Source organism: Fictibacillus sp. 26RED30, assembly GCF_015903845.1.
Classification (GTDB): Bacteria; Bacillota; Bacilli; order Bacillales; family Fictibacillaceae; genus Fictibacillus; species Fictibacillus phosphorivorans.
Genome location: NZ_JACZDV010000005.1, coordinates 1 through 56,440, shown reverse-complemented (window position 1 = coordinate 56,440; position 56,440 = coordinate 1). Strand labels below are relative to the sequence as shown.

63 protein-coding genes (1 of these 63 cut by a window edge) are annotated in these 56,440 nt (G+C 40.1%); 39 read left to right on the top strand and 24 right to left on the bottom strand.

The features are described 5' to 3' along the window. From IHV11_RS19305 to IHV11_RS19295, 3 genes are all read left to right on the top strand, one after another. Positions 1-617: the 3' portion of an ABC transporter ATP-binding protein gene (locus IHV11_RS19305; RefSeq protein ID WP_197195955.1), read on the top strand. Its footprint begins 91 nt before the window's first position; 617 of the gene's 708 nt are visible here — the last part of the coding sequence; the start codon falls outside the window, past its left edge; its stop codon occupies positions 615-617. A gap of 232 nt (positions 618-849) precedes the next feature. Beyond that, positions 850-1,320, top strand: coding sequence for a low molecular weight protein-tyrosine-phosphatase (locus IHV11_RS19300; RefSeq protein ID WP_197195954.1), 471 nt, complete (start codon positions 850-852; stop codon positions 1,318-1,320). Between the two features lie 15 nt (positions 1,321-1,335). Further along, a complete protein-coding gene (locus IHV11_RS19295) occupies positions 1,336-1,761 on the top strand; it encodes a GNAT family N-acetyltransferase (RefSeq protein ID WP_197195953.1) in 426 nt (141 codons plus the stop codon). Between the two features lie 205 nt (positions 1,762-1,966). Here IHV11_RS19295 and IHV11_RS19290 read toward each other — a convergent pair whose 3' ends face one another. After that, complete coding sequence (locus IHV11_RS19290) at positions 1,967-2,221, bottom strand: GlsB/YeaQ/YmgE family stress response membrane protein (protein ID WP_066391095.1); 255 nt, start codon at positions 2,219-2,221, stop codon at positions 1,967-1,969. A 161-nt stretch (positions 2,222-2,382) separates the two neighbouring features. Here IHV11_RS19290 and IHV11_RS19285 point away from each other — a divergent pair, with 161 nt between their 5' ends. Continuing rightward, entirely contained in the window at positions 2,383-3,258 is an 876-nt protein-coding gene (locus tag IHV11_RS19285; protein ID WP_231620415.1) for a YihY/virulence factor BrkB family protein, read from the top strand. Between the two features lie 378 nt (positions 3,259-3,636). Continuing rightward, on the top strand, positions 3,637-4,083 hold the full coding sequence (locus IHV11_RS19280) for a VanZ family protein (RefSeq protein WP_197192108.1): 447 nt from the start codon (positions 3,637-3,639) through the stop codon (positions 4,081-4,083). 69 nt (positions 4,084-4,152) lie between these two features. Here IHV11_RS19280 and IHV11_RS19275 read toward each other — a convergent pair whose 3' ends face one another. After that, positions 4,153-4,602 (bottom strand): redoxin domain-containing protein, encoded by a 450-nt coding sequence (locus tag IHV11_RS19275; protein ID WP_197195970.1) that lies wholly within the window; start codon positions 4,600-4,602, stop codon positions 4,153-4,155. 123 nt (positions 4,603-4,725) lie between these two features. Beyond that, complete coding sequence (locus IHV11_RS19270) at positions 4,726-5,904, bottom strand: MFS transporter (protein WP_231620414.1); 1,179 nt, start codon at positions 5,902-5,904, stop codon at positions 4,726-4,728. 91 nt (positions 5,905-5,995) lie between these two features. On the opposite strand from IHV11_RS19270, the gene IHV11_RS19265 reads away from it, so the two are divergent. Both IHV11_RS19265 and IHV11_RS19260 read left to right on the top strand, forming a co-directional pair. Then, complete coding sequence (locus IHV11_RS19265; RefSeq protein ID WP_197195951.1) at positions 5,996-6,379, top strand: OsmC family protein; 384 nt, start codon at positions 5,996-5,998, stop codon at positions 6,377-6,379. A gap of 121 nt (positions 6,380-6,500) precedes the next feature. Next, the gene (locus tag IHV11_RS19260) at positions 6,501-7,346 is read left to right on the top strand and encodes a YfkD famly protein (RefSeq protein WP_197195950.1); all 846 of its coding nucleotides are present in this window, start codon (positions 6,501-6,503) and stop codon (positions 7,344-7,346) included. Positions 7,347-7,588: 242 nt separating this feature from the next. Here the strand turns inward: IHV11_RS19260 and IHV11_RS19255 are convergent, their stop codons facing one another. Both IHV11_RS19255 and yfkAB read right to left on the bottom strand, forming a co-directional pair. Further along, positions 7,589-7,906, bottom strand: coding sequence for a winged helix-turn-helix transcriptional regulator (locus IHV11_RS19255; RefSeq protein WP_066243338.1), 318 nt, complete (start codon positions 7,904-7,906; stop codon positions 7,589-7,591). Between the two features lie 111 nt (positions 7,907-8,017). Continuing rightward, the gene (gene yfkAB, locus IHV11_RS19250) at positions 8,018-9,136 is read right to left on the bottom strand and encodes a radical SAM/CxCxxxxC motif protein YfkAB (RefSeq protein ID WP_197195969.1); all 1,119 of its coding nucleotides are present in this window, start codon (positions 9,134-9,136) and stop codon (positions 8,018-8,020) included. 134 nt (positions 9,137-9,270) lie between these two features. Here yfkAB and IHV11_RS19245 point away from each other — a divergent pair, with 134 nt between their 5' ends. From IHV11_RS19245 to pdaA, 3 genes are all read left to right on the top strand, one after another. Then, positions 9,271-9,462, top strand: coding sequence for an SE1561 family protein (locus tag IHV11_RS19245; RefSeq protein ID WP_066243343.1), 192 nt, complete (start codon positions 9,271-9,273; stop codon positions 9,460-9,462). Between the two features lie 107 nt (positions 9,463-9,569). After that, complete coding sequence (locus IHV11_RS19240) at positions 9,570-11,117, top strand: fumarate hydratase (RefSeq protein ID WP_144703919.1); 1,548 nt, start codon at positions 9,570-9,572, stop codon at positions 11,115-11,117. Positions 11,118-11,472: 355 nt separating this feature from the next. Then, positions 11,473-12,288, top strand: coding sequence for a delta-lactam-biosynthetic de-N-acetylase (gene pdaA, locus IHV11_RS19235; RefSeq protein WP_197195949.1), 816 nt, complete (start codon positions 11,473-11,475; stop codon positions 12,286-12,288). A 107-nt stretch (positions 12,289-12,395) separates the two neighbouring features. Here pdaA and IHV11_RS19230 read toward each other — a convergent pair whose 3' ends face one another. Then, positions 12,396-14,828, bottom strand: a complete 2,433-nt coding sequence (locus IHV11_RS19230; protein ID WP_370568719.1) for a carbohydrate binding domain-containing protein — start codon at positions 14,826-14,828, stop codon at positions 12,396-12,398. 246 nt (positions 14,829-15,074) lie between these two features. Here IHV11_RS19230 and rlmD point away from each other — a divergent pair, with 246 nt between their 5' ends. Together rlmD and IHV11_RS19220 are read left to right on the top strand one after the other, a co-directional pair. Continuing rightward, on the top strand, positions 15,075-16,466 hold the full coding sequence (rlmD, locus tag IHV11_RS19225; protein WP_370568718.1) for a 23S rRNA (uracil(1939)-C(5))-methyltransferase RlmD: 1,392 nt from the start codon (positions 15,075-15,077) through the stop codon (positions 16,464-16,466). A gap of 27 nt (positions 16,467-16,493) precedes the next feature. Beyond that, a complete protein-coding gene (locus IHV11_RS19220) occupies positions 16,494-17,057 on the top strand; it encodes a maltose acetyltransferase domain-containing protein (protein ID WP_197195948.1) in 564 nt (187 codons plus the stop codon). Between the two features lie 232 nt (positions 17,058-17,289). Here the strand turns inward: IHV11_RS19220 and IHV11_RS19215 are convergent, their stop codons facing one another. From IHV11_RS19215 to IHV11_RS19195, 5 genes are all read right to left on the bottom strand, one after another. Then, complete coding sequence (locus IHV11_RS19215; protein ID WP_197134017.1) at positions 17,290-17,454, bottom strand: YfhD family protein; 165 nt, start codon at positions 17,452-17,454, stop codon at positions 17,290-17,292. A 176-nt stretch (positions 17,455-17,630) separates the two neighbouring features. Then, entirely contained in the window at positions 17,631-17,768 is a 138-nt protein-coding gene (locus IHV11_RS19210) for a hypothetical protein (RefSeq protein ID WP_197134020.1), read from the bottom strand. 88 nt (positions 17,769-17,856) lie between these two features. Further along, positions 17,857-18,423 (bottom strand): GNAT family N-acetyltransferase, encoded by a 567-nt coding sequence (locus IHV11_RS19205; RefSeq protein ID WP_197195947.1) that lies wholly within the window; start codon positions 18,421-18,423, stop codon positions 17,857-17,859. Between the two features lie 254 nt (positions 18,424-18,677). Beyond that, on the bottom strand, positions 18,678-19,808 hold the full coding sequence (locus tag IHV11_RS19200) for an amidohydrolase (RefSeq protein ID WP_197195946.1): 1,131 nt from the start codon (positions 19,806-19,808) through the stop codon (positions 18,678-18,680). A 30-nt stretch (positions 19,809-19,838) separates the two neighbouring features. Continuing rightward, positions 19,839-20,732 (bottom strand): TIGR01777 family oxidoreductase, encoded by an 894-nt coding sequence (locus IHV11_RS19195; RefSeq protein WP_231620413.1) that lies wholly within the window; start codon positions 20,730-20,732, stop codon positions 19,839-19,841. Between the two features lie 103 nt (positions 20,733-20,835). On the opposite strand from IHV11_RS19195, the gene IHV11_RS19190 reads away from it, so the two are divergent. The 3 genes from IHV11_RS19190 (at position 20,836) to recX (ending at position 24,360) form a co-directional block, all read left to right on the top strand. Continuing rightward, positions 20,836-22,938: a carbon starvation CstA family protein gene (locus tag IHV11_RS19190; protein WP_197195945.1), complete on the top strand. Its 2,103-nt coding sequence runs from the start codon at positions 20,836-20,838 to the stop codon at positions 22,936-22,938. Beyond that, positions 22,935-23,141 carry a YbdD/YjiX family protein gene (locus tag IHV11_RS21550; RefSeq protein ID WP_197195944.1) on the top strand — a complete coding sequence of 69 codons (207 nt, stop codon included), beginning with the start codon at positions 22,935-22,937 and terminating at the stop codon, positions 23,139-23,141. Before IHV11_RS19190 ends, IHV11_RS21550 begins: the two co-directional genes overlap by 4 nt. Positions 23,142-23,544: 403 nt before the next feature. Beyond that, the gene (recX, locus tag IHV11_RS19180; protein WP_197195943.1) at positions 23,545-24,360 is read left to right on the top strand and encodes a recombination regulator RecX; all 816 of its coding nucleotides are present in this window, start codon (positions 23,545-23,547) and stop codon (positions 24,358-24,360) included. Here recX and IHV11_RS19175 read toward each other — a convergent pair. Continuing rightward, positions 24,347-25,027 (bottom strand): SDR family NAD(P)-dependent oxidoreductase, encoded by a 681-nt coding sequence (locus IHV11_RS19175; RefSeq protein WP_370568717.1) that lies wholly within the window; start codon positions 25,025-25,027, stop codon positions 24,347-24,349. The genes recX and IHV11_RS19175 overlap by 14 nt on opposite strands. A gap of 58 nt (positions 25,028-25,085) precedes the next feature. Here IHV11_RS19175 and IHV11_RS19170 point away from each other — a divergent pair, with 58 nt between their 5' ends. Then, positions 25,086-25,391: a YfhH family protein gene (locus tag IHV11_RS19170; protein WP_197195941.1), complete on the top strand. Its 306-nt coding sequence runs from the start codon at positions 25,086-25,088 to the stop codon at positions 25,389-25,391. Positions 25,392-25,624: 233 nt separating this feature from the next. Here the strand turns inward: IHV11_RS19170 and IHV11_RS19165 are convergent, their stop codons facing one another. Together IHV11_RS19165 and sspK are read right to left on the bottom strand one after the other, a co-directional pair. Then, complete coding sequence (locus IHV11_RS19165; RefSeq protein ID WP_370568716.1) at positions 25,625-25,801, bottom strand: YpzG family protein; 177 nt, start codon at positions 25,799-25,801, stop codon at positions 25,625-25,627. Positions 25,802-25,831: 30 nt separating this feature from the next. Beyond that, a complete protein-coding gene (gene sspK / locus IHV11_RS19160; protein WP_066242730.1) occupies positions 25,832-25,987 on the bottom strand; it encodes a small, acid-soluble spore protein K in 156 nt (51 codons plus the stop codon). 100 nt (positions 25,988-26,087) lie between these two features. On the opposite strand from sspK, the gene IHV11_RS19155 reads away from it, so the two are divergent. Continuing rightward, positions 26,088-26,354 carry a YfhJ family protein gene (locus tag IHV11_RS19155; protein ID WP_144703885.1) on the top strand — a complete coding sequence of 89 codons (267 nt, stop codon included), beginning with the start codon at positions 26,088-26,090 and terminating at the stop codon, positions 26,352-26,354. Positions 26,355-26,367: 13 nt separating this feature from the next. On the opposite strand, the gene IHV11_RS19150 is transcribed toward IHV11_RS19155, so the two are convergent. Further along, entirely contained in the window at positions 26,368-27,369 is a 1,002-nt protein-coding gene (locus tag IHV11_RS19150) for a metal-dependent hydrolase (RefSeq protein WP_197195940.1), read from the bottom strand. Between the two features lie 37 nt (positions 27,370-27,406). Between IHV11_RS19150 and IHV11_RS19145 the strand changes: the two genes are divergently transcribed. Genes IHV11_RS19145 through IHV11_RS19135 form a run of 3 tightly spaced genes read left to right on the top strand, consistent with a single transcriptional unit; the run spans position 27,407 to position 29,596 of the window. Beyond that, positions 27,407-27,721: a hypothetical protein gene (locus IHV11_RS19145; RefSeq protein WP_197195939.1), complete on the top strand. Its 315-nt coding sequence runs from the start codon at positions 27,407-27,409 to the stop codon at positions 27,719-27,721. Position 27,722: 1 nt separating this feature from the next. Beyond that, a complete protein-coding gene (gene mutY / locus IHV11_RS19140) occupies positions 27,723-28,844 on the top strand; it encodes an A/G-specific adenine glycosylase (protein WP_197195938.1) in 1,122 nt (373 codons plus the stop codon). After that, positions 28,841-29,596, top strand: coding sequence for an SDR family NAD(P)-dependent oxidoreductase (locus IHV11_RS19135; RefSeq protein WP_197195937.1), 756 nt, complete (start codon positions 28,841-28,843; stop codon positions 29,594-29,596). The genes mutY and IHV11_RS19135 overlap by 4 nt, the downstream gene beginning before the upstream one ends. Positions 29,597-29,725: 129 nt before the next feature. On the opposite strand, the gene IHV11_RS19130 is transcribed toward IHV11_RS19135, so the two are convergent. Continuing rightward, on the bottom strand, positions 29,726-29,950 hold the full coding sequence (locus tag IHV11_RS19130; protein ID WP_153238266.1) for a hypothetical protein: 225 nt from the start codon (positions 29,948-29,950) through the stop codon (positions 29,726-29,728). A gap of 146 nt (positions 29,951-30,096) precedes the next feature. On the opposite strand from IHV11_RS19130, the gene IHV11_RS19125 reads away from it, so the two are divergent. The 8 genes from IHV11_RS19125 (at position 30,097) to IHV11_RS19090 (ending at position 39,109) form a co-directional block, all read left to right on the top strand. Continuing rightward, positions 30,097-30,267 carry a gamma-type small acid-soluble spore protein gene (locus IHV11_RS19125; RefSeq protein ID WP_153238267.1) on the top strand — a complete coding sequence of 57 codons (171 nt, stop codon included), beginning with the start codon at positions 30,097-30,099 and terminating at the stop codon, positions 30,265-30,267. A gap of 392 nt (positions 30,268-30,659) precedes the next feature. Continuing rightward, a complete protein-coding gene (gene ntdP / locus IHV11_RS19120; protein WP_066242704.1) occupies positions 30,660-31,187 on the top strand; it encodes a nucleoside tri-diphosphate phosphatase in 528 nt (175 codons plus the stop codon). Positions 31,188-31,298: 111 nt separating this feature from the next. Beyond that, entirely contained in the window at positions 31,299-33,041 is a 1,743-nt protein-coding gene (locus IHV11_RS19115) for an ABC transporter ATP-binding protein (protein ID WP_197192122.1), read from the top strand. A gap of 224 nt (positions 33,042-33,265) precedes the next feature. Beyond that, entirely contained in the window at positions 33,266-34,276 is a 1,011-nt protein-coding gene (locus tag IHV11_RS19110; RefSeq protein WP_197134059.1) for an ABC transporter ATP-binding protein, read from the top strand. Beyond that, positions 34,251-35,225, top strand: coding sequence for an ABC transporter ATP-binding protein (locus IHV11_RS19105; protein WP_197195936.1), 975 nt, complete (start codon positions 34,251-34,253; stop codon positions 35,223-35,225). The genes IHV11_RS19110 and IHV11_RS19105 overlap by 26 nt, the downstream gene beginning before the upstream one ends. A gap of 58 nt (positions 35,226-35,283) precedes the next feature. Then, positions 35,284-36,885, top strand: coding sequence for an ABC transporter substrate-binding protein (locus tag IHV11_RS19100; protein ID WP_197134065.1), 1,602 nt, complete (start codon positions 35,284-35,286; stop codon positions 36,883-36,885). A 287-nt stretch (positions 36,886-37,172) separates the two neighbouring features. After that, the gene (locus tag IHV11_RS19095) at positions 37,173-38,177 is read left to right on the top strand and encodes an ABC transporter permease (RefSeq protein ID WP_197134068.1); all 1,005 of its coding nucleotides are present in this window, start codon (positions 37,173-37,175) and stop codon (positions 38,175-38,177) included. A gap of 11 nt (positions 38,178-38,188) precedes the next feature. Further along, a complete protein-coding gene (locus tag IHV11_RS19090; protein WP_197134071.1) occupies positions 38,189-39,109 on the top strand; it encodes an ABC transporter permease in 921 nt (306 codons plus the stop codon). Between the two features lie 46 nt (positions 39,110-39,155). Here the strand turns inward: IHV11_RS19090 and IHV11_RS19085 are convergent, their stop codons facing one another. The 3 genes from IHV11_RS19085 to IHV11_RS19075 all read right to left on the bottom strand — a co-directional run bounded on the left by IHV11_RS19085 (position 39,156) and on the right by IHV11_RS19075 (position 43,000). Then, positions 39,156-40,199, bottom strand: coding sequence for a nuclease-related domain-containing protein (locus IHV11_RS19085; protein ID WP_197195935.1), 1,044 nt, complete (start codon positions 40,197-40,199; stop codon positions 39,156-39,158). 230 nt (positions 40,200-40,429) lie between these two features. Further along, positions 40,430-41,500: an FUSC family protein gene (locus tag IHV11_RS19080; protein WP_197134076.1), complete on the bottom strand. Its 1,071-nt coding sequence runs from the start codon at positions 41,498-41,500 to the stop codon at positions 40,430-40,432. 213 nt (positions 41,501-41,713) lie between these two features. After that, complete coding sequence (locus IHV11_RS19075) at positions 41,714-43,000, bottom strand: glutamate-1-semialdehyde 2,1-aminomutase (RefSeq protein WP_197195934.1); 1,287 nt, start codon at positions 42,998-43,000, stop codon at positions 41,714-41,716. Between the two features lie 527 nt (positions 43,001-43,527). On the opposite strand from IHV11_RS19075, the gene IHV11_RS19070 reads away from it, so the two are divergent. The 3 genes from IHV11_RS19070 to IHV11_RS19060 are packed head-to-tail and all read left to right on the top strand — an operon-like array spanning position 43,528 to position 46,120. Beyond that, positions 43,528-44,544 (top strand): ABC transporter ATP-binding protein, encoded by a 1,017-nt coding sequence (locus IHV11_RS19070; protein ID WP_197195933.1) that lies wholly within the window; start codon positions 43,528-43,530, stop codon positions 44,542-44,544. Next, positions 44,537-45,328 carry an ABC transporter permease gene (locus IHV11_RS19065; RefSeq protein ID WP_144703842.1) on the top strand — a complete coding sequence of 264 codons (792 nt, stop codon included), beginning with the start codon at positions 44,537-44,539 and terminating at the stop codon, positions 45,326-45,328. The genes IHV11_RS19070 and IHV11_RS19065 overlap by 8 nt, the downstream gene beginning before the upstream one ends. A gap of 6 nt (positions 45,329-45,334) precedes the next feature. Further along, positions 45,335-46,120 carry an ABC transporter permease gene (locus tag IHV11_RS19060; RefSeq protein ID WP_191755535.1) on the top strand — a complete coding sequence of 262 codons (786 nt, stop codon included), beginning with the start codon at positions 45,335-45,337 and terminating at the stop codon, positions 46,118-46,120. A 217-nt stretch (positions 46,121-46,337) separates the two neighbouring features. Here the strand turns inward: IHV11_RS19060 and IHV11_RS19055 are convergent, their stop codons facing one another. From IHV11_RS19055 to IHV11_RS19045, 3 genes are read right to left on the bottom strand one after another with little or no spacing between them, the layout of a single operon-like run. Continuing rightward, positions 46,338-47,261, bottom strand: a complete 924-nt coding sequence (locus tag IHV11_RS19055; protein WP_197195932.1) for an ABC transporter permease — start codon at positions 47,259-47,261, stop codon at positions 46,338-46,340. Beyond that, the gene (locus tag IHV11_RS19050) at positions 47,251-48,177 is read right to left on the bottom strand and encodes an ABC transporter permease subunit (protein ID WP_197195931.1); all 927 of its coding nucleotides are present in this window, start codon (positions 48,175-48,177) and stop codon (positions 47,251-47,253) included. The genes IHV11_RS19055 and IHV11_RS19050 overlap by 11 nt, the downstream gene beginning before the upstream one ends. A 15-nt stretch (positions 48,178-48,192) precedes the next feature. Further along, a complete protein-coding gene (locus IHV11_RS19045) occupies positions 48,193-49,245 on the bottom strand; it encodes an ArsR/SmtB family transcription factor (protein ID WP_197195930.1) in 1,053 nt (350 codons plus the stop codon). Positions 49,246-49,476: 231 nt separating this feature from the next. Between IHV11_RS19045 and IHV11_RS19040 the strand changes: the two genes are divergently transcribed. The 3 genes from IHV11_RS19040 (at position 49,477) to bcp (ending at position 51,076) form a co-directional block, all read left to right on the top strand. Further along, complete coding sequence (locus IHV11_RS19040) at positions 49,477-50,022, top strand: NADPH-dependent FMN reductase (RefSeq protein WP_197195929.1); 546 nt, start codon at positions 49,477-49,479, stop codon at positions 50,020-50,022. A 100-nt stretch (positions 50,023-50,122) separates the two neighbouring features. Continuing rightward, positions 50,123-50,539 carry an ion channel gene (locus IHV11_RS19035; protein ID WP_197134112.1) on the top strand — a complete coding sequence of 139 codons (417 nt, stop codon included), beginning with the start codon at positions 50,123-50,125 and terminating at the stop codon, positions 50,537-50,539. A gap of 66 nt (positions 50,540-50,605) precedes the next feature. Continuing rightward, the gene (gene bcp / locus IHV11_RS19030) at positions 50,606-51,076 is read left to right on the top strand and encodes a thioredoxin-dependent thiol peroxidase (RefSeq protein ID WP_197195928.1); all 471 of its coding nucleotides are present in this window, start codon (positions 50,606-50,608) and stop codon (positions 51,074-51,076) included. A 27-nt stretch (positions 51,077-51,103) separates the two neighbouring features. Here the strand turns inward: bcp and IHV11_RS19025 are convergent, their stop codons facing one another. Further along, entirely contained in the window at positions 51,104-51,283 is a 180-nt protein-coding gene (locus IHV11_RS19025; RefSeq protein ID WP_197195927.1) for an H-type small acid-soluble spore protein, read from the bottom strand. A gap of 146 nt (positions 51,284-51,429) precedes the next feature. On the opposite strand from IHV11_RS19025, the gene IHV11_RS19020 reads away from it, so the two are divergent. The 4 genes from IHV11_RS19020 to perR all read left to right on the top strand — a co-directional run bounded on the left by IHV11_RS19020 (position 51,430) and on the right by perR (position 54,877). Next, positions 51,430-52,539 (top strand): aminopeptidase, encoded by a 1,110-nt coding sequence (locus tag IHV11_RS19020; protein WP_197195926.1) that lies wholly within the window; start codon positions 51,430-51,432, stop codon positions 52,537-52,539. A gap of 298 nt (positions 52,540-52,837) precedes the next feature. Further along, a complete protein-coding gene (locus IHV11_RS19015; RefSeq protein WP_197195925.1) occupies positions 52,838-53,788 on the top strand; it encodes a D-2-hydroxyacid dehydrogenase in 951 nt (316 codons plus the stop codon). A gap of 1 nt (position 53,789) precedes the next feature. Continuing rightward, positions 53,790-54,338, top strand: coding sequence for a cob(I)yrinic acid a,c-diamide adenosyltransferase (locus IHV11_RS19010; protein ID WP_197195924.1), 549 nt, complete (start codon positions 53,790-53,792; stop codon positions 54,336-54,338). Positions 54,339-54,445: 107 nt separating this feature from the next. Beyond that, a complete protein-coding gene (perR, locus tag IHV11_RS19005; protein WP_137792276.1) occupies positions 54,446-54,877 on the top strand; it encodes a peroxide-responsive transcriptional repressor PerR in 432 nt (143 codons plus the stop codon). 34 nt (positions 54,878-54,911) lie between these two features. Here perR and IHV11_RS19000 read toward each other — a convergent pair whose 3' ends face one another. Then, positions 54,912-55,277: a YgzB family protein gene (locus tag IHV11_RS19000; RefSeq protein ID WP_066286256.1), complete on the bottom strand. Its 366-nt coding sequence runs from the start codon at positions 55,275-55,277 to the stop codon at positions 54,912-54,914. Positions 55,278-55,395: 118 nt separating this feature from the next. Here IHV11_RS19000 and IHV11_RS18995 point away from each other — a divergent pair, with 118 nt between their 5' ends. Further along, positions 55,396-56,262 carry a nucleotidyltransferase-like protein gene (locus IHV11_RS18995; RefSeq protein ID WP_197195923.1) on the top strand — a complete coding sequence of 289 codons (867 nt, stop codon included), beginning with the start codon at positions 55,396-55,398 and terminating at the stop codon, positions 56,260-56,262. The last annotated feature ends 178 nt before the right edge of the window (positions 56,263-56,440 follow it).

Here is a 56,440-nt window from a genome sequence, read left to right as displayed (position 1 = left end):
TCGTTACATTAATCGGATCGAACGGTGCAGGGAAATCCACAACATTAAAGACGATCAGCGGACAGGTTCTGCCGAAAACAGGTTCTGTTATCTATGAAGGAAAGGATATCTCTAAACAACCTGCGCACATTACTGCTCAAACGGGTATTGCCCACGTTCCTGAAGGAAGAAGGATATTTCCAAGACTTTCGGTAAAAGAGAATTTAGAGATGGGTGCTTTTATCGTAAAAGACAAAAAAGTCATTAAGGAACGAATGGAACAGGTCTTCGACTATTTTCCAAGGTTGAGAGAACGTTTAACCCAAAAAGGAGGTACGATGAGTGGCGGTGAGCAGCAGATGCTCGCCATGGGTCGTGCCCTTATGTCAAAGCCGCGTCTATTGTTGCTTGATGAACCTTCAATGGGATTAGCCCCTGTTATTGTAGAACAAATTTTTGATATTATAAGTGATCTCAATAAAGAAGGAATGACGATTCTTCTCGTTGAACAAAACGCATTTCAGGCTCTGCAAATCGCCAATCGAGGGTATGTGCTTCAGACTGGAGAGATCGTGATGGCTGGTCAAGGGAATGAGCTCATTACAAATGAGTCTGTTCGAGAGGCTTATCTGGCTTAACTAGACGGTTATAGCAAACGATGCTTTGTAAGCAGTTGATTTGCGTTCCAGATGCTCGTGTTCCGAGGGCAAGCAACTTTTCGAAACAATCTATTGTAAATTCAACAGCATAGTTTACAGAACAAATGAAACCGGGTTGGTAGAAGCTCGGTTTTCTTTTTATGTATATTTCCTCTTTATTATTGGATGAAATTGTTATACCTTTAAAAGGAAGACGAAAGGGGTATGATTCATGATTAAAGTACTCTTTGTATGCTTGGGAAACATATGTCGATCTCCTATGGCGGAGGCAATTTTTCGAGATCTTGTAAAACGAGAAGGATTATCTGAAATCATTTCGATTGATTCTGCTGGAACAGGAAACTGGCATGCAGGTGAACCGCCGCATGAGGGAACAAGGAACATCTTGAAAGAAAACCAAATATCCTATGATGGCCAAAAAGCACGGCAAGTGAAGACAAAAGATTTAACAGATTACGATTATATCATCGGGATGGACGCTGAGAATATCGGTAACATGCATAGGATGGCGGGGCAAACTCAAACAGGTATGATCGCAAGACTAATGGACTTTGTACCTGAAGTTGAAAAAGAGGATGTTCCTGATCCGTACTTTACTGGTAATTTTCAAGAAGTATATGATCTTGTGACAATCGGCTGTGAGAGACTTCTAATAGAAATAAAAAATAGAGAATCGTTATAATCAGGAGGATATCGGATGGGTGAAATTCGTCAATTATCATCAGAACAAGAAGTACGTGATGCTTTTCCGGTTATGAATCAGCTTCGTACACATCTTTCAGAAGACCTTTTCTATGAATTATTTTTGCAGATGGAGAAAGAAGGTTATACGTTATTCGCCAATGTTCATGAAGGAAAAATTGTTGCTGTGGCTGGTTTTGCGATGCTGACAAACCTTTACGACGGCAAGCATATTTATTTATACGATCTAATCACTGATTCAAACGAAAGATCAAAAGGATATGGTGAGGAACTTCTTGCATTTTTGGAGTCCTTTGCACTTCAAAATAACTGTAATTGTGTTGCACTGAGTTCAAATGTGGACCGTAAAGACGCTCACCGTTTTTATACAGAAAAGATGAATTATGAGATGCCGAGCTATGTGTTTAAAAAGAGATTTTAAAGTAGCTGAGCATCGATTATAAATATTGACGGAAGAGCATTAATCAGTGCTATAATCTCGACTAAACGAACGGGAAACCTTATGCAACCTAAATGCATTGCATAACTATTGTAGCAAAGTAAAAAGCTGGCCAAGGAAGATCATGTTATGATCGAACCTTAGCCAGCTTTTCTCTTGTAAATGGGTTATGTTTTAGTAAATCTTATTAAGCACGGCTACGCATACTGCGCATGATCCAGCTTACGATAAGTACTACTACAACTGCACCGATAATAGCTGGAACGATTGCAAATCCTGCTACCATTGGTCCCCAATCACCTAACAATAATCCACCTAACCATGCACCAACAAAACCTGCGATGATGTTACCGATGATTCCGCCTGGTACGTCACGCCCTGTTAAAAGACCTGCTAACCAACCGATGATTCCTCCAATTATAAGTGCCCATAATAAACTCATGTAAAATTCCTCCTTTTTTTTTGTAGGTTGTAATATGGAATTATTCTTAAGTTACCCATTATAAAAAATTATAAACTTATCCTGAAAAAAGTTTTTATCACCCTAAGTAAGGGGAAAGATAAAGGGAAATGTATAAAAATAAGTAAGGGGTGAGAGAAACTTTGACGTTATGGCATATACTCAAACATATGAAAGCCAAAGCATTTGGAATCGAATTCATGCATGGTTTTCAAAGAGGAGATGTTACAGGACTTGCAGCACAGCTTGCTTATTATTTTCTGCTTTCCCTGTTCCCTTTTCTTATCTTCTTATTAACGCTCGGTGCCTTTTTTATAGAACCGAAAGAAGCGCTCGATCTGTTAGAGCATTTTGTACCAACAGAGGCGATGGATTCTGTTCGGGAGAATTTACTTGCTGTATTAGAAGGCAGAAGCGGTGGTCTCTTATCTATTGGAATTCTAGCTACGATATGGTCAGCTTCTAATGCGATCAATGCAGTAATTAAGACGTTAAATGAAGCATACGGAGTTAAAGAATGCCGTAGTTTCATTAAAACAAGGTTGTTGGCTATTTTCTTAACGTTTGGTGTTATTTTTGCTTTTGTAGTTGCACTTGTTTTTCCTGTATTCGGAAAGATGATTGGGAACGCAGCGTTTTCTTATTTAGGGTTGAGTGATGAGTTCCTGCAAATCTGGGGAGTGTTACGGTGGTTGATTAGTTTTCTTATCATCTCGACAGTTGTATCTGTTCTCTATTATTTAGCTCCATGCAAAAAGCTGAAATATAGTGAGATCTGGTACGGTTCACTTGTTGCTACATTCTTTTGGCAGATCGTTTCGTTCGGTTTCGCATTTTATGTGGATCATTTTGGGAATTATACAGCTACCTATGGAAGTATTGGAGCGATTATTGTTCTTATGCTTTGGTTTTATCTTACAGGTATCGTACTTTTATCAGGTGGAGTCCTTAATGCCACATTCCATAAGTTTAAGATTGATTTTGCCAAGAAAAGGGGCTTGTTAAAGGCTGAATCCTAGGAAAAACTATACATACCTTGTCGTTAAGGAGGTATTATTGATATGGGAAAAAGCAATAAACAGACCCACAACAATAAGAACAACAAAAATGATAGTCAGCATAAGACGAGTAAGTCTTCTAACAAAAAGAATGACTTTCATTAATCGAACACGAACAAGTATGAAGCTGTCCTCTTAGCAGGGCGGCTTTTTTATTTGTTTAGAATCGGCAATGAAAAAGTACATAAGAAGTACATGTTTTGAATGAACTATGCGAAATGTGTATAGGTAATGGGAGAAAGTTTGTGTCTTTTACCTGTATCTCCTTAAGAGCTTTGCGTGTTACACTAAAAAGGCACTTATGGGAATTTCTTTAAAAAAGGCAGGAGAAAAGGCAGTATGAAAAAAGTAAGATTCATCTTTAGCATTTTAGGTACACTTCTTTTTATCGTGTACATGGCAGTTTTGATTAAAGCCACTCTTTTCTCATTTAATGAGTACGTTTATGGAAGATCAGCTAATCTCGTTTTGTTTGACAGTATAAGGCTGATGTGGAGAAGCGATGATGATTGGCTCATTCTGAAGAACATAATAGGAAATGTTATTTTGTTTGTACCATTTGGTTTGTTGCTGCCTTTAATTTACCGAGTGTTTAACTCATGGCGTTTTATTTTCATTTTTGGTTTTGGTACAAGCTTTATTATAGAGGTTCTTCAATATGAGTATTTCAAACGAATATTCGATATTGATGATATATTTCTTAACGGTATCGGTGCGATGCTAGGACTGTTTTTATATAAGTTCTTAGCGGTGCTCTTTCGTTGGATTGAACGATTGCTAAAATAAATCTAAAGCAAGAATTTTATAAGATAAAAGAAACCGGACAGCGATTATAGCTGTCCGGTTTTAGTATACTTACTTTGTTTCTTTTCCTAGTACACGGTTAACACGCTTTGTTAGCATCTTCATACCGTCCCCACCAGCTTGGTAATGACGTAGCTTTCCTTCTGCATCAAAAACATAATAAGCAGGTACGTATTCATTTTCAAACGCGTCTGTTAGAGCGTGGTCGTTATCAACGAAGATGGGCTGTGTAATATCGTGTTCTGCTGCTACTTCTTTAATTTGATCGATATCCAAATCTTTTTCTGAACGAGGCATATGAACCGCTATAACGTTCAGTTCGTCTTTATAGTCATCGCGGAATTGATTAATGTTAGGCATTGCATCCTTACATAATCCGCAGCTTACAGACCAAAAATGAATAAGCGTTGGTTTGTTTCCAATCAAGTCACTTTTAGAAACTTCTCCATTAATCCATTGTGTAGCACCACTGAGTTCTGGCATATCCGAACGTAATCTCATCATAAAAATATCTACTCCTTGTTTTGAAGATAGTTAAGTTATCTAATTTCTAGTTTAAAGATTGAACAATTAAAGTCAAAATTCCTGCTTTACTAATATGATGTAAAAAGAAAAATATTATTTTTAAGCTGTTTTAGACTTAAGCGCGATCTCATGTTTATTTTTAATAAAAAGAATCGGTAAGCAGAGTACAAATAACATACCGCAGATGGCAAATACAAAAGCACCGCCATCGAACCAGCTTATGAAGCTTCCGCCGATCATAGGACCAGACATGCTGCCAATGCTAAAGCTGATGCCTGCTAAGATATTACCTGCTGGAAGGTGATATTTAGGAAGTAGATCACTCATATACGCGATCCCTAGAGAGAACATCGATCCGACAAACATTCCAGATAAAAAGAACAAACTGATAAGAAGCCAAAAGTTATTCATGCTCCAATATGTTGCCAAAAACGAGAAGAAGCCGGAGACGAAAGAAAAGATGAGAATTGGTTTTCGCCCCAATTTATCACTGAGAATTCCAAGTGGCAGCTGGAAAACAAGGCTGCCTAACACGAAGGCTGGCAGCAGAAGCGCTACCCAATCTAAGCTTATCCCGTTGCGAAGTGCAAATACGGGAAAAGAGCCGTGAAGAGTCGCTTCTAAAAAGCCGTAACCAAATGGCGGCAACAAAGATACCCATGCTAATTTCAGTACATCTTTATAGCGATCGATGGCAGTAATGCCAGAAGTACGAGCAGATTCTGTTTCAGGTCTTTCGTTGCGTATCGATGTCATAAGAAGAAAAGAAAGAAAACAAAGACCTGCAGCAAGCCAAAAAGGAAGGTTTTCGTTCACTTCTAACATCTTCGTCATAAGAGGTCCGATTCCAAATCCTGCTCCGAACGCAATCCCATATATAGAGATATTTCTGCCTCTCTTGTTTTCAGGGCTACTTGTCGTGATCCAAGTTTGCGTAGAGAAATGCAGCATATGATCTCCAATACCGATCAACAGTCTTAGTACAAACCAAAACCAAAATACTTTCCAGACGGGAAACATTGCAAAACAGAGTACGACAGCTAACAGACCAGCTAATATGAGTGGTTTATACCCAAACCTTCTAAGAGGCTTCTCAATAAATGGAGAAGCGATCAAGATCCCTATATAAAGAGCTGTTGCATGAAAACCATTTAAGGAAGCGGATGTACCGTCCTGTTCAAAAATGACTGCAATTAAAGGAAGCAGCATGCCTTGAGCGAAACCTGAAATAAAAACAATGCTGACTAAAACTGAGAATTTATACGTAGAAAGCTGCATGAGCATCTCCTTTTCAAAACAAACTAAAACCATTGTACAATGGAAATCATAAAAAGTTGAGTGTAAAGTTCAAGATTAGAGGTGTGTAAATTTGGAATTTAAGATGACTGAAAATGGTTTTGAAACCGAGGTAGATTTCGGAACACTCGAAATAAGCGGGAACGCGGAGTATGGTTATCGACCGTTTCAACTGCTCGTTTCATCTATCGCCGTATGCAGTGGTGGAGTTCTACGTAAAGTACTAGAGCGGATGAGAATGCCTTATGAAGATATTACTGTTCAAGCTAAAGAGACGAGAGTGGAAAAAGAGGCAAACAGAGTATCTGAAATTCATCTTCACTTTTTAATTAAAGGTAATAATTTGTCTGAGGAAAAGGTTGAAAAAGCATTACATGTAACGCGAAAAAATTGCTCCATGGTCCAGTCCGTTAAAGATAGTATAAAAATCACCGAAAGTTTCACCATTCAAGCTTGAATAATACCCTGGTTCTTTAGAGAATCAGGTTTTTTTATTTCCAACAATACCCGTACGAAACAAAGTAAGGAACGTGGATAAATTTTGTGGGTTAGAAAAAAATAGGGGAAAGGAGGATGTTATGAAAAAGAGAATTTTTATTATGTTATTTGTCATGCTTTTTGTGTTATCCAATACAGCGCTAGCAGCTGAAAAAACAAAACAACAGCCAGAACAAAAACAAAAACAAGCAGAAAAAATAGAAAAGGCTGCTCCAAAGGCAGATATAAAAGTACCGAGTTCTGTTCTTAGCATATCAAAAGAGAACACGTATCCTAACTCTGCACAAGATCTTCCGTACTTAGAACCGAGCAAGCTCGCAAAAGCAATGCTTAAAACGTCTGATGTTCCAATCACAAATCCGGATCTCATTCGATTATTGAATGAGTCGACGATCAATGGATCAAAAGTAGCTTTCTGGTACCGTGCAAAAATTTACTTAGGTCAATGGCCGCTGTCTTATCAATCAACAGAGACGACCGTGAACTGGGAACATCAACAGATTAACACGAACCGTTTAGACAATAGGGGTGCAAAAGCCGTTGCGAAATTGTCTTATAATCAAACGGCTCATAAAAAAGTGAGTGGTGGCCTGACAGCTTCTATTCCTAATAGTGAAGCCGTTCAAAAGATGATGCTCATCACAGCAGCAGAAAAATCGAAGCTGCCGTTATCGTTCCAAACTGCTGTTGGTGCGGGTACAAAGAAATCAAACGTATACCATGTGTCACCAAAACAGGTAGGATATTTAAATAGTTATGTCCCAGCCGTAAATGAAAGAGGAAGAGTAACTTACGGAGAAGTGTATATCGTTCTAAAAGGCGGTAAGAGAGAGATCGTCATTCAAAACGTTACACAGCAAGGAATTGGTGCTTGGATTCCGGTTCAAGACCACGTCTCATTCAGTTTTCATACAAGCAATATGTAAAAAAGGACAGCTCCTTAATCAGCTGTCCTTTCTTTTTTCTTCACCTTTGTTGTACTTTGAAAGTAGTTGATTTCCGCTACAGGTGCTCGCTTTCCACGGGGCGAACGGTGAGCCTCCTGCCGCTTTGCGCCATTAGGAGTCTCCACCTGACCGCTCGTCCCGTAGGAGTCTCGCACCTTTCACTTCAATCAACTGTCAATGAAGAGGACGGTTTAAAAGTACCATCTCTCAGCATTAAAAAATTAACAATGGTCCACCCATTGTTCGCTCCAGTCTTGAATGGCATTGATAATTGTTTTTAAAGAATTACCTTTATCCGTCAGTGAATACTCAATTCGCACAGGCGTCTCTGGGTAAACGTTACGTTTCACAATTCCCACAGACTCTAATTCCTTCATCCGTTCTGTAAGCATACGATCGCTCATTTCGGGAATCTGGGACTTGATGTCTTTAAACCGTTTAGGGCCATCCATCAAAACGCGAATGATGAGTCCTGTCCATTTTTTGCCGATAATATCCATGGCTACTTCGTACTTCGGACACATCGTGCTATAATCCATTATCATTCACCTCAATCTATATGAAAAAACGATGCTTTTTCTACAGTCTATATTTGCCTCCTATTATACGGTTTAAACTTACTTTTGTAAAGTTTATAACTTTTTAACGCTTTAAAGCTTTGAGGTATTATTTTTAAAATCAACTTCTTGATAGTAAGAATGCTTTACAAGCACGTTCGGTCCTAAACATTGCACAGCTGGGCAATGACAGCCTAGTTCTTTAGCAAGTTCTGATTGGTTCCATGCTTCATAAGCATCAAGCAAGCTCGTGTCTTTAATGTTCCCGAGAGCAGGAGCATCCCCAAAGTCTGTAACAATAATATTGCCATCAAACAGGTTGATGTTTAACCTCGATCTTCCATCAGGGTCATTACGCACTGTAACATTTTCTTCTGTTTGAAGTCTTCTGATCAACCTTAAGTCCTCTTCGTCTTGGGAGCAAGCATAGAAGGGAAGAGTTCCGAATAGCATCCATGTGTTCTTATCACGAATATTGAGTAGATGATGAATACTTTCACGCATTTCATGTAGAGAGATTGTTTCCAAAGTACTCGCGAAATCGCTCGGGTACATAGGGTGAATCTCATGACGCTGACAGCCCATCTCAAGAACGTGTTTATGTATCTCTTCCAAGTAGGGCAACGTCTTCTTATTTAACATCGTTTCAGCAGATACCATCACACCAGCTTTTGTTAAAGCTTGTGCGTTTTCAACTAAGCGGGTGAAATACGCTTGGCGTTGTTCAACAGAAGGCTTCTTTTCCATCATCGCAAAACCAGTATCAGAAAATTCCTCCACCGTTCCCCAGTTATGGGAAATGTGAAGCACATCCAAATACGGAATAATTTTTTCGTAGCGTGCTAAATCTAAAGTTAAATTTGAGTTGATCTGAGTGCGTGCACCACGTTCTCTTGCGTATTTTAAAAGTGGCACAACGTAATTATTTACTGATTTTAAGGAAAGCATCGGCTCACCGCCAGTAATACTGAATGCTCTTAATTGAGGGATCTCATCGAGTCTTTTGATGACAAGGTCAAGTGGAAGAGGCTCAGGGTCTTTTGTTTGCAGCGTGTATCCGACAGCGCAGTGTGCACAACGCATGTTGCACAATGTGGTTGTCGTAATTTCTATATTGGATAGCTGAAGTTTTTTATGTTCACTCATATCTAAATAAGCTTCCCACGGATCGTTCTTTGGGGTTATCGCTTTTAATTCGGTTTTTAACACCATCATACATCTCCTTTGCGACCATAAATGGACAGTATCTATCTTAACCGAAGCCTCATTAAAGAAAAAGGATAATATTCTGTTGGCAAAATCGGTTGACCTTGTTAAAGTAGAAGGGATGGAAAGGAGAGATCAACATGGGTAACTCTATTCAGGATAAATCCTCTCAAAAAGAATATATTAAAAATCGTATTGACTTATTAGTTGATGTTTTAGATTCTATAGATGCTGAAACAGCTGGAATTGAAGAGATCGACCGAATCATCGGAATGCTGGACGACTTAGAAGAAAAGTGCAAACAGTTCCGTCACGATTGGGAAGAAAAATAAGCTCGAAAACCGTTTCTTTATTAAAGAGACGGTTTTTTTTGTTATAATGAACTCATTAATAATTTGATTACGCTTACAATAGCAAGTCACAAAGGGGTAGTGAAGAGATGGAGAAATTTCAAGAAAGCATGTACAAGCTGATTGTTGAAACATCAACGAAATTGCCAAAAGACGTTCGCCGTGCCATTCTTGCAGCTAAGCTAAAAGAAAACGCCGGAACACGTGCTGCGATGTCTTTAGATACGATTACGGATAATATTTTAAAAGCTGATGAAAATGTTTCACCGATCTGTCAGGATACGGGACTTCCTACTTTTAAGATCAAAGTTCCTGTAGGAGCGAACCAGATTAAGATGAAAAAAGCGATTCGTCAAGCGATTGCGGATGCAACAAAAGATACGAAGCTTCGTCCGAACTCAGTTGATTCGATCACTGGAGACAACAGTGGAGACAACTTAGGGGACGGAACGCCTGTTATTAAGTTCGAGCAATGGGAAGAAGATTACATCGATGCTCGTCTGATCTTAAAAGGCGGCGGGTGTGAGAACAAAAACATTCAATATAGTCTTCCTGCTGAGTTAGAAGGCTTAGGACGTGCGGGACGTGATTTAGACGGTATCCGTAAATGTATCATGCATTCCGTCTATCAAGCTCAAGGTCAAGGCTGCAGTGCCGGTTTTATCGGTGTTGGAATTGGGGGAGACCGTACATCAGGGTATGAGCTTGCTAAAGAGATGCTATTCCGTTCGGTAGATGACGTTAATCCGAACGAAAATCTTCGTAAACTTGAAGAGTATGTGATGGAGAACGCGAATAAGCTCGGTATCGGTACGATGGGCTTTGGCGGTGAAACGACATTACTTGGCTGTAAAGTTGGTGTGATCAATCGTATTCCAGCGAGTTTCTTTGTATCAGTAGCTTATAACTGCTGGGCATACCGTCGTTTAGGTGTAAAACTGAACGCTGAAACGGGAGAAATTCAAGATTGGTTGTATACAGAAGGCGAAGAAGTGGACTTCACTAAAGCTGAAGAGGAAGCAGCTGCTGCTGTTGAACAGCAGGAAGAAAAGACGAGAAGCGTCACGCTTGAAGCTCCTATTACCGAAGAGCAAATCCGTGAGCTAAAAGTCGGAGATGTTGTGACGATCAACGGCATGATGCATACGGGTCGAGATGCTATTCATAAACACTTAATGGATAATCCTGCTCCAATCGATCTGAACGGTCAGATCATCTATCACTGCGGACCAGTAATGGCAAAAGACGCTGAAGGAAATTGGGTCGTAAAAGCGGCAGGACCAACGACAAGTATTCGTGAGGAACCCTACCAAGGTGATATTATGAAAAAGTTTGGAATCCGGGCAGTTATTGGTAAAGGTGGAATGGGTCCAAAAACATTAGCAGCTCTTAAAGAACATGGTGGTGTTTATCTGAACGCTATCGGCGGTGCTGCACAATATTACGCAGAGTGCATGGAGAAAGTAGAAGGTGTTGACCTGATGGAATTCGGTGTTCCAGAAGCGATGTGGCACATTCGCGTTAATGGATTTACAGCCGTTGTAACGATGGATTCACATGGAAACAGTCTACATGAGCATGTGGAGAAATCATCACTACAAAAGTTGGAGCAGTTTAAAGATCCCGTATTTAAATAATATGAATGTGTGAGCCACAGTTCTGATATGGAACTGTGGTTTTTTATTTTTACCGTATGATATGCATAGGGAGTGTCGAAAAATGTCTATATTTGTAGACTCGTGGATAAATCGCAAAAACTTTAGGATTGGGCATTAAAACTTGTGGATTGAAGCACAAAACTTTAGGATTGAGCATCAAAATTTGTGAATTGTAGCAGAAAACTTTAGGTTTCACCATATAAACTATCGGATACAAAACGCCAGGATATTTGGTTTCAACAAATTACACTCGTTTCCTTTATATCCCTAGCATGGTTTTCTACAATTACACCCAAAATAAAGGTATAGGTTGTCGCTTGAAGGAGGAAGTTTAATGAAAATCAATCGGCTCCTGTGCCTAATATTGGTTTCAATCATATTTTTTACACAATCGCATGTTATTTATGCTCAAAGAGGCGTATCCAATCAAAGACTGGAATGGTACTTTGAGAAAAAAGGGGAAGAGAAGCCTCCGATTACAGATGCAAGATACATGGAGCTCGTCCATAAATACGATAGCCTTTTTATTGGGGACCCGACCAAAAAAGATATCTATTTAACCTTTGATAACGGATACGAAAACGGTTATACCGATAACGTTTTGGATGTTTTGAAGAGAAAGAAAGTACCTGCAGCCTTTTTTGTAACCGGACAATTTATGAAGACTCACCCTCACCTAATTAAACGAATGGCTGAAGAAGGGCATATTGTTGGGAATCACTCTTATTACCATCCAGATCTTACCCAAGTGTCTGATGCACGTTTGAAGAACGAGCTTGAAAAAGTAAAGCACAGATACACGGAGATAACCGGAAAAACTGATATGAGCTATATTCGACCTCCAAGAGGAGTGTTTAGCGAAAGAACGATTATGCTTGCTAAACAAGAAGGCTATACACATGTGTTCTGGTCACTTGCCTTTTTAGATTGGGAAACCAATAAACAGCGTGGTTGGCAATATTCATACAATCAGATCATGAAGCAGATTCATCCAGGTAGCATCATGCTTCTGCATACAGTTTCTAAAGACAATGCAGATGCACTCGAACGCACGATTGAAGCTCTTCAAAAAAGTGGCTACACATTCAAAAGCTTAGACGACTTACAGCTTAAGAAATCTGTGCCAACACCATTATTGTTTAAGTCTTAAAAAACACTTTTGCATACTTTGCGAAGGTGTTTCTTTTTGTACTAAAAGGATACAAAAAACGCTTAAACCTTTGCTTTTGAGAAAACAGTGGTTTAAGCGTTCAAGGATTATTTTAAAACAGATAGCTGCACGTCATCGAGATAGATCTCATGTTCGCCTAGTGGTGATCCTAGACTCTTTCCAAAAAGGAACTTTAAAGACAACGTATCTGTATCAGTAGGGGTTATTTTGTACGTATAGGTGGTTTTTTCAGTTCCGATTTCAATGCTCTCAGCAAAATAACGCTTGTACTGTGCGTTCTCTAAAGTTACCTCTATGTTGCGAGCGATCTGTGAGGAAACCGAAAAACGTAGTTCGTAATTCAATCCCTCAACTAATTTTAAATTGCCTTGTTCTAAAAGAACGCTCCATGGCTCATTTCCTTCAGAATTGATGTTAATCATGGCTTTGCCTTCCTCACTCACAATTTCAGCGTTAGCATCGTAATGAATGTAGGGGCTCCAAAATGAAAGGCCGGAAAGAAAATCTCCATTTTTTAATGGTTTCATGTCCACATCGTTGTAATCAGGAATGTTGGTTAATTTTTTCAAAACAATATCATCTAAGTAAACATCAGCAGGATTGCCGCCTAAGTAAAAGATTAACTGGCTATTATAATCTGACGTTTCTCCTTCATACGTAAACCTTACCTCGTGCGTATCACTCTTTTTGTTTAGAGTTACTTTAGCTGGTTTTACATAGAACTGTTTGCCGCTTTCATTTAACACACCAATTGCAATGGATCGAGCTCTATCGGCTTTTCCTTTAAAAGTTAAAAGGTAATCATTTCCTTTGATCAATTGGATTCCTTTTTGAACAAGGTATTTATCTGTTTTGTTAGTAGAGTGTCCCTTTAAATCAGCATGAAATTCACGAGATTTCTCGCTAACAACAGCTCTATCTTTTTTGTGTTTGGAAACAAAGTTCCAATACGTTAATCGATCCATTGCGCCTTGATCGAATGTTCCGTTATAAATGTGGTTACCATCGCGAAGTGGTGGCTTAGAGGCGGACTCATCAATGGGCTCATTTGTAACTTCTTCTACACGCACGTTACCGATCCAAACAGGAACGCTTCCGTTGTTCCCTAAATTGAATTCTAATCGAGCAGCAAGATCTGTATCGGCAAGCATATCAAAGGTAAAGGAATAACTTGAAAGTGCAGTGCCTAATTTGATATTTTCTTCATTGGAGTATTTACCCCAACCTCGCTCTGCGCCACCGCCAACTTTAACAGTCATTTGTCGGTCAGATGCTGCTTTTGCATCAAAACTAACTTTGTAACGTCCGCTTTTGCCGAGTGAAAGAAGTTGGATCGCTTGAACAGAATGTGAAAATGCTCCAGGAACTTGTGGAAGTATCACTGCAAAATTCTTATTATCGATCATTTCTTTATCAGCAGAAGCTTCACCACCAAAGTCAGGAAGGGTAACAAGGTTCCAGTAGGTTGGATCGAATGGTGTTTCATTTTGATCGATGCGAGTCAAAGGTCTTTCAAAGTTTCCGTCATAAATCAGGTTTCCATCTTCAAGAGGTTGTTTAGCATCTTCAGGCAGTTCAACAGGCTTTGGAGTAGGTTCCACTGGATCTCGGTAATCGTGGTTTTTCATCTCATATACACGAACATAATCAATCTCCATCTGTTGAGGGAACGTAGTCGTTTCATCAGGATCTCCATCAAACCAACCACCAACAGCTAGGTTCATGATTAAATAAAAGTTTTGATCAAAAGGTGCTGGATAAGAAAACTTGATCGGATTATTTGGTCCTTTTGCATACCACTCATTTTGCATTTGATACAGTTCACCGTCTACATACCATCTGATCTCACCAGGTTCCCATTCGATGGCATATGTGTGCCAAGTATTGATTCCTTCGTTAAAAGGGAATTCAAACTCTTTACCTGTATACCGATTGTTTGGCCAAGTCTCCCCATAATGGAGCGTGCCAGCTACTTTATTAGGTTTACTTCCCCAAGCTTCCATGATGTCTATTTCCCCTGATGCAGCCCATCCGCCATATCGATCCTTTTCGGGTAACATCCAAACCGCTGGCCACAATCCCTTACCTGTAGGAGATTTAGCGCGAACCTCATACCGGCCATACGTTTGACTGAATAATCCCTTTGTTTTTAATTTGGCAGACGTATAATCATAAGTACCTGAGTCATCAGTCGTACTCTCTTTTTTAGCACGGATAATCAATTTACCATTTTTGATAAATGAGTTCTCATCTGAGTTCGTATAATACTGTTTTTCATTGTTTCCCCAGCCTGGTGTAATGAGATTCCCATCTTCATCTTTTATCCAGTTACCGATATCATACGTCCACTTTTTTGGGTCAATTTGAGGTTTGTTAAATTCATCTGACCAAGTAAGAGACCATTTCGCTTTCCCTTTCTTTTTTTGTACTTCTTTATCCACATCGTCATCTGCAGAGGCAGTCCCCCCGCTAGGCATCATTAATAAAGCAGAGAGAGCAAAGGCATAGATTTTTTTCACTGAGCAATATCCTCCTTTATTATAAATATTGAAACGAAAGCGGTTTCGAAAATACAAAAAATGATAAGCGCTATTTACGAAAGCGCTTTCGTTAAGGCTATTATAGAGATTATAAAAATTCAAGACAATCTGACTTTAGTATTATTTTTATATAAACTCTTTTTTGATTGAGATTGAAGTTGGTAGAACAAGCAAGTTTCGTCTACAATAAGGAAAGCCACTTTTAGCTAAGAAACGAGTGAAGATATGATGAAGAATACTAAACAAAATAATCCCATTATGAAGATTGGTGAGACAATTCCTTTATCCATTAAACGATTAGGTATCAATGGAGAAGGGATCGGATTTCATGAACGACAAGTTGTATTTGTCCCTGGAGGGATTCCGGGTGAAGAAATGTCGGTTATTATTACAAAAGTCTTTCCAAATCGAGCAGAAGCAAAGATTAAAAAAGTATTTAAAAAGTCAAAGGATAGAGTAACACCACCTTGCCCGATCTATGAGACGTGCGGGGGATGTCAGATTCAGCATATGTCCTATCCGGCGCAACTAAAAGAAAAACGAGATATTGTTGTGCAGGCTTTTGAGCGATACACAAAGATTCATAGGGATAAATTGAATGTCAGAAAAACAATTGGAATGGATGAGCCTTGGGCCTATCGCAACAAGTCTCAGTTTCAGGTGGGTAAAATCGATGATACTATCATTGCTGGTCTTTACAGCAGTAACTCACACAAGCTGATTAACATTGATCATTGTCTCGTTCAACACGAAGATACAAATATTGTAACGAATAAAGTGAAACAGATTATAAGAGATCTGAACCTGCCTGTATATGACGAAAAAGAACAAACTGGTAGCATTCGTACGATTGTAGTTAGGACGGCTTTCCGTACAGATGAAATTCAGCTAGTCATCGTAACTGCAACCAATGAGCTGCCGAAAAAAGAACTTTTTATTGAAGAGATCAAGAAAAGACTGCCTCAAGTGACATCTCTTGTTCAAAATGTAAACGAAGAGAAAACTTCGCTTGTATTTGGTGATCAGACGGATGAGATTTACGGAAAAGATACGATTACTGAGCATCTTGGCGATCTTCGTTTTGAGCTATCAGCGCGTGCATTTTTTCAATTGAATCCTGAGCAAACCGTGAACTTATATAACGAGGTAAAAAGGCAGGCGAACCTTACTGGTAATGAAAAGGTCGTTGATGCATATTGTGGGTCAGGTACGATCGGCATGTGGCTTGCAAAAGATGCCCAAGAAGTGAGAGGGATGGATATTATTAAAGAATCCATCATGGACGCTAGAAAAAATGCTGACAAACATCACATCAAAAATGCTTTTTATGAAACGGGAAAAGCAGAAAAACTTCTCCCGAAATGGGTTAAAGAAGGCTGGCAACCCGACGTTGTAGTAGTGGATCCACCAAGAACGGGGTGTGATCCTGTTTTCTTAGATACAATCATAAAAACAAAACCTAAAAAAATGATTTACGTTTCATGTAATCCGTCAACATTAGCAAAAGATGTCCACATGTTAATAAGTAATGGTTATAAAGTAGAACAAATTACTCCTGTGGATATGTTTCCGCAAACATCACAAGTTGAAGCTGTTTGTACGTTAGTACTGAAATAAGTCAAGACACGAAGGGAATGCTGCTGTGTGAAAACGGAAAAAGAGAAAATGATAGATGGCGAGATGTATCGTCCCGATGATGAGCAGCTTGTAAACGAACGAATTCAAGCAAGAAGACTGACTCGAGAGTACAATGCAACAACGGAAGAGGAAATGGATAAGCGTACATCTTTAATAAAAAAATTATTCGGATCAACCGGTCAGAATGTTGGAATAGAACCGAACTTTAAATGTGATTATGGCTATAACATTCATGTTGGGGAAAACTTTTATGCCAACTTTGACTGTACCATTTTAGATGTGTGTGAAGTTCGGTTTGGAGATAATTGTATGCTGGCACCAGGTGTTCATGTCTATGCGGCTACACATCCATTAGATCCTAGTGAAAGAAATTCGGGTGTAGAGTATGGAAAACCTGTTGAAATTGGAAATAACGTTTGGCTCGGTGGGGGAGTCATTATTAATCCGGGTGTAAAAATTGGAGATAATGTGGTTGTAGCTTCTGGAGCTGTAGTCACCAAAAATGTACCGGCAAACGTAGTAGTTGGGGGTAACCCAGCAAGAATCATTAAAACGATTGAAATGAAATAATATATTTAAAGCTTAAAAAATTCAGAAATATACACACTATCCACATGTTTTTCCACAGAAAATGTGCATAACTATTGTGATTTGCACAAATTTGCACACAATAACTATTATGTTAATTTGAAATATCAACATTATCAACAGTGTTGTGGATAACTTTGTCCACAATATATTAAAACCATAAGGATTTCTATACTAAAAAAAAGACCTGCTATCCCAGCAGGTCTTTTTGCACTTAGCGACGACTTTTTTTCTGGCGTCGGTCAGCGGCTTGTGCACGTGCTTGTGCTTCAAGATCGTTTTGATCTGCCAATTCACTTGAGTACTCGACATCAAGTCCTTTGGCTTGAGAAGCTTTAGCATTATTGTGCAATGAGGACTTTCGGTTACGTTTTTCCACACAAATACCTCCTTAAAGATATCACGATGTTTGAAACGTAAAACAAAAGCAATTGAGGAACTTGTCCTCAACTATAGAATGTGCATTTTTCAGCTAAATATTATAGGAAGAATCATCCTTTTAGAAAATCCGTTACAGATGCTCGCTTTCCACGGGACGTGCCTATGAAAAAAAACTTAGGAATTATCTTCGTTTGTCATCTCTTGTGTCTCTGCCGTTGATTCTGCAGACTTTAATTCCTCTTTATATAGAATTTCTTGTGTTTTTGTTAGATCGTTGTTTCTTTCTTTTGCTTGTTGTTTACGGCTTTCCATAACTTTACCTCCTTAGAAAAAAATAAACACCACTCAATAGGAGTGATGTTCATTAGTATGCGCAGAGTAAGTGTACACATTACCTGTATTAAGCTTCCTTTAACTGTTCTTCCACAATTTCAAGAGGCTGTGATTGCGTACGAAGCATGTGCATGAGATAGTTATCTTTTTCAATCTGATATAGGTTATAGATATCCTGACCTTGGTTTAACTGATTATAAACATCTTTTCTTGTTTCGTTGGCTAACGTCACATAAGGAATTTTTTCAGCTGCTTTTTGTGAACGAATATTTACTTTACGAATACGCATAAAGATTGTGTGGATATCTTTTTCATAAAACAATTCAGAAAAGAAAGCATCTTTTGCTAAAGAATTGTACCCTTTTCCGAAGTAAGGCTGACCAATCCAGGTGCCAAGAAAGCCATAACCATCTTGGACATCAAATAAATTAATGGTGCCGATTGGATTATGCCACTCATCCAAAATCGTTCTGGAAATAATGTTTCCTTGGTCCTCTTCCTCGATCGTTTGCTTCGTTAGAAATAGAAATTCTTCGAATGAAGCCGCTTTTTGACGCACAAAAGGGAAGACGTCTGGGTGCACCATTAAATTGTAAAGAACATGACTCTCTGATAAATCACGCTTTTTCAACAATTTAATCCCTCCTAGAGGGCAGAAGTATCCCCCACCCTCGAATTAAGAATAAAAATTAATTCGGGGTGGGAATCGAACCCACTAGGACCAGTCATAGCTGGTGGCGCACCAATTGCCTTCCCTTGCTTCAATATTTAATTTATGAAAATAATGTTGTATTTGACTCTTGAGCGACTTTTAAAATGTTCCGGATTCACTTAATCCGCATGTTGCTCTATTTGTATCATAAGACATTTTTTCAAAAAAGAAAATAGTTATTTTGTAGATTTTTTGTAAATTATTTCACCGTCAATCATGGTCATAACAGGGGTAGCAGAAAAGTGGAACGGATGCTCGGTCCAAAGGGATAAATCTGCATCTTTTCCTGGCTCGATACTGCCTACTTGATCATCTATTCCAAGATTTCTGGCAGGAGCGATGGTGATCCCTTCAAGCGCCTTTTTTTCACTCAAACCTTCCCTTACAGCAATTGCCGCACAAACGTTTAAATACTGTATAGGGATGTAAGGGTGATCGGTCGTAATGGAAACATCAACATTATTTTCAGATAGTATACGGTACGTTTCCCATGATTTGTTCTTCAGTTCGATTTTGGACTTTCGTGTCAGAGTAGGACCAACGCTTACTTTCAAGTTCAAGTCTTTAAATGAGTCTGCAATAAGGTGGCCTTCTGTACAGTGTTCAATACGAAAATCTAAGTTGAATTCCTCCGCAAAACGGATAGCCGAAAGTATATCATCTGCACGGTGAGCATGAATGCGAACAGGAATCTCACGGTTTAAAGCAGCTGCGATCGGTGCAACACGCAAATTATCTTGATACGCTGAATCTTTTGCTTGATAGAAGGCTTCACGAAGCATGCCCATAATTCCCATACGGGTGATGGAATCATTATGACGTCCACTATGAATACGTTTTGGATTTTCACCCAACGCGATTTTAAGTCCTGCTGTTTCCTTAATAATCATCTTTCTAATGTCATGACCATGCGTTTTGATAACAGAGGTTGTTCCACCAATAACATTTGCACTTCCGGGCATGATGTGAGCAGTAGTTACTCCAAAACGAACAGCATCTTTAAAGGCGATGTCTAGAGGGTGGCAGCCGTCGATCGCACGGATGTGAGGTGTGAGCACCTCGTGCGTCTCGTTAGCATCATTTCCAGCCCAGCCTGTTCCTTCATCATACAAACCTAAATGAGTATGAACATCAATGAATCCTGGAAGAAGATGCAGGTTTTCAGCTTGGATGATCTCCATGTCAGCTGACGGTTCTATGTGTGCTTCGACAGCTGAGATTTTGCCGTTTTCTACTAGAACATCTCCTTGCTGAAGTTCGCTGCTCGTAATCGGATATACTTTTGCTTTTTGGATTAATGTTTTCATAATGTGTCACCTGATAAATTATTTTTATTATCATTGTAACAAATCATGTAAAGCCCCCTTTAAGTGAGGATATGTAAACGTATAGCCTAAGTTTCCCGCTTTTTCAGGAAGGACGTGCTGTCCCTTGAGAATCAACATACTCATCTCTCCAAACATGATTTTAAAAGCTATAGATGGTGCCGGGAGCCAGTGTGGGCGATGCATAACGTCAGCTGTTACTTGACCAAATTCTTTCATCTTAACAGGATGTGGGGAAGTAACATTTACATGTCCTGAATATTGTTCATTCTCTATCGCTTCTGTAATGAGTTTTGCTACATCTTCCACGTGCACCCATGAAACCCACTGCTCACCTGAACCAACCGTACCCCCTGCAAAGAATCGATAGGGAAGGCTTAGCTGGGGAAGTACTCCACCGTCTTTACCTAGTACGAGGCCGAACCGTGTGAAAACCGTTCTGATACCAAGGGATTCTGCTGCTGATGCTTTTGTTTCCCAGGCTTTTACGACTTCAGCTAAAAAGTCAGAGCCATGCTTTGAGGATCTCTCTGTGAACACTTCGGTTTCAGAAGTACCATAATAGCCTATGGCAGAAGCGTTAACCCAAACAGAAGGCTTTTGAGGCATCTTCTTAACAAGCTTTAATAATTCTTCTGTCACCTTTAAGCGGCTGTTTAAAATCGATTTTTTCTTTTCATCGGTCCATCTGCCATTTATAGATTCTCCAGCAAGGTTAACAACGGCATCGATCGGAGGCAGGTCAGGTTCATTGCTTCCCATCCATTGCACATATTGAACGCCTTTTTTCTCTGACTGTTTATCTTTTCTTGTCAGAATATAGACTTCATTTCCAAGCGCTGTAAGGTGCTTGGTTAGAAATCCCCCTACAAAGCCAGTGCCTCCGGTTACTAAGATTCTTTTCAAGGTAATCCACCTCTTTCCAATTTATTTATTTAAAAATTATGAATATTTGATATAATTCATCTTGTACATATTATATTACCCTATTAAGGAGGAAAGAAGGCTTATGGAGCTCCATAGAAATGTGCAAGCAAAAAAGAAGAACCCCTTTTTGAAAGCGCTCTTATGGATTGGGATTGCTTTAGCTGGTGGAATCGCCTTGTCAATCATCGCGCTTCAAAGAGATGAGAAGATCAACGCGATCTGGTTTGTTGTTGCTTCATTGTGTACGTATGCTATTGCGTACCGCTTTTATGCACGATTTATTGCTACAAAAATCTTCAGCCTTAATAAAAACAATGCAACACCTGCAGAAAGGTATGCAGATGGGAAGGATTATGTACCAACAAACAAATGGGTTCTTTATGGACACCATTTTGCAGCGATCGCAGGTGCAGGTCCCCTTGTAGGTCCAACATTAGCGGCACAGATGGGATATCTTCCAGGAACCATCTGGATTATTGTCGGAGCTGTTCTTGCTGGTGCTGTACAAGACTTTGTTATTTTAATTATTTCCATGAGACGTAGAGGTAAATCAATCGGTCAGATTGCAAAGGAAGAAATAGGGCCAGTTGGTGGAATGCTAGCGCTAATCGGTGTTTTTGCTATTATGGTTATTTTAATTGCCGTGCTTGCACTAGTAGTTGTTAACGCACTTAAGTCCAGCCCATGGGGTACATATACGATTGCCATGACCATTCCAATCGCTCTTTTCATGGGTGTTTATATGCGATATTTACGCCCGGGAAGAGTAGGGGAAGCGTCTATAATTGGTTTTGTATTGTTAATATTTGCTTTGGTCAGCGGCCAATGGGTAGCGGACTCACCAACACTAGCACCTCTTTTTACTTTCGATGGTGAGACTTTAGCTTGGATGCTGATTGTTTATGGCTTCCTTGCATCCGTTCTACCTGTTTGGATGCTTCTTGCACCAAGAGACTATTTAAGTACGTTTCTAAAAGTAGGGGTAATCGGAATGATGGCACTCGGTATTCTTATCGTAATGCCTGAGATTCAGATGCCTGCACTTACTAAATTTATTGATGGAACAGGGCCTGTATTCGCAGGGAACCTCTTTCCGTTCTTGTTCATTACGATTGCGTGCGGAGCCATCTCTGGTTTCCATGCTCTGATCTCTTCAGGAACATCTCCTAAACTGATTGCGAACGAGCAGCATGCTCCTATGATCGGTTACGCCGGAATGTTAACTGAATCATTTGTTGCGATTATGGCGATGGTAGCGGCAACGCTATTAACTCCAGGGATTTACTTTGCGATCAACTCACCAGGTGCTGCGATCGGAACGGATGTCGCGACCGCTGCTACCACGATATCCTCTTGGGGATTCACAGTATCAGCAGATGAGATCAATGATCTCGCTAAAAATGTCGATGAAGAATCTATTCTTTCTCGTACAGGCGGTGCTCCTTCGTTAGCAGTAGGTATCGCCCAAATTTTCTCGCAAGTGATTGGTGGGCCACAATTGATGGCGTTCTGGTACCATTTTGCGATACTATTTGAAGCCGTATTCATACTAACCACCATAGACGCAGGTACACGGGTAGGCAGGTTTATGTTGCAGGATCTTCTCGGACAAATATATAAGCCGCTTCGAAAAACAGACTCTATGCCGGCTGTATATTTCACGAGTGCGTTAGTCGTTGCAGGCTGGGGTTATTTCTTAGTTGTTGGTGTAACTGATCCGTTAGGCGGAATCAATACACTGTGGCCATTGTTCGGTATCGTTAACCAAATGTTAGCGGCCATCGCACTTATCGTGGCAACAACTGTTATCTTGAAGATGGGCAAGAAGAAGTTCGTATGGGTTACATTAGTTCCTCTTGCTTGGCTGATGATCGTAACGTTCTCAGCTGCTTGGCAAAAGATTTTTTCTGATGTTCCGAAAATTGGTTTCTTGAAGCAAGCAGAAGTGATGAAGGAAGCAATAGCGAGCGGCAATTTGCCTGCAACTGTACCTTCCATGGAAGCTGCTAAACAGCTGGTCTTTAACAATACGTTAAACGCTTATTTAACCGCGATTTTTATGTTACTTATTTTAGGAGTGCTGATTGATGCGATGCGCATCTGGTACAAGGCGGTCAAGAGCGAGAAGCCTTTAGAAACATCAGAAGAGCCGTTTGTACAAACAAAGCTTGGTGATGTATCGTGACATTTCATGCCGCTTGGCAATGGGTGAAAAACATTTTCCAGATCCTTTTATATATCGGAAAGGGCATCTCAAATCTGCCTGATTATCAAGCATATGTGAAGCACCTAAAAGAAAATCATCCAGAGCGCACACCGCCTACTGAAAAAGAGTTTTTTGCAGAGTTGCTCGAGAATAAATATGGCGCAAATGCAAAACGTTGTTGATAAGCCTTCATAAGTGCAGGTTGCACTTTCACAAAAAAGCATTCTCTCCTAAACCGAGAGGATGCTTTTTTATTTGATGAGTAGATGAGCCTCTGGTGTGGAATCTGCTTTTTACGGTACGTGTTCTTTTATTTATTACGCGTTCGCCGGTAAAGTGAGGTTAATGACCTGTAATGTACGGAATTCCACCTGAGAATGCTGCGTAAGCACCTGTAACTGAACTTTCTACACTTGAAAATCAACTCTAACCACCGATGCTGCTTATATCCTCTGCTTCATCCAACGATAAAGTGCTTGTTTCGTTAACATTCTCTTATAGTTACAAATCAATGGTTCGCAGACTGTTCAAACAGTACGAAATTCATTAAATATGGTACACTAATTGGTGAAAGAAGGTGGGTAGATGGCTGTTATAACAAGGATTTCTGCTCAGAAAAAAAACGACGAACGATTCAATATTTTTATACAAAAAGGCCCAAAAGAAGAATTTGCGTTTAGCGTAGACGCAGATGTTTTAATAAAGTTTTCACTTCAAAAAGGTATGGAGATCGATGAAGAAGAATGGGAATCCATCATTGAAGAAGATCAATATCGAAAAGCTTTTAATAAAGCTCTTCACTATTTATCTTTTCGAATGCGAACGGCTCATGAGATCGAGGTATATCTAGAAAAGAAGGAAGTTCCTGAAGCCACAATCAAACGCGTTCTGCAAAAACTTTCGGAGTATGATTTTGTGAATGACCAAACATTCGCAAAATCACTCGTAAGAAGCCGTATGAACACATCCTTTAAAGGACCCGGAATGATTCGGCAGGAGCTGAAAAAAAAAGGAATTAGTGATCGTCACACGGAAGAAGCACTTGATCAGTTCAGTTATGACGAGCAACTAGAAGCTAGCATTGCGTTTATTCAAAAACAATTTTCAAGCGGAAAGAAACGTTCTGAGAAAGAACAAAAGCAAAGGATTGCTCAGCAGCTTCAGCAAAAAGGCTATATGTGGGATGTTATTGAGATGGCATTTCAAGAAGCGAAGATCAGTCAATCTGCTGAAGATGAAAAAGAAGCCTTGCTGGCGCATGCTCGCAAAGCTCACCATAAATACAAAAAGTACAGTGGGTTTGAATACGAGTCGCGCATGAAGAAATTCCTTTACAGCAAAGGCTTCAATTCCGAAGTGATTTCAGAACTGCTTAACGGGGATGAAATTAACGATCTATAAAGATTTCAGGTCGGTTGTCGTCCTGTTCTACGATTAGTGACGCAACTTGCTCTGGAGACTTTAAACGTGAGCGATCTGCAATATGAGTGGATTCATCCCAGAATGGCGTATCCATTCCGCCCATATAGACGGCTGTGGGATAGATATTCGATCCGTCCCATTCCTTTACGATGCTCTCTGTAAATCCTCTAACGGCAAACTTAGAAGCACAATAGACGGATTCATTTACCTTTCCGCGTAAGCCTGCAGTGGAAATGATGTTCATGACCTTGCCAAAGCCCTGTTTTTTAAATAACGGGAAAGCAATCTTCGTTGGGAAAATCGTGCCATAAACATTCGTTTCAAGCATTCCTGTAATATTTGTTTTAGATAACTTTTCAAGAGGCTCGAAAACTCCCATACCTGCATTATTGATCAACAAGTGAACGTTCTCACTTTGAAAGATGGATTGCAATATGGATTCGGTTTGTTCGTAATTGGTTACATCACAAACTTTATACGATACCTTGTTTTCGCTGTGAGTGAATGATTGAACAGCTTGTTCTAATTTTTTCTCATTACGACCAACGAGATATACGTTGTACGTTTTATTATATTCGCGGGCTAGTGCGAGTCCTAAGCCTGAACCGCCGCCCGTAATAATGACAGTCTTACTCAAAATTATCACTCCTATGTAGTTAGTTCTTAAGCATATATAGGGTACAGAAAAGAAAGGAAGTAATCAAATGGAAAAAAGATTCAGCGAGATGACAGAAGTTGAAATTAAAGGCGAAATTGCTTCCCTTCGAGCAAAAGCACAAAAAGCAGAACAAATGGGTATGGTAAGTGAGTACGCTGTTTATGAACGCAAGATCGCGATGGGTAAATGCTATCTGATGGACCCGTCAAAGATCGAAAGCGGAAAAGAGTACGGAATTCAAGGGGACCCGGGTTCGACTTTTTCTGTGCTGTACCTAAATGGTATTTTTGCCTGGGGTTACAAAAATAAACAAAGTGCACTCGAAGCGTTGCCGATTTCAGTTCTTGAATAATTTTGCAGGCTCTTTTCTTTGTTTTTTGTTCAAAGCTTTTTTGCTGTTGATTGGAGTGTAAGGTGCGAGACTCCTGGGGGATCAGCGGGACAGGTGAGACACCTAAGGTCGCAAGGCGACGAGGTGGCTCACCGCACGCCCCCCGGAAAGCGAGCACCTGTAACGGAGATCAACCACTTAAAACACCGTGAACAAAATAAAGAAGCGGTACAGGACCGCTCCTTTATTCGTCACTATGAACGCTTACGTGTTTGAATTTCAAGCACATAGTTATTTAATGCTTGCTGGGTTTCCCCGTTCACTTGATTGTACGCATGCTTCGAATTGGCACGCGGTGAGTGAAAGGGGTCAGAATATTTGCCGTTAAATCGCGTTGATGAGAAGTAGTCTTTCTTGTTCAACTGATTCACCCCCCAGAATGAAATTCATAACCGCAAGAGTTACTGATCATCTCGGTGTTGATTGGATAAAAACATTCGTTCCTGCGGATGGTCACGAATGGATCCATCTGGCCGTTTAGAAGAGAATTCTTCTTTTGATCTCGGCTCACCTGAGAAGGAGATCCGATTAGGGAAGTTTTTTGATTTGTTACGCATGTGATTACCTCCTTGTTATCGGTTCTCAACTAGTATGAAACGTGAGAGAACCCTTTATGTGACGGGGGTTTCTTTAAAAATTGGATAAGGAGGGAGAATAATGGAAGAGCGTTTTGACAGATTGGCGAAACTACTGCAAAAAAAGAACCCAGCCCTTACAAATCAAGAAGCTAGGGAATGGGTGGAAGGATTATGGGAAGATTTTGAGTCTACTCGAGCGAAAGCGGGATGGGAGTATGAAGGACAAGAGGTTACTGAGAAGATGGTAACCCAATTGATTACTTCATATGGCCATAAGCTTCATGAGTATTTTTCAAACAATCCTAAATTTCAGCGATTTGTAAAAAAAGACGGGCCTATTCAATAAGCCCGTCTTCTTCCTATTCATTATTGTTGATGAGGTCGAGTGGAGAGAATTCCATCTTCTTTTTTAAGCGGTCTTCAGAATAAACCCAGCCTGTAAAAGAAGTAATGATGTTCAAGTTCTCATCTAACTGTACCATCGCGACAAAAGGATAGTGTCCTTTACTTCTATATCGAAGATCAATAAATTGAACGAGGTGCCCGTGATCGTTTTTCTCGACTTCCCACCTGTGTACAGGAGAAAAGGAAAGAAAGGCAGATATATTTTTATCTTTTTTCGCTGCATCGATCAATTTCGTTTTTGGAACAGCTAGGCGATCAAACGTATCCCAAACCGTAACTTTTCCATTTTTCAAACCGGCTACAAAGAATTCATGCTTCGATTTAATGGCAAGATGGTATTGTCCCCAACGAATCGTAGGGCTAGCATAAATCTCTTCAGCTTCTGGAATCTTTTTGAGCACAATCTTATTTACTCGCTGCCTGGACATTATTCGAATGATGTAATAAACGACGAGTATGATATATACCGATAGGAACGTGTATCCTGGATCAACACCAACATACCAGAGCAACAAACCTCCTATATGCAAGAAAAAGATAAAGGGATCAAAGATACTGATGACACCTAGTGCGATCCATTTCTTTGAAACAGGGTACAGTGCCTGTGTGCCGTAAGCATTAAAGATATCAACGAATACATGAAGGAAAACTGCGATCGCTGTCCATAACAATAGTTTTCCGTTATCAGCTTCAGGAACAAATAACGAGATAGCCCCAAATAAAAGCAGCGGCCAGATCACAAGAGCAGGCAATGAATGTGTAAGCCCTCTATGATTGCGGATGTATACCGCATTATTTTTAAGTTTAAGTACTGTGTCAAAGTCTGGTGCTTGGGAACCGATTAGTGTCCCAGCAAGAATGGCTTGGGAGGTCACTGGATCATTTGCAATTGCAGGGTCCAGCATCGCTAATCCACCTAACCCGAGCCCCATTACAATATGTGTGCCTGTATCCAAGGCGATCACCTCCTATGTAGGAATGGAGTGAAATAATATGTTAACGGTTTTTATGGAGTATAAAGTAAGTCCGGATTCCATTCAATATTATGAGTCTCAAATGGTTTCTGTGATTCAAGAACTTAAAGCTTTTGGAGCTTCTGATATTCAATGGTATAGGGCAGCAGATCAGCCTTCACTATATGTTGAATGTTTCCAAGTTAATGATCAAGAATCATATGATACGATTAAAAAAAATCGAACTACACTTCAGCATCCTGTTTTTTCATTACTTAATGAATGTGTAACAGGAGGACTTGAAAAAGTCCATTGCTGGGCGTTTGAAAAGCTTAATACAAAGGAAGATCTGTAAATTGAACACAACAAGTAATAGTATATTTTCCCTCAATGATTCATATGTGAAACAATTTCAAGACCATTTGTTAACTTGGTATAACGAGAACAAACGAACATTGCCTTGGAGAGAAAATCAAGACCCCTATCGTGTTTGGGTCTCTGAGATTATGCTTCAGCAAACAAGAGTAGATACGGTTATTCCTTATTTCGAACGTTTTACTCAACTGTTCCCAACGCTTCAGGACCTCGCTTATGCGGATGAAGAAAAAGTCTTAAAAGCATGGGAGGGTCTAGGTTATTATTCCCGAGTTCGAAACTTACAAACCGCAGTAAGAGAAGTATGCGAATCTTATGGGGGAAAAGTGCCAAATACGCCAAAAGAGATCGCTGGATTAAAGGGAGTTGGCCCATATACAGCAGGCGCGGTGCTAAGTATTGCGTACGGTATTCCAGAACCTGCCGTTGATGGTAATGTTATGCGTGTTTTATCACGAATTCTATTGATTGAAGAAGACATCAGTAAACCAAAAACGCGTATACTCTTTGAAAAAGCAGTGAGGGAAATGATCTCACATGAAGATCCGTCTTCTTTTAATCAAGCATTAATGGAGCTAGGAGCATTGATTTGTACACCCAAATCACCAGCTTGCTTATTATGTCCGATGCGAGAATTATGCAAAGGGTTTGAGAGTGGAAGACAAGCTGAACTTCCTGTAAAGTTAGGAAAAACAAAAGTAAGAACAGCTAAGATGACTGCAGGTGTGCTAGTGAATAGTAATAGAAAAATTCTTATTCACAAAAGACCATCAGAAGGCTTGCTTGCTAACATGTGGGAATTTCCGAACACCGAGTATGTTGGGGAGCACAAAGATGCAGAGGTAGACGCATTGGCTGGATATGTGCAAGAACAGACAAATTTGGAAGCAATTGTAGACAATAAAGCAGGATACATTGAGCATGTTTTTTCTCACTTGAAATGGGAAATTCAAATATGGCAGGGGAAAATCGAAAATGAAGATAATCTAGAACAGCTGCCGGCGGATTGGAAATGGGTCAGTGTAAACGAGCTTGACACATATCCATTTCCTGTCTCTCATCAAAAAATCATTCGGCTTGTAAAGGAGGCATTAATTGTATGAACTTAGATCTTGAAGGAAAAGTTGTGCTTGTTACAGGTGGATCTAAAGGGATCGGTCAAGGTATTGCTCATGCCTTTTTAGAAGAAGGTGCAAAAGTAGGAATCGTCGGTCGTAACTTGGCTGATTTGAAAGCTGCTCAAACAGACGGGATCGAAATTTTTCAAGGTGATGTAACGAATGCCGATGATCGTGAAGAAGTGATGAATGAGTTCGTTACAAAGTTTGGAACGATAGATGTTTTGGTTAACAATGCAGGTGGAAGCAATGGATCTTCTGTTATGGAGACAAGCATCGAGCAGTTTGAAGAAGCCATGCATCTGAATTTTCTTTCAGCAGTTGATCTGAGTAAAAGAGCGGCAGCGATAATGAGCGGGAAATCAGACGGTGGAGCTATTATTAATATTTCATCTATTTTTGGCCGGGAATCTGGTGGTAAGCCTACGTACAATGCAAGTAAGGCAGCCATGATTTCTTTCACAAAGTCATTTGGTGATGAGATGATCAAGAAGGGGATTCGAGTAAATGGTGTCGCCCCTGGATCGATCTTGCATGAAACAGGAAATTGGAAAAAAAGATTGGAACAAGATCCAGACAAAATCAATTCGTTTGTAGAGGAACATATTTCTGCTGGCCGATTTGGGACGGTAGCAGAAGTAGCCAACGTTGTAGTGTTTTTAGCTTCCAAAAAGTCATCATGGGTCGTTGGAAGTACGCTGAACGTGGATGGCGGACAGTCTTATAGTAATTTTTAAAGGATATGAAGGAAAAACAAGCCCCTGCAGTGTGCAGGGGCTTGTTTGTTTGTGCTCGTCCAGCAGCTGGTAGGCTTGCTGGACGAGCGATTCCCAAGGTTTATGAGCGATTTTAAGTCAATCAGGATATCAATCGTATTTAACCTCAGTCCCATGCGTCCAATCGGCTTCATCTCGTTTCATTCCGCCTCTTGCTTCAATCTCTTTAATGATCTCGCGGTGCATGCTAGTTCCTTCTTCGTTTAAATAAGGAGCCACCTGCTGCAAAGAGTGGTGAAAATATGCGAGTTCCGCATCCTTCCAATCGGTCTTACTCGTCATACTCAATTCCGTCATATCTCTTCCTACATACATGAGTTGTCCCTCCTTTTTTCAAGAATTGTTTATTCATTCATTTATCCCCTATATCTCAATGTTTTAATACTGGAAAAATCTAATAAAAAAAGTGCTTATAAAAAAGGACTACCCCGGGTAAATTATATTTCGTGGAGGTGAAAAACATGGACAAACAACAAAAACAACAACAACAAGCTCGTCAAAAGCAACAAAACGCTCAACAACAACAAGCTGGTCAATCTTACGGGACTGAATTTGCTAGCGAAACTAACGCTCAAGAAGTTCGCCAACAAAACCAACAGTCTCAACAAGGTAAAAACCAACAACAAAAATAACCTCTATCCAGGAATGCTCCCTAATCACTAGGGAGCATTTTTTGGTTCCTCTTCATTTTTTATCTGACATTCACAAGAATTACATACGTTTTCTAAACATGACCGATGGGAATACTAGTGACGAGTGGAATTATTTGAAAAAAGGCGCTTTTATGAAAAAAACAGGGACAAGTACATTTCCAAACTATTCTTAAAACGATATAATAAAGAAGAGAAAAAAAGCGTGTGTTATGAAAGAAAGTAATGATCGGGAATAAAAACATCGAAAAAAATGAAGAACGAGGTTTATTAATGGAGCTGGTGAATTACCGACAATTGGTTAAAGAGGAAGGAGAATTAACAATTCAATAGGTAACATTAGCTTCCGGAACTCGGGCAGAAAGGAGAGAGAGATGAGTTTTCCTGCAACCGGAAGTATAATCAATATCCAAAGCTATAAGCATAACGGTTATCTTCATAGAAACTGGGAAGATACGGTTATTTTGAAAGGGACTCCTAGTCAGGTGATTTGTGGTAACGACCGGATTCTTGTTACTGAATCTGACGGGCGTCAATGGCGCACGAGGGAACCGGCCATATGCTACTTTAACGCGAAGCAATGGTTTAACGTGATCGGAATGATACGAGAAGACGGGATTTATTACTACTGCAACCTAGGCTCACCATTCATGTGGGACAAGGAAGCATTGAAGTATATTGATTATGATCTTGATATAAAAGTATTTCCAGATGGCACTTATATCTTATTGGATGAAGATGAATATGAGCTGCATAAAAGAATGATGAGGTATCCGAGTCAGCTCGATACGATCATTAAGAAGAACCTTCAAGAATTAATCTTGATGGTCACACAAAAAAAGGGACCGTTTGAACCTGGATTTGTGGAACAATGGTACGAAAGATATTTAGAATTCCGATAAAAAGGAAAACCTGTTGAAGAGTCAACAGGTTATCCTTTTTTTATCTTATCTTTGGTTAACTTGGCGCTTTGCCAAGTTTTCTTTTTATGAAAGAAAGAATGGTGAAATGAAATGGATAGTATTAAACGTTATTTGAAATTTGTAAAACCATACAAGTGGCAAATCTTTTGGACGATTTTAATCGGGTTAGCCAAGTTTGGTATCCCGTTGCTAACACCACTGATTTTAAAATATGTAGTGGATGATATCATTCAAGTCTCATTGCCGGTAGATGAAAAGTTAAACAAACTTTACTGGCTCATGGGTGGAGCTGCACTCATATTTGTTGTGCTTCGACCACCAATCGAATACTGGAGACAATATTATGCACAATGGGTAGGAACAAAGGTTTTATATGACATTCGTGATAAGATGTTTGATCATATCCAACGCTTGAGTTTGCGTTTTTATTCGAACAATAAATCAGGCGAAATTATTTCAAGAGTCATCCATGACGTTGAGCAAACAAAAACGTTTGTCATTACCGGTCTTATGAATGTATGGCTAGATATGGCGACGATTATAATTGCTGCGGCCATCATGTTCTCTATGGATTTTTGGCTAACGATCGTAGCCTTATCCATGCTTCCGGTTTACGGGTTTTCGGTAAAATTTTTCTATGCCCGACTTCGTCAATTAACGAAAGATCGTTCGCAGGCTCTGGCTGAAGTGCAAGGCCATCTGCATGAACGCGTTCAAGGTATGTCAGTCATCCGCAGTTTTGCACTCGAAGATCACGAGCAGGTTCAGTTTGATAAACGAAACCGCAACTTCTTAGACCGTGCAATGGATCACACAAAATGGAACGCAAAGACATTCTCGGTCGTAAATACTGTAACAGATATCGCGCCGCTTCTTGTTATTGGGTTTGCAGCGTATCAAGGCATTCAAGGAAACATTACAATTGGGGCTTTAGTTGCTTTTGTAGCGTATATGGATAGACTATATAATCCACTTAGACGACTAGTGAATTCATCTACAACACTGACACAATCGATCGCGTCTATGGACCGAATGTTTGAGTTTTTAGATGAGTCCTATGATATTGAAGACTCTCCTCAGGCGAAACCCTTAACATCGGTAAAAGGAAAGCTTGATTTTGAAAATGTATCATTCACTTACAACGAGGAAGAAGCGGATGTGTTACATAATGTTTCCTTATCGGTTGAAGCAGGTGAAACGATTGCTCTTGTGGGAATGAGTGGCGGAGGTAAATCTTCGTTGATCAGCTTGATTCCACGCTTTTATGACGTATCAGAAGGAAGCATCAAGCTCGATGGAACGGATATCCGCGATTTTAAAGTGCGAACGCTAAGAGATAATATCGGTATGGTTCTTCAAGATAATATTCTTTTTAGTGAATCTGTTCGCGCGAATATTCTTATGGGTAATCCAGAGGCTTCAGATGAAGAGATGATCGCGGCTGCTAAAGCGGCTAATGCACATGAATTCATAATGAGCCTTCCGGAGGGTTATGATACCAAGATCGGGGAACGTGGAGTTAAATTATCTGGCGGTCAGAAGCAGCGAGTGGCTATATCTCGTGTCTTTTTAAAAAATCCACCGCTCCTTATTCTTGATGAAGCAACTTCTGCACTCGATCTTGAGAGTGAACATTTGATTCAAGAAGCTTTAGAAAAACTTGCAAAAGATCGAACCACCTTCATTGTGGCCCACCGACTTTCCACTATAACGCATGCTGATCGAATCATCGTGATTGATCACGGCAGGATCGTAGAAATCGGCAACCATAAGAAATTGATGGAAAAACAAGGCGCTTATTATGACCTATTCATGGTTCAACAACTAAGTTAATTTTAGACGAGACCAGCAGAGATGCTGGTCTTTTTTATAGCTTTTAAACGGGATTGTAGTTTCAAAGGAACATGAAAATCATACGAAAGAACTACAACATAAGACATATTTGTCGACTATTCTGAAAATTAAATATTGTCAAATTGTCAGAGTAGTGTCATAATTCTCAACAGAGAAGTAATATTCTAGGAAATTTGGCAGCTTAGAGAAAGGAGTGAGATCTCATGGGAAATCCAGTTCTAGAAGTGAAGAACTTAAGAACTTCTTTCCTTACAGACGATGGCGCAATCCCTGCTGTGGACGGAGTTGATTTCCACGTTAATCCTGGTGAAGTGCTTGGTATCGTAGGAGAATCGGGCTGCGGTAAAAGTGTGACGTCACTATCCGTAATGGGACTAGTACCTACACCGCCTGGGAAAATTGAAGGAGAGATTCTCTTTAAAGGTGAAAATATTGCTTCAGCACCAGAAAGAAGGATGCGGCAAATTAGAGGCAATGAAATCGGAATGATTTTTCAGGAGCCGATGACAAGCTTGAACCCGGTTATAACAATCGGTGAGCAGCTTATTGAATCACTACGCATACATAGAAAATGGTCCAAAAAAGAAGCGATGGGCAAAGCCGTTGAGATGCTTAAGCTAGTGGGGCTTCCACGGGCAGAAGAGCTTGTAAAAGAATATCCTCATCAATTATCAGGAGGTATGCGTCAGCGTGTCATGATCGCCATGGCCATGATCTGTGACCCTAAACTTCTGATAGCGGACGAGCCTACTACCGCTTTGGATGTTACGATTCAAGCCCAGATTTTAGATCTGATGAAACGACTAAACAAAGAAACAGACACCGCCATCATGATGATTACGCATGATCTTGGTGTAGTTGCTGAGATGTGTGAGCGCGTTGTTGTAATGTACGCTGGAAAAGTGGTCGAAGAAGGTGAAGTGAAAACCATCTTCCAAGATCCGAAGCACCCTTATACGGTTGGGTTGATCAAGTCCGTACCAGATATGAGGGAAAAGGTTGGCCGTCTATACTCAATACCAGGAAACGTACCGAAACCTGGTTCGGTCAAAACGGGTTGTTCGTTTGCACCTCGTTGTGAGCATGCAGGAACAAGGTGTATAACTGAAACTCCTCATCTTAAAACTCAAGAAGGCAGTCATCAAGTCAGATGCTGGCTTTACGAGGACGGGAAAGGAGTGAATCTGCATGAGTCAGACACAGCCATTAGTTAAAGTTGAAAATTTAAAGATGCACTTTCCGATTAAAGGCGGACTCTTGAGCAAGACCGTTGGCGAAGTAAAGGCAGTAGACGGAATCTCTTTTTACATAAAAAAAGGGGAGACACTCGGCCTTGTAGGAGAGAGCGGGTGCGGTAAGTCCACGACAGGACGCATGCTCTTAAGACTTTTAGAACCTACTGAAGGAAAGATCTACTTTGAAGGCGAGGATATAACGAAATTATCCTCGAGTGAGATGAGGAAGAAACGCCGCGAGATGCAGATGGTGTTTCAAGATCCTTTTGCTTCCCTGAACCCGCGTCATACGGTTGAGAAAATTTTAGAAGAGCCACTAATCGTTCATGGTGTAAAAGATAAAGCGGAACGAAAAAGACGAGTAAAAGAACTGCTTGAAGTGGTAGGACTCTCAAGCTGGCACGCAAAGCGATATCCTCACCAATTTTCAGGAGGACAAAGACAGCGTATCGGAATCGCACGAGCACTTGCCGTGAATCCGAAGCTCATTATCGCGGACGAGCCGGTATCTGCACTGGATGTTTCCATTCAATCTCAAGTATTAAACCTTTTACAAGATCTACAAAAAGAGTTCGATCTTACGTATTTGTTTATCGCGCATGACCTTGGCGTAGTCCGCCATATCAGTGACCGAGTGGGAGTTATGTATTTGGGTCATATCGTAGAGCTTGCTGATAGTGAAAAGCTTTATGATGATCCAAAACATCCATATACACAAGCTCTTTTATCAGCTGTTCCTATACCAGATGTAGAGCATCGAAAGGACCGTGTCATCCTGCAAGGAGATGTGCCGAGTCCATCGAACCCGCCTGCTGGTTGCCCGTTCCATACACGTTGCCCTGCAGCGATGGAGCATTGTGGGACCGTAAAGCCTGTTTTAAAAGAAGTTGCTGAAGGCCACTACGCTGCCTGCCACCTTTACGAATAACGGCAGACACGTACATATAAACAAAGGCATAACTAAAATGAGAACTGGGGGAAAGAAGATGAAGAAAAGTTTATTAACTTTATTTGCTTTAATGCTCGCTTTATCTCTTGCGTTGGCAGGGTGTTCATCAGGAGGAGATAGCAGCAGTGGAGGAGACGACGAAAAAGTCGATCCGAACAATGTCATGATCTACGGTCGTGGCGGAGATTCTGTAGCACTTGATCCAGCTGTTGTTACTGACGGTGAATCATTCATCGTAACCGAGCAAATCTATGAGCCGCTTGTAAATTATGGAAAAGATAACACAGATATCGTTCCTGGTCTTGCAAAGAAATGGGAGATCTCTGAAGATGGCTTGACGTATACGTTCGAGCTTGAAGAAGGTGTTAAGTTCCACGATGGCGAGAAGTTCAACGCTGATGCAGTAGTAAAGAACTTCGATCGTTGGGCACAAAGTAAAGATGGCGAGAAATTCGCATACTACGGATCTATGTTTGGTGGATTTGAAGGTGACGAAGGCCATGTAATTAAAGATGTAAAAGCAGATGGCGAGAACAAAGTAGTTATTACGTTGAACAAGCCACAAGCTCCATTCTTAAAGAACGTAGCGATGAGCCCGTTCGCAATCGCGAGTCCTAAATCCTTAGACGGCGACAAGCTAAGCAAAGAGCCAGTTGGTACTGGTCCTTTCAAATTCAAGAGCTGGAAGCCAAACGATACGATCGTTCTTGAAAAGAATGCTGACTATTGGGTAAAAGATATGCCGAAACTTGATGGCGTAACGTTTAAAGTAATCAAAGATAACTCTTCTCGTTTGAATGCACTAACAAAAGGCGAAATCGACTTAATGGATGCTCTTAATCCATCTGATATGAAAAAAGTTTCAGACAATGGAAAACTTCAGTTGTTCGAACGTCCATCTATGAATGTTGGTTACCTAGGATTTAACGTTGAAAAAGCACCATTTGATAAAAAAGAAGTACGTCAGGCGATCAGCCACTTGATCGACAAGCAAGCGATCATCGACAACTTCTATGAAGGAACAGCTGAGCCGGCTAAAAACCCAATGCCTCCTTCAATCGCTGGATACAACGATGAGATTCAAGATCGTGAGTATGACGAAGCAAAAGCAAAAGAACTTTTAGCAAAAGCAGGTATGGAAAAAGGATTCGAAATGGATCTTTGGGCAATGCCTGTAGCACGTCCATATATGCCAAATGGTCAAAAAGTAGCTGAAGCGATTCAAGCAAAACTTGCAAAAGTGAATATTAAAGCGAACATCGTAACATTTGAGTGGGGTACTTACCTTGAGAAAGTTCAAAAAGGTGAAGCACCAATGTTCATGTTAGGTTGGACAGGTGACAATGGAGATGCGGATAACTTCCTTTATACGCTTCTTGATAAAGACACAATCGACTCTAACAACTACTCTCGTTATGCGAACGAAGACGTTCATAAGCTTTTAGTTGAAGCTCAAACAACGGCTGACGAAGCGAAGCGTGAAGAGCTTTACAAACAAGCACAAGTAATCATCCATGAAGATGCTCCATGGGTACCACTTGTTCACTCTAAGCCTCAGTTAGCTGGAGCAAGCAAGATTAAAGGATTCGTTCCACATCCAACAGGTTCTCAATCTTTCGCGGACGTATCTTTCGAATAATGTATGGCGGGGAGTATGGCCTAAAATAGCCTGCTCCTCTTTTTTTGGAAAACGATTCTCTAGAAGGTAGTCTTTCTTAACCCCTTTGATACGTTGATTGGAAAGTAAGGTGCGAGACTCCTGGGGGATCAGCGGGACAGGTGAGACTCTTAATAGCGCCTAGCGCTAAGAGGCTCACCGCACGCCCCCCGGAAAGCGAGCATCCTGGAGTGGAAAGCAACGCCTTTCAAGAATAACAACTCTTAACCTAACATACTTGTAATTCTTCTTAAGAAAGAGGTGACCCTATGTTTGCCTATACGATCAGACGGTTAGCAACGCTCGTTCCTGTACTTTTAGGGATGACATTTATCGTGTTCATGATGATTCGCGCTATCCCGGGTAATCCAGCACAATTAATTTTAGGGCAACAGGCCACAAAGGAAGCTGTTGCTGCATTAACTCAGCGACTTGGATTAGACCAACCGTGGTACACGCAATTTATTGATTATTTGACAGGTCTTTTTACAGGAGACCTAGGAGTTTCATTAAAAACGAACGTTCCGATCGCAGAAGAAGTGTGGCCGTATCTAGCAGCTACTATTGAACTTGCTTTAGTTGCGATGGTTATTGCAATCGTGATTGGAGTTAACGCAGGTATCATTTCCGCGTGGTTTCAAAACTCTTGGTTCGATTATACGGCTATGGTTCTTGCGCTAGTTGGTGTTTCTATGCCGATCTTCTGGCTTGGATTGATGGAGCAATATGTTTTCTCTATTCACTTTGATCTTCTACCGACAACGGGTCGTGACAACATTCGTGTTCCGGTTGATCCGATCACGCATCTGTATTTGATCGACACATTGATTCAAGGAAGAATGGATCAGTTTGCTGAGGTAGTCAAACATCTCATCTTGCCAGGAGCTGCACTAGCTACGATACCGATGGCAATTATCGCGCGAATGACTCGCTCAAGCATGCTTGAAGTTATGCGCTCAGACTACATCCGAACGGCTCGTGCTAAAGGGATGAAAATGTTTTGGGTCGTATACAAGCATTCATTGAAAAACGCGTTAATCCCAGTAGTAACGGTTATCGGTCTTCAGACGGGACTGCTATTAGGCGGTGCGATTCTGACTGAAACGATCTTTGGATGGCCAGGCATTGGTACATACATTTATGATGCGATCTCGTACCGTGATTATCCGGTTATCCAATCTGGTATTTTAGTAGTCGCAACGATTTTCGTATTAATCAATCTACTCGTTGATTTGCTGTACGCAGCAATTGACCCGAGAATCAAATTCAAGTAGGAGGGATTAGAATGTCAGAACTCACAAGATCAACACCTCCCGTAGTTCCGCAGCCACAGCATATGCCAGTGGAACCTGTGGAAGACAAAGTAATCTCTCCTTGGAAAGATGCTTGGAGAAGTTTCAAAAAGAATAAGATCGCTCTTGTTGGTCTATCAATTGTATCGCTATTTATCTTGATTGCGATTTTCGCGGACCTGATTGCACCTTACAGCTATAGTGAAGTTGAGCTGAAAGATAAACACATCGCTCCATCTGCTGAACATTGGTTTGGAACGGATGAATTCGGCCGTGATATCTTAAGCCGTGTCATTCATGGTGCTCGCATCTCGCTTTGGGTAGGATTTTTCTCGGTAGCTGGCTCCGTTATCGTAGGTTCCTTGCTTGGCATTATTGCAGGATATTATGGAAGATGGGTCGATGGCATCATTTCCCGTATTTTTGATATTTTGCTGGCGTTTCCAAGTATCTTACTTGCCATTGCGGTAGTATCTGTACTCGGACCATCACTAAAGAACGCGTTGATTGCAATCGCGATTATCAACATTCCAACGTTCGGACGCTTATTGCGCTCGAGAGTGCTTAGTGTAAAAGAAGAGGAATACATTACAGCAGCTCGAGCGGTCGGAATGAGCGACTTCAGGATACTGATTCATCATATCCTCCCGAACAGTCTCGCTCCAATTATCGTTCAAGGAACTCTTGCCATCGCAACGGCGATCATTGAAGCAGCAGCTCTTGGATTCCTAGGAATGGGTGCACAGCCGCCAACACCTGAGTGGGGTAAGATGCTCGCGGATTCAAAAGACTTTATCATTCAAGCGCCATGGACCGTATTGTTTCCAGGCTTAGCGATCATGCTAACGGTACTCGGATTCAACCTGATGGGTGACGGCCTGCGTGATGCACTAGATCCACGGATGAAAAGTTAGCGATTAGTTGAATGTGAGGAAGCTTGGCTTAGGCTGAGCTTCTTTTTTATGTGGTTTTTTCTAGGAGGGGGGTTAGGATGTATTTGCGGGATTTTCTATTCCCTGTAAAAGGAAGGTCTAATAATCGTAAAAGATTATATGCTTGTTTTTTTGATGATAAGTTTAAATAATCACTACATTCACTTGTAGTGATGGTATGAGAAATTAATAGAGCATAATCTTGTAGTGCCGTGATATGAGCTGTTTTAGATGAAGATGAGCAAGTAGGGCAATACCAATTCCCCCAAACATAGCTCATTGAAGAATGATCACAATTTGAGCAGAACACACCTCGGATTAGCTCATTTTTATTTATTTTATATAATTTACAAACATCGGGATCGTAAGAAGAACTTACTTTGGAAAGTATTTTACTTAACTTCTTTATATCCTTATGTGTATACAATATATTGGGATGCTTTCGAGATAGGTTTGCGTATTTATGTTGTAGGCTAGAGCTTCTAATTACTTTTTCGGAAGCTTCTAGATAAGTTGGAGAAGCTTCAATAATTGATGAAGGGTTAGTAATGACTACAAGGGTTTCAATGGGAAGTGACGTGAATTTATATTGATTTAGTATTTTATATAAATGTAACTTTTGGCGTTCAACTTGTTCTATGGGATTTGAGAACGCTTCTTTTTTACCTTCATAAGTCCGAATAAGTTGGGAAAAACGATCATCAAAGTATAGATGTCCAACTAAATTTTTTATTTCTAGTATTGTAATGAAGCTAGGAGAAAGAATTACGGTGTCCATTTGAAAATAATAATCATTCTGAAGAATACGTATGTTATGTAGGAAATAAACATCTTTAGGTAGATATCGATAGAAAAATTCAAGTGATTTTTCACCTTTATAACCAGTGATGTGGTTTTTCAATTTCTGTTGAAGTTCAAGCAACTTATTATGTGTTTGGGGCATACGTTTAATTAGTTTTGATAATTTGGTTATATAAATAGGAATTTTCCTATGTTTTTTAATAATTACTCCTCCAATATCCCGTTTTTTTGTGTACATTTTCATTTTGAATTTTTTATATGTCGTAATCAAAAGGTAAGATTACTATTTTGAGTGTGGAAATTTACTAATTTGAAATATTTAATACTTAATTTAGAAGAAAACAACTATAATTTGAGCAATTAAATGCGTAATTTGACCAAATCTAAGCATATATTGACGAGATTACAATTATAAACATATTTCGACACGGCGCTTTAAGCAAGTGTCCACACAAACAAAAAACCAACCCTCAAAAATGGGCTGGCTTCCAATACATATTATTAGTCCTCAAACCGCTGGTCCAACTGCACTTCACTGTCTTCCTGGTGGTAGTTCTTAAAGCTTTCTACCAGTGTGTTCAAGTGTTCCAATTGGTCTGCGTAATCTATGATTAGAGCGAAAACAGGGAAAAGTTCGATCCAATCTTCGTTCTCAGGATTTTTGTAATAGCTCATGATGCATTTCATGAGTGCTTTTTTATTGATAGCATCATCCATATCAAGCGTATGCTGTGCACGGATCTTGTCTGTGTACTTCAACAGCATCTGTTCGTGGAAGTTGGTCAAGCCATCGAGTTTTAATTGGATCAGCTCTTGAAGAGGTTCAGGCATGTTGTTCAATTCGTTTTCATGGCGGTGAAGACTCTTCAACAGTTCTAGTGCTTTGTTTGTCGTTTGTATCATCTGGCGGTAAAGAACCAGTTTTCGTGTTTTGGTGTACTTATTGCTTCTAAAATACGTTCGTTCTTCTTTATACAATAAGTAATATTGATCCATCTTAAAGCGGTTTTCTTTGAGATGAGTCAGATCTTCTTTAATGGCACTATGTTCTGTAGCATGACGGGTAATCATGCGAATCCATTTTATGATTTCGTCCGTGTGATCGGAAATTTTATAATACAGTTTCGTTTCGTATTTAGGCGGCATGAATACCAGGTTAACTAAGAACGCTGATAATACGCCGAGCATGATCAATAAGAAACGGTCGATCGCAAAACCGATAAAGTTTTCCGTATGGCTCTCCATGATCACGATCACAGTAACGATGGATAACGGAATCGTTTTCTCAATCTTCATTTTTAAGTTTGCTGCAATGACAAGTACGACAACGAATCCGATAACAAATGGGTTGTTTCCTAGTAAAATTACAAAGATAATAGCAAAAATGGCACCCACCAAGTTACCTTGAACTTGTTCTAAAATGGTTTGATACGATCTATAGATGGATGGCTGGATCGCAAATGTAGCGGCAATCGCGGCATAGACCGGCTGATCCAATTGAAACAACATCGCTAAGTAGATCGATAAAGAAATGGCTAAACCCGTTTTAATCATTCGGGCTCCTAGTTTCATAACTGCAATAATTCCTTTCTCATAAAAAATGTTAATAATCTCAAACACTATAAACTGTTTCGACCTTTTAATCAAGTAAATATCTGTTAACAAATTGTGAAAAGTAACAGACCTATATACCTTATGAAAAACAAATACGCTCTATTACAGGTTTTCCCTTAAATCAAAAAAAGAATCCGTACCATGACGGATTCTTTCATATTTCTATAAAACTTATAGGGAGCTGAATGCTCTCCCAGCTGCTTCGATCGTTGCGCGAACGTCTTCTTCGGTGTGCGCTGTTGTTAAGAACATCGCTTCATATTTGGATGGAGCAAGGTTGATCCCTTCATGTAGCATGTGTTTGAAGTATCTTCCGAAAATCTCACCATCTGTTGCTTCTGCTTGTACATAGTTCTCGATCTTTTCATCTGAAAAATAAAGTGTTAAAGCACCTTTCAAGCGGTTGATCGTTACGGAAACACCATGTTTCTCAGCTTGTTCAAGCAAACCTTTTTCAAGAATAGCACCCAAGCGGTCCATTTCCTCGTAAACGCCTTCTTCTTTTAAAACTTCTAAACAAGCGATACCCGCTGAAATCGATGCTGGGTTTCCTGCCATTGTTCCAGCTTGATATGCAGGTCCGAGTGGTGCTACTTTTTCCATGATCTCTTGTTTACCGCCATATGCGCCGATCGGCAGTCCGCCGCCGATAATCTTTCCGAGCGCGGTCATGTCTGGTTTAACACCAAGAAGATCTTGTGCGCCACCATACATGAAACGGAAAGCTGTAATCACTTCATCATAGATTACAAGTGCGCCATGCTCATGGGTGATATCGTTAACTGCTTGCAAAAAGCCTTCTTTCGGTTCGACGATCCCGAAGTTTCCAACGATCGGTTCCACTAAAACAGCAGCGATCTGGTCACCCCATTTATCCATCGCCTCACGATAAGCGTCAACATCATTAAATGGAACGGTAATCACTTCTTGCGCGATAGATTTTGGAACACCAGCTGAATCGGGAGTACCTAGAGTCGAAGGACCAGAGCCAGCTGCAACTAAAACTAAATCGGAATGGCCGTGATAGCAGCCTGCGAACTTGATGATCTTATCGCGGCCGGTATAAGCACGAGCGACGCGGATTGTTGTCATGACCGCTTCTGTTCCAGAGTTTACGAAACGAACTTTATCCATGGCAGGCATCGCTTCTTTTAACATCTTCGCGAATTTTACTTCAAGAGAAGTAGGCGTTCCATAGAGAACACCATTTTCTGCGGCTGTCACGATCGCCTTTGTGATATGAGGATGAGCATGTCCGGTAATAATAGGACCATATGCAGCTAGATAATCGATGTAACAATTACCGTCTTCATCCCAAAAATATGCGCCTTGTGCACGTTCCATAAATACAGGTGCACCACCGCCAACTGCTTTAAATGATCGGGACGGACTGTTAACACCGCCAACAATATGTAGAAGCGCTTCATCATATAGAGCTTCAGATTTCGTGTGTTTCATCTATAAATACCTCCTGTAAACGATACGTCAGTTAAGTTCAATTCATATTGTAGCATGAATAAGCGCGAGGAACAGGTATGGAAAACTATGACAAAGCAGTCTCAACTATTTGAGTTTATGAATGTGATTGGAGTAAACTTATCGAGTGCCTTGAGTTTCTCTATTTAGGAAACTTTAAATTTCACATCGCAAAATTGGGACCTTACAATGCTAAGAATTGGATTCTCTAAGAAAGGTTACTTTCTATTTTGATATTTTCTTGATTGACTAGTTGATTGGAGCGGAAGGTGCGTGCCTACTGCATGAGAGGCAGCTTGCAAGGCATGCTACGAGGAATCTTACTGCAGCAGCATTAACTAGTAGACGCAGGAGCAAGATACTTCCTTGAAGCGGTCAGGTGAGACACTTTAGGGCGCAAAGCGGCAAGTGGCTCACCGCCTGCCCCACGGAAAGCGAAGCACCTGAAGCGCAGATCAACCACTTTAAAGAACAACATTTATAGCGAAAAAAAATACGGAGGCATTTCTATGCAGAACATTATAGATGTACAAGGTTTAAAAAAAGAATTTAAATCCTTCTCCAGCCGATCAGGTCTGAAGGGGGCGTTTCGTGATCTTTTCACACGAAACTACACGATCAAGACAGCTGTTGATGATATCTCTTTTACGATAAAAAAAGGGGAGATGGTCGGTTATATCGGGGAGAACGGTGCAGGTAAGTCGACTTCCATTAAAATGCTGACAGGGATCCTCACGCCGACTGACGGAAAAATTGTTGTTAACGGTATGAATCCGCATAAAGAGCGGGAGAAGTTTGTAAAAACGATTGGCGTCGTCTTTGGCCAAAGATCGCAGTTATGGTGGGATATTGCTGTTCAAGAGTCTTTCAGATTATTAAAGAAAATCTACAATGTGCCGGATCAACAGTATGAAGAGCATATGAAAGATGTGATAGAGACGCTTGATATCGGACCGTTGCTCGACAAGCCTGTCCGCAAACTTTCACTCGGACAACGCATGCGCTGTGAACTTGCTGCAGCTCTTATTCATAATCCGCCGCTATTGTTTCTGGACGAGCCGACAATCGGACTTGATGTGCTCGTAAAGTTAAAAATTCGTGAGTTTCTAAAGAGAATTAACGAGAAATACGGTACGACGATTCTTTTAACAACGCATGACCTTTCAGATATTGAAGCGCTTTGTGAACGAGTGGTTATGCTTGATGAAGGAAAAATTATTTATGATGGACCACTAAAAGAGCTTCGTGAAAATTGGGCAGAAGGAAAACAGATTCAGTTTCAGTTTAGTGAAAAAGCAACGTTGGAAGAGTTGCAGCATCTTACACAAGAACATCTTGTGGTTTGGGAAAAAGGGGAGAGTGACCTAGTATGGGTTGCTTCGGTTGATGCTGACGAGACCGTGATTTCAGGTGTGATTGGAAAAGTGACAGCAGCCAAAAAGATTGCTGATTTGAAGATCCTTGAGATCTCGACAGAAGAGATCATCCGAAATATTTATGTTGAAGGTGCTGTTCGTCATGGGTAAGTATATCGAGATGATTCGCATCCGTTTTTTAATGATGCTTGCATACCGGACGAACTATTACAGTGGAATACTCATTTATAGCATTAATATAGGAGCTTATTACTTTCTATGGAGTGCCATCTATGGAGGAAAAGAAAATATACAAGGTCTTTCTATCACTCAGATGACAACGTATATAGCTGTGGCGTGGATGGCAAGAGCCTTTTATTTTAACAACATCGACCGAGAGATTGCGATGGAGATTAAAGAAGGAAAAGTGGCCGTTGAGATGGTCCGTCCTTATCCGTATTTAAACATGAAGATGATGCAAGGCTTAGGCGAAGGAATCTTCAGGCTTTTATTTTTCTCTGTTCCTGGAATGATCATCGTAGCGCTCGTGTTTCCTATTGAATTATCCACGAACGCAAGTACATGGTTGTTATTTTTCCTATCGATCACGTTCAGCTTTATCATTAACACACAGATCAATCTGTTAGCTGGAATCGCAACTTTCTTCTTATTTAATAATGATGGCTTGATTCGGGCAAAACGTGTAGTGATCGATTTGTTTTCAGGACTTATCTTACCGCTCAGTTTCTATCCGATGTGGGCTCAGAACGTGATGAGCTACTTGCCGTTTCAAGGGATCAGCTATATCCCGAGTATGATTTTTACTGAAGGGTTTAAAGGCTCACAGATCTATGAAGCCCTTCTTAACCAAGCAATATGGTCGCTACTCCTTATCATTCCGGTGTATGGGCTATGGATTTTGGCGAAGCGTCAGCTTGTGGTTCAAGGGGGTTAGAAGCAGATGGAGTATATTTCAATCTTTTTTCAATACGTCGGACAATATTTAAAAACTAGGCTTACGTATCGTGCTGATATGATCGTCGAAATCTTTTCAGATCTATTATTTCAAGCGGTAAATTTAGTTTTTATCCTGGTCGTATTCGGCCATACGAATCTTCTTGCTGGATGGAGTAAGGATGAGATGATCTTTATTTACGGATTCTTCTTAGTTCCATTCTCGATCTTTGCTTCGTTCTTTAATATTTGGGATTTTACAGACAGATATATTGTAAAAGGCGAGATGGATCGTATCTTAACAAGACCCGTTCACAGTCTTTTTCAAATTGTACTCGAACGAATGGAGCTAGAATCACTTTTCGGTGTAGTTACAGGATTAGTTGTAATGTTCTATGCAGGTGATAAGCTGGGTCTAGAGATCAGCTGGTACGATCCGTTCATCTTCATTCTGTTAGTAATAGGCGGAGCACTCGTGTATGCAGGTATTTTTATTGCTCTTGCAACGATCGGGTTCTGGTCTGATTCGAGAACAGATATAATGCCGATGATGTACAACATCGGCAACTACGGAAGATATCCAGTTGATATCTACAACAAAGTGATCAAGTATGTGTTAACGTGGATCCTTCCGTTCGCGTTTGTCGGTGTATATCCATCTTCCTATTTTTTAGAACGTGAAGAGTGGTATACGTATGCGTTCTTAACACCGGTTGTTGGAATCGTGTTTTTCTTGATCGCTGTAACGTTATGGAACGTTGGAGTGACAAAGTATAGAGGCGCTGGTAACTAAAGAAAAACCGTTCTCCTTAATTGAGAGAGCGGTTTTTGTTGTTTAATTTTCCATACTAGACTTGTTTTGCCAAAGTCGTTCTAGGACAGCTGGGCAGGTATAACACTTGAAAGTGAAACGTACCAATGTGGCACACCGCCTGCCCCGCGAAAAGTGATCAATTTAAAACGGAGATCAACTACTCTCATAAGCAACAATGAATACAAAAACAGCCATTTCATTTAGACAAAGATCGATTCTTAAAATGCTGTTCTAAATCTTTCGTCATGATGTTAATGCAAAGCACCAAAAGGGCAAAAGCGGTTACAGGAACCATAACAATAAATGGCTCTAGCATTAGTTCCTTGTGATAAGCAGAGATTAATCCAGTCCATTCATTAGAAACCGACGCATAATGGTTGAATTGGTCATGCTCTTGACCGGAAGTGATTTGCACACCGCCAATAAAAAGATGATAGATTGCTAAGTGAAGCATTAACGTTAGAACTTGTGCAAATTGGCGGCCGACTAAAACAAACAGTCTCGGCCATAAATGGGGAAAAATATGTTTTGCTGTGATTTGAAAGGAAGAAGCACCCATGAGTTTGGCACAGATAACATAATCCGTCCTCGATAACAGTTCAGTCGTTTCAGCGATGATTTTTCCGAGCGGCAGAACACCAACTGCAATAAGAACAAGCAACTGAAGAAATAATGTTTCTGAAGTTGAGAGCACAGATTCATTTCTTAATTCGTAAAAAAGAAAAGGCGACAAAGTCAGCAGTACAATAAGGGATGGTGGAACGTATTGGAAGCTTTGGATCAGACCGCTGAACCAGCTGCTATTAAACAAGCGTTTAAAAAACAATCCCAAAATAACAGAAATTAAGATTCTTGCTAACGTAATGATACAGGCAAAAAGAATCGTATATTTGGCACCGTCAACTAAGATATAAAATAAATCCTTTCCAATACGATCTGTACCAAGCCAATTCTCTTTAGAAGGACTATAAGGCGGAATGTCCAACTTTTTTAAGGAATCAGAGTATCGAAATTGGTTTACTTCAGGTTCAGAAAATGCGATCGGAACGACAATACTAGCAGCCAAAATGAACAGCAGCAAAAAGAAACCTGTAAAGAAAAGAGGAATTTTACTCAGCATGAATATTCCTCCTCTTGAAGATCACTTTTTGTAAACCTTTAACTGCTGCAAATAACGGAGTGACGATCAGCAGTAAAAGCATAGCCTTCGTTTCATAAGGCTGTTCACTTAATAGAATTTGAATAACACCATTCATATTAAACAGGTATTCCAATACGACCATCTGGCTGAATAAAAGAAGCATGATGATGGGGAAGTGTGTACTGAGTTCAGAGATGGTGTTACTTAAAAGATGTTTCAAAATTATAGCGGATTTACTGATCCCTTTTGAACGAGCAAAGGTGATATAATCCTTATCCACCTCTGTCTCTAAAAGTAATAGCATCATTCTAAACAAATAGATACCAGGTACAATACTGAGTGTTGCAAGCGGAATCAAAAGAGCAGGTTCTTTGCTGGATGTAAAAGGATTTGCAGCAAGCCACCCAGTTTGCTTATAAATCCAAACAACTAATAGCTGTATGCAAAAAACAAAGAACAAATCTGGCATCGATTCTAGCAGGCTGCAGCATTTTAGAAGTACTTTCTTAAAGATGGAAGGAAGCAGTTCTGTCATCCATCCAAGTACTATAGCCGTAATGATAGCGATAGTAAAACTAGCTATGATGAGTCCTGCAGTATAGATGACAATACCCCAAACCTCTGGAAATAATGGTCTTTCAGTGATCTGATCCAGAAACTCTACTGAGCGGTTTTCGGGCATTTTAGGAAAGGCGAGTGTTTGTGTTTGTGTGTAAAGAGTTAACGAATGTGGTTTGGTTAGTTGGACAATTGTTTCAATAACAGTCTGTCCGTAACGAAACAGGCTGAATTTCAAAGTGTTCTCTCCAGCAAATATAGACGGAGTTGCAGAAAGTAAAACAACTCCTATGGACAGCAATAAATAAGGTCTCATTAATACGAATAACTTCTTCATGACTTTAGTTTCCTTTCACGTTAAGTCAGCCGTGAAAATATATTCGTCCAAAACAGGCTGCTGCATAAATTGAGCGACATCTGTACGAAGTGATTCCAGTCTTTCTCGCTTACCGGTGTAAAAAACGTAATAGCCTTTTCTTTGTGTTTCGGCTAAACCACATAAAAGCAACTGCTTTAAATGATTCGATACGGTAGCTTCAGTGAGATGGTATTTATAAGCAAGTTGTTTCGTGCTGTAAGGATGGTGAAGCAAGTCTTGCAGGATCTTAAGTCTTGTTGGCTCACTCAGTACTTTTAATAAGGTAATTAAATCTTCAGGTGGTTCATGGTTTTTTTCTGAATCCGGAACAGCAACATGGAGTGCGATGCTAACTCGGTCTTGGTTGCAGCAAAGCATGACGTGTGGCGTAGCGAATGTGGATGGCTGAATCACGAGTCTAGGAAACTCTTCAAACGAAAACGTGTAAACATCATTCTTCTTAATTTTTATCGAATCAGAAGTTACTGTAACATCAGGATGTATGCTGTTTAAACTTTCAATTTTCGAGTCACTCAGTTCTTTCTTGAAATTGTCAGATGCTCTTGCAATCCAAGGCGTAATTCTGAAAAGCTCTTCTGCAAACAAGTGACGGTTGTAATCATAAAAGAAATCACAAACCTTCCTTTTCCAGGGTGCAGCATGTAAAAGAATGTCTCGTTCAATAGAGTGAAGAGGTGCTGATGCAGGGCTGTTTTTCCACTTGAGCAAAGAGTCACTTCCATATTTCTCACCTAGCAAGAGATAGGAAAACGTTAAGTCTGGAATGAGCGCTATACGTTCAATGGCCTCTTCGACGGTAGATTCATTAAATTGAAATTCGTTTCGAATGTTAACGAAATACATCCAGTCATAAAAATGCGGTCCCCATTTGTTGATTAATAGTAAAAGATCTTGCGGTAATTTATTTTTTGCTTTTTCAGCCCATGCAAGTCGATATGGGTGGTGAGCAGGATTTTGAATAACGTGGAGGCTCATTATCATTTCGTTAAAAGGGGAAAAGTCAACTGAAACAAGTGCCATTTTCATCGTCCTTCCATTATGTATGATATATAATTTGATTAGCTGAAGATCGAATTAGTTTTTGAGAATTTCAAAATTACAAATAATTTACATTCTAATAGGAGATAAGTCAATGTTTATTTTCTGGACTTAAGACCTGATTTTTCACATGTGAAAGCTTATTGTTATAAATAAGCATTCATTATCCTGTAAGATATAAACAAAATTACATTGCATAGCAGAAATGAGGAAATACATATGAAAATTATGGTGATTGCAGGAAGTCCGACAGCAGAATCAAGAACAAGAGGAATTGCACAGTTCGCTGCAGAAACGTTGAAACAGATGAACGTTGAGGTCTCGTATTTTGATGTTGGAATCGATAAGTTACCTTTATTTACTGGAGATGCTACGACAGCTCAGAATGAGACAGTAAAAAAATTAGCTGAGTATGCTGAACAAGCTGATGGCTTTTTTGTAACGAGCCCAGAGTATCACAGCGGAATAAGCGGAGCATTGAAAAATGCGCTTGATTTCTTAGGAGGAAAGCATTTTAAGAACAAACCGTCAGCAATTGCTGTTGCTGCAGGAGGCGGAAAGGGCGGAATGAACGCATTGACTAATCTTCGCACTGTGCTCCGCGGTGTATACAGCTTAGTACTGCCAGATCAATTTGTTGCAGATCCAGTTAATTTTGATGAAGGCAACGTACTCGTTGATGAATTGGCACAAACGCGCGTGCGTGAGTTAACACTTCAGTTAAAAGAGTTAACAGAAGCGATTTCAGTAAACCAAGCTAAATAAAAAGTAAGAAGACAGCCTGTGAAAATTAGGCTGTCTTTTTTGATCATAAGGCTGTCCTATTCAATCTTTCTTTTTCATAGGATAAAGAGAGGTGGACAGAATGGAAAATGTCGTATTAGTAATCTTGATCATAACAACTGCTAGTCTCATTATCAGAAGTATATGGATGCTCTTTAAACATCCTGGAATCAAAGAACATCTGATGCCAGCGAGTCATCTGCTGATCTTGTTCATCGTGTATGGAACGATCATTTCAGGATTTGGGCTCATTTATGCCCTTATCTCTCTGATGGGCTATCCCGTCATAAAACTAGAATTGAATCAGAGTGACTTTTTCTCTTTTATAGAAGCATGCATCTATTTCAGCAGCACGACGATTTTGTCAGTAGGTTATGGAGACATCGTACCTGTTGGAGCAGGAAGGTGGATAGCCGCTCTTCAAGCGCTGATCGGGTACTTGCTGCCGATTGCTTTCGTGTTATCTTCGGTTGTTCACCATAACAAGATGGCAAAATAGTTGTTTGAAAACGGACATATAGGCTACCCTTAAAGAAGATGAAACTTTAAGGAGGTCTAAAATACAATGACGATAAAAACAGGAAGTAAAGCACCTGACTTTACATTACCGGCAAGTAATGGAGAAGAAGTTAAATTAATAGATTTCAAAGGCAAAAATGTGGTTCTCTACTTTTATCCAAAAGATATGACGCCAGGATGTACAACGCAAGCATGTGATTTCAGAGATCGTCACGAAGACTTTAAGAAACAGAATACCGTTATTCTCGGAGTTAGTCCTGACCCGCTAGCGCGACATGACAAATTTATCGAGAAGCATGGTCTTCCGTTCATCCTTTTAGCTGATGAGGAACATAAAGTTGCAGAGCTGTACGATGTTTGGAAACTGAAAAAGAACTTTGGCAAGGAATACTTGGGAATCGAACGCTCTACGTTTATCATCGATGGAGAAGGAAACATTGCGAAAGAATATCGAAAAGTTAAAGTGAAGGATCATGTTGAAGAAGCATTGAAATTTATAGAAGAAAATCTGTCATAGAAAAAAGCCCTGAGAAATCGGGGCTTTTTAACTTTCCTGAAGTTCGTTAACCGGTATGTCCATTTCGTGATCCGGCTGTTCTCTTGTGTAAGCTCTAGCGGTTTGATTGTTTTCATCAACAGATTGAAGCCATACAGGAGTTCCGTTGTGAAGCACTTGGATCTCTTTTTCTGATTCAATGATCTGCTGAGCGCGTGATACGTTCATGAATTCATTCACCTCCACGCCAAATAGTATGCAGCAGAGACTGATAGACTATGCTTTTCGTTCCTAATAAATAGGCATGATGGCTTATGCGTGATAAAATGAAATAGTGTGAATTTTATAACATATAAATTCGGGGGTTATACATAATGAGAGATGAACGTTTAACGACGTTGGCTAGAACATTGCTGACGCATTCACTAAAGGTTGAAAAAGGGCAAAAAGTACTTATTACTTCATTCTTAGCTGGGAAGCCACTTGTAAAAGAACTCGTTCAAGAAACATATAAACTAGGAGCTTTTCCTTACGTACAACTAGCAGACGAAGAAATTTCACGTGCATTAATGATGGGCTCAACGAAAGAGCATTCTGAGGCACAAGTGAAATGGGATCTTACACGCATAGAAGATATTGATGCGTATATCTCTATTCAATGTAAAAACAATGATGCAGAGTTCTCAGAAGTTCCAAGTGAGATTTTCCAGATGAAAGCGGAGATCAATAAACCTGTTCAAAACATGATCATCAATGACCGACAATGGGTATTATTAAACTACCCAACTACAGGTCTTGCACAAATGGCAAAAATGAGCTTAGAAAAGTTCACTGATTTTGTACTTGATGTGTGTAACGTGGATTATAAGGCGATGGCTGAAGCACAAAAACCACTTCATGCATTAATGGAAAGTACAGATAAAGTACGCATCACAGCTCCTGGAACTGATCTAACGTTCTCGATCAAAGGAATTCCAGCTGTTATGTGTGCAGGTGAAAATAACATTCCTGATGGAGAAGTATTTACGGCACCCGTAAAAGACAGTGTGAATGGAACCATTACTTATAACACACCTTGTCCTTATCACGGAACAACGTTTAACAACGTAAAACTTACATTTAAAGATGGAAAGATTGTTGAAGCCACTTCAGACAACACCGAAAAATTAAACGAGATCTTTAATACAGATGAAGGTGCACGTTATGTTGGGGAATTTGCGATCGGGGTAAATCCACTGATTCAACATCCGATGGGAGATATCTTATTTGATGAAAAGATAGGCGGCAGCATTCACTTCACACCTGGAAGAGCGTATCAAGATGCATACAACGGAAACGAATCAGGCATCCACTGGGATATGGTATTGATCCAGCGTCCAGAGTACGGTGGTGGAGAGATCTACTTTGATGATGTATTGATCAGAAAAGATGGTTTGTTCGTACTGCCGGAACTTCAGGGTCTTAATCCAGAGAACCTTAAGTAAGAACTGATTGGGATAGCTTTGTTGCTCTATGAGGGTTGTTGATTTCCGTTACAGGTTGCTCGCTTTCCGGGGGGCGTGCGGTGAGCCTCCTAGTGCTCTGCACTTCTAGGAGTCTCACCTGTCCCGCTGATCCCCCAGGAGTCTCGCACCTTTCACTCCAATCAAATTTTCAATGAAGATTGAGAACAAACAGACTCAAAGTAATTCCATTAGGAAACAGCCAAACCAAAACAGCAACAACTTAAAAAGCGGGGAGCACGTTCCCGCTTTTTCTATTACTCGAAAAGAGGTGTTCCTTATGATTCTTTCCAGCGCGCGATTAAGAGATGATATAAAAGACGGATTAAAGAACACGTTCCCGAATGAAGAATTTCATTTTTATAAGAACATGAAAGAAGCTAAGGCGTATCTTAATCAAGCTGAAATCTTATTATCTTATGGGGAAGATCTAACTGATGAATTAGTAGCTGAATCAAAAGAACTACAATGGATCATGGTTATTTCAGCTGGTCTTGATAAAATGCCGTTTAAAGCTCTAGAAAAACAAGATATTCTGATTACGAATGCAAGAGGCATCCACAAAACGCCTATGGCAGAATATACGATTTCCATGATGCTGCAAGTTTCACGCAAAGCAAGTCTGCTTTTAGAAAATCAAAAACAGCACACGTGGGATCGGAAAGTGCCGATGACTGAGATCTCAGGAAAGACGCTTGGTATATTAGGAACAGGAGCAATCGGATGCGAGATAGCAAGACTTGCTAAAGCTTTTAATATGAAAACCATCGGATTTAATAGAAGCGGGCATCCGGCTGAAAACTGTGATGTAATCGTGGATAAAGAAGGAATCTCCACTCTTTATGAAGAAAGTGATTTTATCGTGAATGTTCTCCCATCAACGCCACAGACTTTTCATTTTGTTGGAAAGAGTGCCTTTTCTCTAATGAAACAGAACGCAGTATTCCTTAATATCGGAAGAGGGAAAACGGTAGACGAAGAAGAGTTGATCAAAGCATTGCAAGCGGAGAAGTTCCACCACGCCGTTCTCGATGTGTTTGAAAAAGAGCCATTAGTAGAAGAAAGTCCATTATGGGATATGAAGAACGTAACGGTTACGCCGCACCTTTCAGGGATTTCACCTCAATACCAAGAAAGAGCGATCGAGATCTTTTGTGATAATCTAACTCTATATAGAAATGATAAGCGTAAAGAGATGATCAATATCATTCCATATGACCGGGGGTATTAGTATGAAAATTTACACAAAAACTGGAGATAAAGGAACAACATCCTTAATCTTTGGTGAACGGGTTTCTAAAAACGATGTGCGCGTAGACGCGTATGGCACATGTGATGAAGCGAATAGCATGATCGGATTTGGCGTAAGCTTGCTGCCGAGAGAAGAATGGGCAGAAAAAGCGACAACTGTTATGCAAAAAGTACAGACTGTTTTGTTTCATGTTGGAGCTGAGCTAGCAACTCCAGCGGGTAAGGAAGTAGCGTGGAAATTAAAAGAAGAAGATATCTCATTTCTTGAAGAGACGATTGATCATTGGCAGGCGGGACTGAAACCTTTAAAGCAGTTCATTCTTCCTGGTGGTTCCCCGTCAGCAAGTGCTCTTCATACCGCACGAACAATTGCGAGGCGAGCAGAACGTATTGCTGTAGAAATTGAAGGTGTAAATCCACTTGTGTTGTCTTATCTTAACAGACTTTCTGATTTCCTCTTCGTTGCTGCACGTTACGTTAATGAACAAATGAAAGTGAAAGAGCCAGTTCTACACGAAAATCAGTCCTAATACAATACTGCATACATACACTTCAATTGACAAAACCTGTAGAAAAGCAGTAGACTAATTATAACGATTATAAAGTAAGAATTCTTAAAGAAATGGGGTGCATGACGATGTCAAGCGCTAAGATAAACGCGGCAATCGACAACTTAAAATCAGTAGGGGTACGGATTACACCTCAGCGTCATGCTATCTTAGAGCATCTTATCCAATCAATGTCCCATCCGACTGCTGATGAGATTTATAAAGCGCTGGAGGGGAAATTTCCAAATATGAGTGTAGCAACAGTCTACAATAACCTTAGAGTTTTTAAAGAAGCGGGTCTTGTAAAAGAACTGACTTATGGGGATTCATCAAGCCGATTTGATTGTGTGACGACTGATCACTACCATATCATCTGTGATTCATGCGGCAAGATAGTGGATTTCCATTATCCCGGTTTAGATGAGGTTGAGAGTCTAGCAGAATCTGTAACAGGGTTTGATGTAGGCCGACACCGTATGGAAATTTACGGAGTATGCCCGGATTGCAAAAGAAAACATTAAAAAAAAGCTGACTTTCCACTACGGTAAGTCAGCTTTATCTATTCTCTTTGCGCATCTGGCGTTTTGAGTTGTATTTCTCATCAAATTCTTCGCCCTCAAGACCTTTATCCATCGTAAGTGGCTGGTTACATGACATACATGCATCTACACGTCCTAGTACTTTCGTTACTTTTCCGCAGTTTGGGCAGACAACCTGCACAGCCTGAGTAGAGATCATACCAATCCAGAAGTAAACACCAGCACTAGCGATCGTTGCGATAAACCCAATCACCATAAAAATAGACATAACGACAAAACTTGTCTTGAAAAACAGGCCTGCATACATGATGATAATACCTATAAAAACAAGGCTTAACGCGAACGTACGTATTTTATTGATTTTGCTCGTATACTTTATCATACCTGTCCCTCCTCCGTTCATTAGTATAACATATGAACTCTTAGGAAAAGAAAAAGGATTTCTTTATTTGATGTTGAAAGTAACAAACAGGATTTTGTTAAAATGGGAGATGACCTTCATGGAAGATATTTTACGCCCGCTGTATCAGGAGAGAGCAAGCAACGAAAACACATTAGGAGTGCTTTTTGTTGAAAAGAATAAACCATTCAGCCCTGGCACGGATCATTTTGATTCAATACTTCTTATTATAGTAAAAGAATCCGATCAGCCTTTGATGATCAAACACTACGAGTTTGAGTCAACTTCAGCTGCGCTTCACATTGTGACAGAACAACTGCTTAATTCTTGGTTGATGCTCGGTACGAATAAAAGAGCGGTTGATTGGGTGATGAACGGGAAAGTTCTATTTAACCGTAATGAGTACATAACAAGATTAAGAGACCGACTTCACGAGTTTCCTGCTGAAGAAAGAACACATAAGATTGGTCTTGAGTTTGCAAAACTACTTCGCCGATATAACGATGGAAAAGAACTCTTCCACTCGGGCCATTATTTAGATGCATTTAACAACATCATGCATGCTCTTCATCATTTAGCTCGTCTATCTGTTATTGAACATGGATATTATCCAGAAGTTACTGTTTGGAACCAGGTGAAGATGATCCAACCTGAAATCTTTAAGTTGTATGAAGAGCTTGTAACAGGAGAAGAGACGATTGATAAAAGAATCGAACTTCTATTACTAGCATCAGAGTTTTCACTTTCTTCTAAAACAAAAATAGGTGCGCATCATCTGTTGGGTATTATTAAAGAGAAGGATGAATGGGCATATCATGAATTGATGGAACATGATGAGGTTCAAGACTATGCGATCGATCTTCCTATGATTCTTACTCACTTAAAAGACAAGGGTTATATAAAGGCAATCAAGCGGGAAACAAAGAGCAAAAACCTGTATCATCGTTACTACTCAATAAAAGAATAAACTTTTTTCTAAAAAGGTGTTGACCTGTTTATCTATATCGTGCTATATTATTCCTTGTCGCTGCGACACACAGAAACAATGTTGCAGTCGGGAAACACGATAAAAAAACAGGTTGACATCTTGTTTTTAAGATGATATCCTAATAAAGTCGCCAAAACGAGCGACACACGAAACAAGC

What these genes read in the sequence shown, in the direction of transcription:
- IHV11_RS19145 (WP_197195939.1), top strand. Translation starts at nt 27,407, where the DNA reads ATGTTAACGGTTTTTATGGAGTATAAAGTAAGTCCGGATTCCATTCAA.
- perR (WP_137792276.1), top strand. Translation starts at nt 54,446, where the DNA reads ATGTCAAGCGCTAAGATAAACGCGGCAATCGACAACTTAAAATCAGTA.
- IHV11_RS19115 (WP_197192122.1), top strand. Translation starts at nt 31,299, where the DNA reads ATGGATAGTATTAAACGTTATTTGAAATTTGTAAAACCATACAAGTGG.
- bcp (WP_197195928.1), top strand. Translation starts at nt 50,606, where the DNA reads ATGACGATAAAAACAGGAAGTAAAGCACCTGACTTTACATTACCGGCA.
- IHV11_RS19010 (WP_197195924.1), top strand. Translation starts at nt 53,790, where the DNA reads ATGAAAATTTACACAAAAACTGGAGATAAAGGAACAACATCCTTAATC.
- IHV11_RS19240 (WP_144703919.1), top strand. Translation starts at nt 9,570, where the DNA reads ATGGAGAAATTTCAAGAAAGCATGTACAAGCTGATTGTTGAAACATCA.
- IHV11_RS19300 (WP_197195954.1), top strand. Translation starts at nt 850, where the DNA reads ATGATTAAAGTACTCTTTGTATGCTTGGGAAACATATGTCGATCTCCT.
- IHV11_RS19125 (WP_153238267.1), top strand. Translation starts at nt 30,097, where the DNA reads ATGGACAAACAACAAAAACAACAACAACAAGCTCGTCAAAAGCAACAA.
- IHV11_RS19015 (WP_197195925.1), top strand. Translation starts at nt 52,838, where the DNA reads ATGATTCTTTCCAGCGCGCGATTAAGAGATGATATAAAAGACGGATTA.
- IHV11_RS19060 (WP_191755535.1), top strand. Translation starts at nt 45,335, where the DNA reads ATGGAGTATATTTCAATCTTTTTTCAATACGTCGGACAATATTTAAAA.
- IHV11_RS19290 (WP_066391095.1), bottom strand. Translation starts at nt 2,221, where the DNA reads ATGAGTTTATTATGGGCACTTATAATTGGAGGAATCATCGGTTGGTTA.
- IHV11_RS19100 (WP_197134065.1), top strand. Translation starts at nt 35,284, where the DNA reads ATGAAGAAAAGTTTATTAACTTTATTTGCTTTAATGCTCGCTTTATCT.
- IHV11_RS19095 (WP_197134068.1), top strand. Translation starts at nt 37,173, where the DNA reads ATGTTTGCCTATACGATCAGACGGTTAGCAACGCTCGTTCCTGTACTT.
- IHV11_RS19020 (WP_197195926.1), top strand. Translation starts at nt 51,430, where the DNA reads ATGAGAGATGAACGTTTAACGACGTTGGCTAGAACATTGCTGACGCAT.
- IHV11_RS19025 (WP_197195927.1), bottom strand. Translation starts at nt 51,283, where the DNA reads ATGAACGTATCACGCGCTCAGCAGATCATTGAATCAGAAAAAGAGATC.
- IHV11_RS19130 (WP_153238266.1), bottom strand. Translation starts at nt 29,950, where the DNA reads ATGTATGTAGGAAGAGATATGACGGAATTGAGTATGACGAGTAAGACC.
- IHV11_RS19070 (WP_197195933.1), top strand. Translation starts at nt 43,528, where the DNA reads ATGCAGAACATTATAGATGTACAAGGTTTAAAAAAAGAATTTAAATCC.
- pdaA (WP_197195949.1), top strand. Translation starts at nt 11,473, where the DNA reads ATGAAAATCAATCGGCTCCTGTGCCTAATATTGGTTTCAATCATATTT.
- recX (WP_197195943.1), top strand. Translation starts at nt 23,545, where the DNA reads ATGGCTGTTATAACAAGGATTTCTGCTCAGAAAAAAAACGACGAACGA.
- IHV11_RS19050 (WP_197195931.1), bottom strand. Translation starts at nt 48,177, where the DNA reads ATGAAGAAGTTATTCGTATTAATGAGACCTTATTTATTGCTGTCCATA.
- IHV11_RS19090 (WP_197134071.1), top strand. Translation starts at nt 38,189, where the DNA reads ATGTCAGAACTCACAAGATCAACACCTCCCGTAGTTCCGCAGCCACAG.
- IHV11_RS19190 (WP_197195945.1), top strand. Translation starts at nt 20,836, where the DNA reads ATGGAGCTCCATAGAAATGTGCAAGCAAAAAAGAAGAACCCCTTTTTG.
- IHV11_RS19110 (WP_197134059.1), top strand. Translation starts at nt 33,266, where the DNA reads ATGGGAAATCCAGTTCTAGAAGTGAAGAACTTAAGAACTTCTTTCCTT.
- IHV11_RS19280 (WP_197192108.1), top strand. Translation starts at nt 3,637, where the DNA reads ATGAAAAAAGTAAGATTCATCTTTAGCATTTTAGGTACACTTCTTTTT.
- IHV11_RS19105 (WP_197195936.1), top strand. Translation starts at nt 34,251, where the DNA reads ATGAGTCAGACACAGCCATTAGTTAAAGTTGAAAATTTAAAGATGCAC.
- IHV11_RS19040 (WP_197195929.1), top strand. Translation starts at nt 49,477, where the DNA reads ATGAAAATTATGGTGATTGCAGGAAGTCCGACAGCAGAATCAAGAACA.
- IHV11_RS19075 (WP_197195934.1), bottom strand. Translation starts at nt 43,000, where the DNA reads ATGAAACACACGAAATCTGAAGCTCTATATGATGAAGCGCTTCTACAT.
- ntdP (WP_066242704.1), top strand. Translation starts at nt 30,660, where the DNA reads ATGAGTTTTCCTGCAACCGGAAGTATAATCAATATCCAAAGCTATAAG.
- IHV11_RS19135 (WP_197195937.1), top strand. Translation starts at nt 28,841, where the DNA reads ATGAACTTAGATCTTGAAGGAAAAGTTGTGCTTGTTACAGGTGGATCT.
- IHV11_RS19045 (WP_197195930.1), bottom strand. Translation starts at nt 49,245, where the DNA reads ATGAAAATGGCACTTGTTTCAGTTGACTTTTCCCCTTTTAACGAAATG.
- IHV11_RS18995 (WP_197195923.1), top strand. Translation starts at nt 55,396, where the DNA reads ATGGAAGATATTTTACGCCCGCTGTATCAGGAGAGAGCAAGCAACGAA.
- IHV11_RS19275 (WP_197195970.1), bottom strand. Translation starts at nt 4,602, where the DNA reads ATGAGATTACGTTCGGATATGCCAGAACTCAGTGGTGCTACACAATGG.
- rlmD (WP_370568718.1), top strand. Translation starts at nt 15,075, where the DNA reads ATGATGAAGAATACTAAACAAAATAATCCCATTATGAAGATTGGTGAG.
- IHV11_RS19055 (WP_197195932.1), bottom strand. Translation starts at nt 47,261, where the DNA reads ATGCTGAGTAAAATTCCTCTTTTCTTTACAGGTTTCTTTTTGCTGCTG.
- IHV11_RS19200 (WP_197195946.1), bottom strand. Translation starts at nt 19,808, where the DNA reads ATGAAAACATTAATCCAAAAAGCAAAAGTATATCCGATTACGAGCAGC.
- IHV11_RS19000 (WP_066286256.1), bottom strand. Translation starts at nt 55,277, where the DNA reads ATGATAAAGTATACGAGCAAAATCAATAAAATACGTACGTTCGCGTTA.
- IHV11_RS19270 (WP_231620414.1), bottom strand. Translation starts at nt 5,904, where the DNA reads ATGCAGCTTTCTACGTATAAATTCTCAGTTTTAGTCAGCATTGTTTTT.
- IHV11_RS19155 (WP_144703885.1), top strand. Translation starts at nt 26,088, where the DNA reads ATGGAAGAGCGTTTTGACAGATTGGCGAAACTACTGCAAAAAAAGAAC.
- yfkAB (WP_197195969.1), bottom strand. Translation starts at nt 9,136, where the DNA reads ATGGTGTTAAAAACCGAATTAAAAGCGATAACCCCAAAGAACGATCCG.
- IHV11_RS19245 (WP_066243343.1), top strand. Translation starts at nt 9,271, where the DNA reads ATGGGTAACTCTATTCAGGATAAATCCTCTCAAAAAGAATATATTAAA.
- IHV11_RS19065 (WP_144703842.1), top strand. Translation starts at nt 44,537, where the DNA reads ATGGGTAAGTATATCGAGATGATTCGCATCCGTTTTTTAATGATGCTT.
- sspK (WP_066242730.1), bottom strand. Translation starts at nt 25,987, where the DNA reads ATGCGTAACAAATCAAAAAACTTCCCTAATCGGATCTCCTTCTCAGGT.
- IHV11_RS19210 (WP_197134020.1), bottom strand. Translation starts at nt 17,768, where the DNA reads ATGGAAAGCCGTAAACAACAAGCAAAAGAAAGAAACAACGATCTAACA.
- IHV11_RS19080 (WP_197134076.1), bottom strand. Translation starts at nt 41,500, where the DNA reads ATGAAACTAGGAGCCCGAATGATTAAAACGGGTTTAGCCATTTCTTTA.
- IHV11_RS19170 (WP_197195941.1), top strand. Translation starts at nt 25,086, where the DNA reads ATGGAAAAAAGATTCAGCGAGATGACAGAAGTTGAAATTAAAGGCGAA.
- IHV11_RS19255 (WP_066243338.1), bottom strand. Translation starts at nt 7,906, where the DNA reads ATGGATTATAGCACGATGTGTCCGAAGTACGAAGTAGCCATGGATATT.
- IHV11_RS19035 (WP_197134112.1), top strand. Translation starts at nt 50,123, where the DNA reads ATGGAAAATGTCGTATTAGTAATCTTGATCATAACAACTGCTAGTCTC.
- IHV11_RS19260 (WP_197195950.1), top strand. Translation starts at nt 6,501, where the DNA reads ATGAAAAAGAGAATTTTTATTATGTTATTTGTCATGCTTTTTGTGTTA.
- IHV11_RS19295 (WP_197195953.1), top strand. Translation starts at nt 1,336, where the DNA reads ATGGGTGAAATTCGTCAATTATCATCAGAACAAGAAGTACGTGATGCT.